Origin of the sequence: Enterobacter vonholyi (assembly GCF_008364555.1) — a bacterium.
Lineage (GTDB): Bacteria > Pseudomonadota > Gammaproteobacteria > Enterobacterales > Enterobacteriaceae > Enterobacter > Enterobacter vonholyi.
The window spans coordinates 225,399-283,069 of record NZ_VTUC01000006.1; the positions used below are offsets into that span (position 1 = coordinate 225,399).

General features: G+C 55.2%; 53 protein-coding genes (2 of these 53 cut by a window edge). 23 read left to right on the forward strand and 30 right to left on the reverse strand.

All coding sequences use genetic code 11. The features are described from left to right. The 3 genes from F0319_RS09815 to bioD all read left to right on the forward strand — a co-directional run. Positions 1-877: the 3' portion of a LysR family transcriptional regulator gene (locus F0319_RS09815; protein ID WP_126303215.1), read on the forward strand. The gene continues 56 nt to the left of window position 1, outside the view; only the last 877 of its 933 coding nucleotides appear in the window; the start codon falls outside the window, past its left edge; the stop codon is at positions 875-877. Positions 878-971: 94 nt separating this feature from the next. Continuing rightward, positions 972-2,192, forward strand: coding sequence for a sugar metabolism global transcriptional regulator Mlc (gene mlc, locus F0319_RS09820; RefSeq protein WP_111965729.1), 1,221 nt, complete (start codon positions 972-974; stop codon positions 2,190-2,192). Positions 2,193-2,322: 130 nt separating this feature from the next. Next, on the forward strand, positions 2,323-3,018 hold the full coding sequence (bioD, locus tag F0319_RS09825) for a dethiobiotin synthase (RefSeq protein ID WP_111965730.1): 696 nt from the start codon (positions 2,323-2,325) through the stop codon (positions 3,016-3,018). Here the strand turns inward: bioD and clcB are convergent. The 8 genes from clcB to F0319_RS09865 form a co-directional block, all read right to left on the reverse strand. Beyond that, positions 2,953-4,263, reverse strand: coding sequence for a voltage-gated ClC-type chloride channel ClcB (gene clcB, locus F0319_RS09830; RefSeq protein WP_149366790.1), 1,311 nt, complete (start codon positions 4,261-4,263; stop codon positions 2,953-2,955). The two genes, bioD and clcB, sit on opposite strands and share 66 nt — an antisense overlap. A gap of 102 nt (positions 4,264-4,365) precedes the next feature. After that, positions 4,366-5,514 (reverse strand): osmoprotectant ABC transporter ATP-binding protein OsmV, encoded by a 1,149-nt coding sequence (osmV, locus tag F0319_RS09835; protein ID WP_149366791.1) that lies wholly within the window; start codon positions 5,512-5,514, stop codon positions 4,366-4,368. Continuing rightward, positions 5,514-6,161: an osmoprotectant ABC transporter permease OsmW gene (gene osmW / locus F0319_RS09840; protein ID WP_021241193.1), complete on the reverse strand. Its 648-nt coding sequence runs from the start codon at positions 6,159-6,161 to the stop codon at positions 5,514-5,516. The genes osmV and osmW overlap by 1 nt, the downstream gene beginning before the upstream one ends. 8 nt (positions 6,162-6,169) lie before the next feature. Further along, entirely contained in the window at positions 6,170-7,069 is a 900-nt protein-coding gene (gene osmX / locus F0319_RS09845; protein ID WP_149366792.1) for an osmoprotectant ABC transporter substrate-binding protein OsmX, read from the reverse strand. Between the two features lie 18 nt (positions 7,070-7,087). After that, on the reverse strand, positions 7,088-7,798 hold the full coding sequence (gene osmY, locus F0319_RS09850) for an osmoprotectant ABC transporter permease OsmY (protein ID WP_111965734.1): 711 nt from the start codon (positions 7,796-7,798) through the stop codon (positions 7,088-7,090). Between the two features lie 276 nt (positions 7,799-8,074). Beyond that, positions 8,075-8,812: a YoaK family protein gene (locus tag F0319_RS09855; protein ID WP_111965735.1), complete on the reverse strand. Its 738-nt coding sequence runs from the start codon at positions 8,810-8,812 to the stop codon at positions 8,075-8,077. A gap of 159 nt (positions 8,813-8,971) precedes the next feature. Then, positions 8,972-9,595: a glutathione S-transferase family protein gene (locus tag F0319_RS09860; RefSeq protein ID WP_149366793.1), complete on the reverse strand. Its 624-nt coding sequence runs from the start codon at positions 9,593-9,595 to the stop codon at positions 8,972-8,974. 143 nt (positions 9,596-9,738) lie between these two features. Beyond that, a complete protein-coding gene (locus F0319_RS09865) occupies positions 9,739-10,293 on the reverse strand; it encodes a VOC family protein (RefSeq protein WP_240168087.1) in 555 nt (184 codons plus the stop codon). Positions 10,294-10,302: 9 nt separating this feature from the next. Between F0319_RS09865 and F0319_RS09870 the strand changes: the two genes are divergently transcribed. Beyond that, positions 10,303-10,863, forward strand: a complete 561-nt coding sequence (locus F0319_RS09870) for a TetR/AcrR family transcriptional regulator (RefSeq protein WP_149366794.1) — start codon at positions 10,303-10,305, stop codon at positions 10,861-10,863. Positions 10,864-10,917: 54 nt separating this feature from the next. Here the strand turns inward: F0319_RS09870 and asd are convergent, their stop codons facing one another. The 3 genes from asd to F0319_RS09885 form a co-directional block, all read right to left on the reverse strand. Beyond that, the gene (gene asd, locus F0319_RS09875; protein ID WP_111965739.1) at positions 10,918-12,036 is read right to left on the reverse strand and encodes an aspartate-semialdehyde dehydrogenase; all 1,119 of its coding nucleotides are present in this window, start codon (positions 12,034-12,036) and stop codon (positions 10,918-10,920) included. A gap of 305 nt (positions 12,037-12,341) precedes the next feature. Continuing rightward, entirely contained in the window at positions 12,342-12,659 is a 318-nt protein-coding gene (locus tag F0319_RS09880; RefSeq protein WP_059365166.1) for a YebG family protein, read from the reverse strand. 70 nt (positions 12,660-12,729) lie between these two features. Beyond that, entirely contained in the window at positions 12,730-13,083 is a 354-nt protein-coding gene (locus F0319_RS09885; protein ID WP_115874926.1) for a helix-turn-helix domain-containing protein, read from the reverse strand. 337 nt (positions 13,084-13,420) lie between these two features. Here F0319_RS09885 and oqxA point away from each other — a divergent pair, with 337 nt between their 5' ends. After that, entirely contained in the window at positions 13,421-14,596 is a 1,176-nt protein-coding gene (gene oqxA, locus F0319_RS09890; protein ID WP_149366795.1) for a multidrug efflux RND transporter periplasmic adaptor subunit OqxA, read from the forward strand. 24 nt (positions 14,597-14,620) lie between these two features. Beyond that, complete coding sequence (gene oqxB, locus F0319_RS09895; RefSeq protein WP_149366796.1) at positions 14,621-17,776, forward strand: multidrug efflux RND transporter permease subunit OqxB; 3,156 nt, start codon at positions 14,621-14,623, stop codon at positions 17,774-17,776. Positions 17,777-17,843: 67 nt separating this feature from the next. Here the strand turns inward: oqxB and oqxR are convergent, their stop codons facing one another. The 3 genes from oqxR to F0319_RS09910 all read right to left on the reverse strand — a co-directional run bounded on the left by oqxR (position 17,844) and on the right by F0319_RS09910 (position 20,526). Continuing rightward, positions 17,844-18,323, reverse strand: a complete 480-nt coding sequence (oqxR, locus tag F0319_RS09900) for an efflux pump transcriptional repressor OqxR (protein ID WP_029739386.1) — start codon at positions 18,321-18,323, stop codon at positions 17,844-17,846. 137 nt (positions 18,324-18,460) lie between these two features. Further along, positions 18,461-19,849, reverse strand: coding sequence for a sensor histidine kinase (locus tag F0319_RS09905; RefSeq protein ID WP_149366797.1), 1,389 nt, complete (start codon positions 19,847-19,849; stop codon positions 18,461-18,463). Next, positions 19,849-20,526, reverse strand: coding sequence for a response regulator (locus F0319_RS09910; RefSeq protein WP_111965744.1), 678 nt, complete (start codon positions 20,524-20,526; stop codon positions 19,849-19,851). The genes F0319_RS09905 and F0319_RS09910 overlap by 1 nt, the downstream gene beginning before the upstream one ends. Before the next feature lie 203 nt (positions 20,527-20,729). Here F0319_RS09910 and F0319_RS09915 point away from each other — a divergent pair, with 203 nt between their 5' ends. Beyond that, complete coding sequence (locus F0319_RS09915) at positions 20,730-21,566, forward strand: MipA/OmpV family protein (RefSeq protein WP_149366798.1); 837 nt, start codon at positions 20,730-20,732, stop codon at positions 21,564-21,566. Positions 21,567-21,673: 107 nt separating this feature from the next. On the opposite strand, the gene F0319_RS09920 is transcribed toward F0319_RS09915, so the two are convergent. Then, complete coding sequence (locus tag F0319_RS09920; protein ID WP_223582071.1) at positions 21,674-22,222, reverse strand: hypothetical protein; 549 nt, start codon at positions 22,220-22,222, stop codon at positions 21,674-21,676. 257 nt (positions 22,223-22,479) lie between these two features. Here F0319_RS09920 and F0319_RS09925 point away from each other — a divergent pair, with 257 nt between their 5' ends. After that, positions 22,480-22,905: a VOC family protein gene (locus F0319_RS09925; protein ID WP_149366799.1), complete on the forward strand. Its 426-nt coding sequence runs from the start codon at positions 22,480-22,482 to the stop codon at positions 22,903-22,905. A gap of 478 nt (positions 22,906-23,383) precedes the next feature. Then, the gene (locus F0319_RS09930) at positions 23,384-25,099 is read left to right on the forward strand and encodes a SulP family inorganic anion transporter (RefSeq protein WP_149366800.1); all 1,716 of its coding nucleotides are present in this window, start codon (positions 23,384-23,386) and stop codon (positions 25,097-25,099) included. A gap of 42 nt (positions 25,100-25,141) precedes the next feature. On the opposite strand, the gene dmsD is transcribed toward F0319_RS09930, so the two are convergent. The 4 genes from dmsD to F0319_RS09950 all read right to left on the reverse strand — a co-directional run bounded on the left by dmsD (position 25,142) and on the right by F0319_RS09950 (position 29,609). After that, positions 25,142-25,756, reverse strand: coding sequence for a Tat proofreading chaperone DmsD (gene dmsD, locus F0319_RS09935; protein ID WP_149366801.1), 615 nt, complete (start codon positions 25,754-25,756; stop codon positions 25,142-25,144). 93 nt (positions 25,757-25,849) lie between these two features. After that, positions 25,850-28,288: a selenate/tellurate reductase subunit YnfE gene (gene ynfE / locus F0319_RS09940; protein WP_149366802.1), complete on the reverse strand. Its 2,439-nt coding sequence runs from the start codon at positions 28,286-28,288 to the stop codon at positions 25,850-25,852. 131 nt (positions 28,289-28,419) lie between these two features. Continuing rightward, positions 28,420-28,689: a DUF1161 domain-containing protein gene (locus F0319_RS09945; protein WP_021241220.1), complete on the reverse strand. Its 270-nt coding sequence runs from the start codon at positions 28,687-28,689 to the stop codon at positions 28,420-28,422. A 131-nt stretch (positions 28,690-28,820) separates the two neighbouring features. Beyond that, the gene (locus tag F0319_RS09950) at positions 28,821-29,609 is read right to left on the reverse strand and encodes a hypothetical protein (RefSeq protein ID WP_149366803.1); all 789 of its coding nucleotides are present in this window, start codon (positions 29,607-29,609) and stop codon (positions 28,821-28,823) included. A 63-nt stretch (positions 29,610-29,672) separates the two neighbouring features. Between F0319_RS09950 and F0319_RS09955 the strand changes: the two genes are divergently transcribed. Continuing rightward, positions 29,673-30,383 (forward strand): YnfC family lipoprotein, encoded by a 711-nt coding sequence (locus F0319_RS09955; protein ID WP_111965770.1) that lies wholly within the window; start codon positions 29,673-29,675, stop codon positions 30,381-30,383. A gap of 17 nt (positions 30,384-30,400) precedes the next feature. Here the strand turns inward: F0319_RS09955 and speG are convergent, their stop codons facing one another. Further along, entirely contained in the window at positions 30,401-30,961 is a 561-nt protein-coding gene (gene speG, locus F0319_RS09960) for a spermidine N1-acetyltransferase (protein WP_048030664.1), read from the reverse strand. Further along, positions 30,961-31,299 (reverse strand): DUF1283 family protein, encoded by a 339-nt coding sequence (locus tag F0319_RS09965; RefSeq protein ID WP_008502414.1) that lies wholly within the window; start codon positions 31,297-31,299, stop codon positions 30,961-30,963. Before F0319_RS09965 ends, speG begins: the two co-directional genes overlap by 1 nt. A gap of 152 nt (positions 31,300-31,451) precedes the next feature. On the opposite strand from F0319_RS09965, the gene F0319_RS09970 reads away from it, so the two are divergent. The 5 genes from F0319_RS09970 to F0319_RS09990 all read left to right on the forward strand — a co-directional run bounded on the left by F0319_RS09970 (position 31,452) and on the right by F0319_RS09990 (position 37,262). After that, positions 31,452-31,778, forward strand: coding sequence for a YnfA family protein (locus F0319_RS09970; RefSeq protein WP_111965753.1), 327 nt, complete (start codon positions 31,452-31,454; stop codon positions 31,776-31,778). 111 nt (positions 31,779-31,889) lie between these two features. Further along, positions 31,890-33,104: a D-mannonate dehydratase ManD gene (gene manD, locus F0319_RS09975; RefSeq protein ID WP_149366804.1), complete on the forward strand. Its 1,215-nt coding sequence runs from the start codon at positions 31,890-31,892 to the stop codon at positions 33,102-33,104. 14 nt (positions 33,105-33,118) lie between these two features. Next, positions 33,119-34,138, forward strand: coding sequence for a Zn-dependent oxidoreductase (locus F0319_RS09980; RefSeq protein WP_111965755.1), 1,020 nt, complete (start codon positions 33,119-33,121; stop codon positions 34,136-34,138). A 72-nt stretch (positions 34,139-34,210) separates the two neighbouring features. Further along, entirely contained in the window at positions 34,211-35,578 is a 1,368-nt protein-coding gene (locus F0319_RS09985) for an MFS transporter (RefSeq protein WP_149366805.1), read from the forward strand. Between the two features lie 220 nt (positions 35,579-35,798). Next, positions 35,799-37,262, forward strand: a complete 1,464-nt coding sequence (locus F0319_RS09990) for a mannitol dehydrogenase family protein (RefSeq protein WP_149366806.1) — start codon at positions 35,799-35,801, stop codon at positions 37,260-37,262. 43 nt (positions 37,263-37,305) lie between these two features. Here F0319_RS09990 and ydfZ read toward each other — a convergent pair whose 3' ends face one another. Continuing rightward, on the reverse strand, positions 37,306-37,509 hold the full coding sequence (gene ydfZ / locus F0319_RS09995; protein WP_014883679.1) for a putative selenium delivery protein YdfZ: 204 nt from the start codon (positions 37,507-37,509) through the stop codon (positions 37,306-37,308). A gap of 287 nt (positions 37,510-37,796) precedes the next feature. Between ydfZ and F0319_RS10000 the strand changes: the two genes are divergently transcribed. Next, positions 37,797-38,228 carry a universal stress protein gene (locus F0319_RS10000; RefSeq protein ID WP_111965759.1) on the forward strand — a complete coding sequence of 144 codons (432 nt, stop codon included), beginning with the start codon at positions 37,797-37,799 and terminating at the stop codon, positions 38,226-38,228. A gap of 33 nt (positions 38,229-38,261) precedes the next feature. Here F0319_RS10000 and F0319_RS10005 read toward each other — a convergent pair whose 3' ends face one another. Further along, complete coding sequence (locus tag F0319_RS10005; RefSeq protein ID WP_014883681.1) at positions 38,262-38,948, reverse strand: GntR family transcriptional regulator; 687 nt, start codon at positions 38,946-38,948, stop codon at positions 38,262-38,264. A gap of 91 nt (positions 38,949-39,039) precedes the next feature. Further along, positions 39,040-39,786: a bifunctional NADP-dependent 3-hydroxy acid dehydrogenase/3-hydroxypropionate dehydrogenase YdfG gene (ydfG, locus tag F0319_RS10010; RefSeq protein ID WP_023292548.1), complete on the reverse strand. Its 747-nt coding sequence runs from the start codon at positions 39,784-39,786 to the stop codon at positions 39,040-39,042. A gap of 142 nt (positions 39,787-39,928) precedes the next feature. Here ydfG and dcp point away from each other — a divergent pair, with 142 nt between their 5' ends. After that, positions 39,929-41,962: a peptidyl-dipeptidase Dcp gene (gene dcp, locus F0319_RS10015; protein WP_149366807.1), complete on the forward strand. Its 2,034-nt coding sequence runs from the start codon at positions 39,929-39,931 to the stop codon at positions 41,960-41,962. A gap of 316 nt (positions 41,963-42,278) precedes the next feature. Next, positions 42,279-44,861 carry a bifunctional diguanylate cyclase/phosphodiesterase gene (locus F0319_RS10020; protein ID WP_149366808.1) on the forward strand — a complete coding sequence of 861 codons (2,583 nt, stop codon included), beginning with the start codon at positions 42,279-42,281 and terminating at the stop codon, positions 44,859-44,861. 101 nt (positions 44,862-44,962) lie between these two features. Here the strand turns inward: F0319_RS10020 and uspF are convergent, their stop codons facing one another. Next, positions 44,963-45,397 (reverse strand): universal stress protein UspF, encoded by a 435-nt coding sequence (gene uspF, locus F0319_RS10025; RefSeq protein ID WP_023292544.1) that lies wholly within the window; start codon positions 45,395-45,397, stop codon positions 44,963-44,965. A 245-nt stretch (positions 45,398-45,642) separates the two neighbouring features. Beyond that, the gene (locus tag F0319_RS10030) at positions 45,643-46,314 is read right to left on the reverse strand and encodes an MgtC family protein (RefSeq protein ID WP_111964732.1); all 672 of its coding nucleotides are present in this window, start codon (positions 46,312-46,314) and stop codon (positions 45,643-45,645) included. A 456-nt stretch (positions 46,315-46,770) separates the two neighbouring features. Between F0319_RS10030 and F0319_RS10035 the strand changes: the two genes are divergently transcribed. Beyond that, a complete protein-coding gene (locus F0319_RS10035; RefSeq protein WP_149366809.1) occupies positions 46,771-47,979 on the forward strand; it encodes an MFS transporter in 1,209 nt (402 codons plus the stop codon). A 19-nt stretch (positions 47,980-47,998) separates the two neighbouring features. Here the strand turns inward: F0319_RS10035 and F0319_RS10040 are convergent, their stop codons facing one another. Next, a complete protein-coding gene (locus F0319_RS10040) occupies positions 47,999-48,988 on the reverse strand; it encodes a 2-hydroxyacid dehydrogenase (RefSeq protein WP_149366810.1) in 990 nt (329 codons plus the stop codon). A gap of 866 nt (positions 48,989-49,854) precedes the next feature. On the opposite strand from F0319_RS10040, the gene F0319_RS10050 reads away from it, so the two are divergent. Genes F0319_RS10050 through F0319_RS10060 form a run of 3 tightly spaced genes read left to right on the forward strand, consistent with a single transcriptional unit; the run spans position 49,855 to position 53,007 of the window. Next, positions 49,855-52,494, forward strand: a complete 2,640-nt coding sequence (locus F0319_RS10050) for a YdbH family protein (protein ID WP_149366812.1) — start codon at positions 49,855-49,857, stop codon at positions 52,492-52,494. Continuing rightward, positions 52,491-52,682 carry a YnbE family lipoprotein gene (locus F0319_RS10055; protein WP_014169918.1) on the forward strand — a complete coding sequence of 64 codons (192 nt, stop codon included), beginning with the start codon at positions 52,491-52,493 and terminating at the stop codon, positions 52,680-52,682. The genes F0319_RS10050 and F0319_RS10055 overlap by 4 nt, the downstream gene beginning before the upstream one ends. A 7-nt stretch (positions 52,683-52,689) precedes the next feature. Continuing rightward, on the forward strand, positions 52,690-53,007 hold the full coding sequence (locus F0319_RS10060) for a YdbL family probable chaperone protein (RefSeq protein WP_115874948.1): 318 nt from the start codon (positions 52,690-52,692) through the stop codon (positions 53,005-53,007). Here F0319_RS10060 and feaR read toward each other — a convergent pair whose 3' ends face one another. Continuing rightward, on the reverse strand, positions 53,008-53,916 hold the full coding sequence (gene feaR / locus F0319_RS10065) for a transcriptional regulator FeaR (RefSeq protein WP_111964726.1): 909 nt from the start codon (positions 53,914-53,916) through the stop codon (positions 53,008-53,010). It abuts the gene before it with no gap. Between the two features lie 241 nt (positions 53,917-54,157). Between feaR and F0319_RS10070 the strand changes: the two genes are divergently transcribed. Beyond that, entirely contained in the window at positions 54,158-55,657 is a 1,500-nt protein-coding gene (locus F0319_RS10070) for an aldehyde dehydrogenase family protein (RefSeq protein ID WP_149366813.1), read from the forward strand. A gap of 42 nt (positions 55,658-55,699) precedes the next feature. Here the strand turns inward: F0319_RS10070 and F0319_RS10075 are convergent, their stop codons facing one another. Beyond that, a complete protein-coding gene (locus F0319_RS10075; RefSeq protein ID WP_149366814.1) occupies positions 55,700-56,806 on the reverse strand; it encodes a GGDEF domain-containing protein in 1,107 nt (368 codons plus the stop codon). A 118-nt stretch (positions 56,807-56,924) separates the two neighbouring features. Beyond that, positions 56,925-57,671, reverse strand: the final stretch of a protein-coding gene (gene tynA, locus F0319_RS10080) for a primary-amine oxidase (RefSeq protein WP_149366815.1). It continues 1,527 nt past the right edge of the window; only the last 747 of its 2,274 coding nucleotides appear in the window; its start codon lies beyond the right edge, outside the window — the gene reads right to left on this strand; the stop codon is at positions 56,925-56,927.

Consider the following 57,671-nt stretch of genomic DNA (forward strand, 5'->3'; position numbering starts at 1 on the left):
TTTTGGCCGCGCGGCGGCACGGCTAAATATCTCTCAGCCACCGTTAAGCCAGCAGATACAGATCCTGGAGCAGCAGGTCGGGGCGCGCCTTCTGGCCCGCACCAACCGCAGCGTGAGCCTGACGGCGGCGGGTAAGCAGTTTCTGAACGACAGCCGACAAATTCTGAGCATGGTCGATGACGCCGCCGCTCGGGCAGAACGGCTCTATCTCGGGGAAGCCGGAGAGTTGCGCATCGGGTTTACCTCGTCCGCGCCGTTTATCAGCGCCGTCTCGGAAACCCTGTCGTCATTCCGCCGCCATTTCCCGGATGTTCACATTCAAACGCGCGAGATCAACACCCGCGAGCAGATCGCGCCGCTGAATGAAGGCTCGCTGGATCTGGGGCTGATGCGTAATACCCAGCTGCCGGACTCGCTGGAGTGGGAGGTGATCCTGCGTGAGCCGCTGATGGCCATGATCCCGCACGATCACCCGCTGGCGTCGCGTCCGGCGGTTTCGCTGGCAGAGCTGGCAAAAGAGCCGTTTGTCTTTTTTGACCCGCAGGTTGGAACGGGTCTGTATGACGATATTCTGGGGCTGATGCGCCGCTACGATCTTGCCCCGGTCATCACCCAGGAAGTCGGGGAAGCGATGACGATTATCGGCCTGGTCGCCGCCGGGCTGGGCGTCTCTATTCTTCCAGCCTCCTTTAAACGGGTACAACTGCGCGAAATGCGCTGGGTAACCATTGCCGAAGAGGATGCCGTTTCAGAGATGTGGCTGGTCTGGTCAAAACATCGAGAACAGAGCCACGCCGCGCAGCGCTTCAAACAGCAGTTGATGAACGCCTCTGCCGGGCAGCATTTTCAGGCAAAAGTGGGCAAAAATGTGCGGTAAATCACATGGCTAAGTAAATATTTGACGGCAGCCATACAAGTGCTTCACCATAGCCAACAGTTTATTTCGAAGCTCGAAAATAAGGGAGTACGAGGTGGTCGCGGATAGTCAGCCAGGGCATATTGATCAGATTAAGCAGACCAACGCTGGCGCGGTGTATCGCCTGATTGATCAGCTTGGTCCGGTTTCGCGTATCGATCTTTCGCGCCTGGCACAGCTGGCACCTGCCAGTATCACCAAGATAGTCCGCGAGATGCTGGAAGCACACCTGGTTCAGGAGACGGAAATTCAGGAACCGGGCAGCCGTGGCCGTCCGGCCGTTGGGCTGGTGGTGGAGACGGAGGCCTGGCACTATCTGTCGCTGCGCATCAGCCGGGGGGAAATCTTCCTTGCGCTGCGCGACCTGAGCAGCAAGCTGGTGGTGGAAGACCGTCTTGAACTGCCGCTCAACGCCGAGGAGTCGCTCCTTGAGGCGATAGTCTCGCACATCGATCGCTTCTTTATCCGCCATCAGCAGCGCCTTGAACGCTTAACGGCGATCGCCATCACCATGCCGGGTATTATTGATACCGAAAATGGTATTGTTCACCGCATGCCGTTCTACGACGATGTGAAAGAGATGCCGCTGGGAGAGGTGCTGAAAAACCATACCGGCGTGCCGGTCTATATTCAGCATGACATCAGCGCCTGGACGATGGCGGAAGCGCTGTTCGGCGCGTCCCGGGGCGCGCGGGATGTGATTCAGGTGGTTATCGACCATAACGTCGGCGCGGGGGTGATTACCGACGGACGGCTTCTCCACGCCGGAAGCAGCAGCCTGGTGGAAATCGGCCACACCCAGGTCGACCCGTACGGCAAGCGCTGCTACTGCGGGAACCACGGCTGTCTCGAGACCATTGCCAGCGTGGAAAGCGTGCTGGAACTGGCGCAGGTCCGGCTCAGCCAGTCCATGAGCTCCTCGCTGCACGGACAACCCTTAACGGTGGATTCTCTATGCGCCGCCGCGCGCCAGGGCGATCTGCTGGCGAAGGACATTATTACTGGAGTAGGGAATAACGTTGGCCGCATTCTGGCCATTATGGTGAACCTCTTCAACCCGCAAAAAATCCTCATTGGCTCACCGCTGAGCCAGGCGGCGGAAATCCTCTTCCCGGCGATCTCGGCCTGTATCCATCAGCAGTCGCTTCCCGCCTACAGCAAAAATATTGCGGTAGAAAGCACCCAGTTTTCCAACCAGGGCACGATGGCAGGCGCGGCGCTGGTCAAAGATGCCATGTATAACGGCTCGCTGTTGATCCGCCTGCTACAGGGTTAACTCTTTTCCGCTGATGTAAGAAAAATTGCGCTATCTCAAGCCGGGTAGCGCATGCATCCCGTAGACTTCCTCCACTGAATTATTTACCTGGTTTATATTTTCGAAGCATACCCAAGAGGTGGAGTGAGTCATGCTTAAGCGTTTCTTTGTTACTGGTACAGATACCTCTGTCGGCAAGACCGTCGTATCCCGCGCATTGCTGCAGGCGCTGGCAGCAAGCGGTAAACGCGTGGCAGGGTACAAACCGGTCGCAAAAGGCAGTAAAGAGACGCCAGAAGGATTGCGTAATAAAGACGCCCTGGTGCTGCAAAGCGTCTCGTCATTGGAACTGCCTTATCACGCGGTCAATCCCATTGCGTTAAGCGAAGAGGAGAGCAGCGTAGCGCACAGCGGCCTGATTAATTATCCCCTGTTGTCCGACGGACTGGCGAACCTGAGCGAGAAGGTTGACCACGTAGTGGTTGAAGGGACGGGCGGCTGGCGCAGCCTGATGAATGATTTGCGCCCGCTGTCTGAATGGGTTGTGCAGGAGCAGCTTCCGGTGGTAATGGTGGTAGGGATCCAGGAAGGGTGCATCAACCACGCGCTGCTGACGGCGCAGGCGATTGCCAATGACGGCCTGCCGCTGATTGGCTGGGTGGCAAACCGCATCAACCCGGGCCTGGCGCACTACGCCGAGATTATTGACGTGCTGAGCACCAAACTGCCTGGCCCATTAGTCGGCGAGCTGCCTTATTTGCCACGCGCCGAGCAGCGCGAGCTAGCACAGTACATCGATCTCTCTGCCCTCGGTGGCGTGCTGACCGTAGATCGAGTCGTGGCGTAACGTCCGCGACAATACGGACCCCACCACGCAGGCGACCAGCAAACCGGGCAGTAAAAAATACTGTCCGGTCATTTCACAGACCATCAGCGCCGACATAATGGGCGCATGCGTGGTCGCGGCGAGTAGCGTTGCCATCCCTGCCAGCCCCAGCAAAATAGCCGTTTCAGAACCCGGCAGCCACAGCGCGAAAAACTGCGCGAATAGCATGCCTGTTGCCATGCCGACAAACAGCGTGGGCGTGAACACCCCGCCCGGCGCACCCGATCCGCTGCTCGCCAGTACAGCCAGCAACTTACAGATGAACACTCCGGCAATCACCGACAGCAGCGGCGGCGCGAGCAGAAAAGCCTGAACCACGCTGTAGCCATTCCCCCACACCTTCGGCGTCAGAAGAGACAGCAGCCCAACGATCGCACCGCCCAGCGCTAATTGCCACGGAGGCGAGAGTTTTAAGTGCAGGAAAAGACCGTGGCTGAATGCCATCAACCACATCAGCAGCGGTCCGCAAAGCCCTGCCAGCAGCCCCATGGCGACCAGCAGGGCATAATCGGCTGCGGTGAGTGTGCCGCTCAAATGGACCGCGTAGAGCGTGCCGGTACCCGGCGCCAGGAGCTGCGTGGTGAGCAGCGCCACCACCGCCGCGATAATGACGGGGCCGAGCGAGGCCAGCATCAGGGTGCCAAACAGAATCTCCGCAATAAACAGGCTTCCGGCTAATGGAGCATGGTAGGCGCTGGCCATCCCGGCCGCTGCGCCGCAGGCGATCCATAACTTCCATTCGGATTTGGGCGTAAAGCGCCGGGCAAAAAAGGAGGCGGCGAGGGCAGCAAGCAGGATCATCGCCCCTTCACGCCCGATTGCGCTTCCGCTGGCAACGACAAGCAGAGAGGCAAGGGATTTAACCAGGCTGGCGCCGTAGTCAAACTGACCGTCGCCCGTCTCCAGCGCTTCCATGTAATCGGTAGGGGCATGTGGCCGCTGAGCGGTCAGGCGCTGCCATCCCCAGAGCAGCAGCCCGGCAGCCAGCCCTCCCAGCGCGGGCGTCAGCGCGCGCCGCCAGGGTGAGAGCGACGCGGCGGCATTCACCAGGCTGCCGCTGTCGTTGCTGAGAAGCAGCCACTCCAGCAGATACATGCTGTGGCGGAACACCGCAACAGCCAGCGCGGCCAGCACGCCGGTGACGGTAGCAATCAGCAGTCGACGAAACATCGCGCGGATGTCTGGGTACGTATGAAGACGTTGCATGGGTCGCGAGTAAACGGGAAAGATACAATATTGTGGCGGGAAATCGCGGGGGTGGCAAAAGGTATGCGTGCGGAAAAGCCGGGCGATGCCCGGCCAGAAAGGTTAGCTGTCGGTGTGAATATTCAGCGCCCGGCGCGTACGACCTGAACTCAGATACTCGGCAATATAGTCCTGAGAAATCTCGCCGTTGTAGCGCCCGTCCTCATCTACGATCGGCATCCAGCTGGTGTTGCTCTCATACAGGCGTGACAGCACCACGCGCAGGTTGTCTTCCGCCTTGCCGGTCATGCGGAACGGATGCAGGATGTCGGCGCAGGTCCCGCTGGCGTTACGCGCTTCGCGACGCTTCACAAAGCCCAGCGGCTTGCCGTGCTCGTCGACTACGGTAATCGCGCGAATATCATTATCATCCATGGTCGCAAAGGCTTCGGGAAGCGGAGTAGAGCCCCGCACCGTAATGGTCGGCTGCTGGTCGGTGACGTCGCCCGCCGAGACCAGCAGCAGACGCTTCAGGGTACGGTCCTGACCGACAAACGAGCCGACAAACTCGTTTGCTGGTTTCGCCAGCAGTTCGTCCGGGCTGGCGCACTGCACGATTTTCCCCTGACGGAATACCGCGATACGATCGCCGAGCTTCAGGGCTTCGTCGATATCGTGGCTCACCAGCATGACGGTTTTTTTCAGCTTGCGCTGCATCTCCAGGAACTGGTTCTGGATCACCTCGCGGTTGATCGGGTCCACCGCGCCGAAAGGTTCATCCATCAGCAGTACCGGAGGATCCGCCGCCAGGGCGCGAATCACGCCGATGCGCTGCTGCTGGCCGCCGGACATCTCGCGCGGATAGCGATTCAGGAACTTATGCGGATCCAGCGCCACCATATCCATTAGCTCTTCGGCGCGGGTTTTACAGCGCGCTTTATCCCAGCCCAGCATGCGCGGCACGACGGTAATGTTCTCTTCGATGGTCATGTTCGGGAACAGGCCAATCTGCTGGATCACGTAGCCTATGTTGCGGCGCAGGGTGACGGTGTCCATCCCGCTGGTGTCTTCGCCGTTGATCAGGATCGTCCCGCTGCTTGGGGTAATGAGGCGGTTAATCATCTTCAGTGTGGTGGTCTTCCCGCAGCCGGACGGGCCCAGCAGCACACACATTTCCCCTTCAGGCACGTTCAGGTTGACGTTGTCGACGGCCTTAAAGGTCTGGCCGTGCTTCTGTGAAAATTGTTTGGTGAGGTTTTCCAGTTTTATCATTATCGAATCCCCTTCGGAGTCAGAACCACCTGCAGACGGTGCAGCAGCCAGTCGAGCACAATAGCTAAAAGACAAATCATCAGCGCGCCCGCAATCAACATGCGGATATCACTTCCGCCGATGCCGTTGAGCAGCAGCAGGCCCAAACCGCCCGCGCCGATCACCGCGGCAATCGCCATCACGCCGATGTTCATCACCACGGCGGTGCGGATCCCGCCGAAAATCACCGGCAGCGCCATCGGGATTTCGACCCAGCGCAGGCGCTGCCAGAAGGTCATGCCGATACCGCGTCCGGCTTCACGCAGGCCGGGCGGCAGGCTGTCGAGCGCCGTATGGGTGTTACGCACAATCGGCAGCAGCGAGTAGAGAAATACCGCCGTGATCGCGGGCAGGGCGCCAATTCCCTGACCGATCAGCGAAAACAGCGGGATCATCAGGCCAAACAGCGCAATGGACGGAATGGTCAGCACGATGGTGGCAATCCCCAGCACCGGCGTTGCCAGCCACCTGTGGCGGACAATCAGAATGCCCAGCGGTACGCCGATGAGAATGGCTAAGCCCACGGCCAGCGCCACCAGCCACAGGTGCTGCAGCGTCAGGGTTAAGAGGTAATCCCAGTTGTCCAGAATGTAGTGAATCGTCTCCATAGTGCCTCCTACAGCAGCTGTTTGCTACGCAGGAAATCGCGGGCGACCTGCTGCGGTGACTGATGGTCGATATCCACCTTTTTGTTTAGCTCGGTGATAACGTCGTTGTTGAGCTGGGCCGAGAGGGTGTTGAGCGCCTCTTCCAGGCCGGGGTTGGCCTCCAGCGTGTCTTTACGTACCACCGGCGTCACCGCATAGCTCGGGAAGAAGCCTTTATCGTCTTCTAGCACCTTGAGGTCGAAGCCTTTCACGCGCCCGTCGGTGGTGTAAATCAGCCCGGCGTCGACGAAGCCGTCGCGCACCGCGTTATAGACCAGGCCGGGGTCCATCTGACGGATCTGCGGGCGGTCCAGGTCCATCTTATAGGCGGCCTGAAGCGGCTTCATGCCGTCGCTACGCCCGGCAAACTCCAGGTCTAAGCCCAGCAGCCAGTTTTTGTCCGGGTTGGTTTTACGGATCTGCTCAATCTTCGCCACCATCTCCGACATGGTATTGATATGTTCCGCCTCGGCGCGCTTGCGCTGCATGGCGAAAGCGTAGGTGTTATTCATGTCGGCGGGCTTGAGCCAGACCAGACCGTGCTTCGCGTCCAGGCGTTTCACCGTCTCCCAGGACTCCTGCGGCGACATGCGCTTGTTGATGTGATTAAAGATGATGAGCGACGTGCCGGTGTACTCCCAGGTCATATCAATCTGCTTGTTGATCATCGCGTTGCGGGAGATCACCGTGGCGATATTGGTTTGCGGCTGCACCTGGAATCCTTTCTTCTGCAGGTACTGCACGGTCATCGCCGAGAGAATGTGCTGCTCGGTAAAGCTCTTGGTCGCCAGAATCAGCGGGGCCGCGATGGTCTGGCCGGTGAACAGCGCCGCGGCACACAGCGCCGCCAGGCCGGATATCAGTCTCATAAAAGCTCCTTGTTATTGTTATCGGGGGAGATGGGGACTCATCACGCGACCCAGCGCCGCCAGCAGGGTATCGAGGATCAGGGCGAACAGGGCGGTGGCAGCCGCGCCGAGGATCAGGGTCGGGAAATCGTTCAGGTAAATGCCGGGGAAAATTAGCTCGCCGTAGCTGCTGGCGCCAATCAGGAACGCCAGCGGCGCGGTACCAACGTTAATGGCGGTCGCAATGCGAATGCCGGAGAGCATCACCGGCCAGGCGGCAGGCAGCTCAACCTGGCGCAGACGCTGCCATTTGGTCATCCCGATGCCGTTTGCCGCTTCCAGCAGCGACGGCGGGACCGAGCACAGCCCGGCATAGGTATTGCGGACGATCGGCAGCAGCGAGGCGAGGAACAGGGCGATAATGGCGGGCGTATCGCCAATGCCGATCACCACCATCGCCAGTGCGAGCACGGCCAGCGGCGGCAGCGTGTTGCCTACGTTGAAGATTTGCATCACATATTCGGCGATACCCCGTGCGGCCGGGCGGCTCAGCAGAATACCGGCCGGAATACCCACCATCAGGGCAAAGAACATTGATGAGAAAACCAGAATCATGTGCTGTTGCCCGAGGTAGACCAGGTCAACCTGACGCGCCTTGATCGTTTCCAGTCCGATACCCCAGACGAGGAGGGCGAGGACCACGATAATGGCGCCGACAAACAGCAGCGAACGTTTGAGTAAAGGGTGCATTGCGGTGTGTCTCCCTGTGCGCATGCGTTATAGCAACCACCGGTTGCCTGTTGTTATGCCATGTTTCGGCAGGGGTATTTCACCTATAGCAAGCGTTTGGGAAGGGTTCCAGCGAAGGGGTAAAATCAGTAACCCTATGAAAACAGTGGCAACCTTAAGCCAGGCCTTACGGCGAAAGGCCTGATTGTGTGGCGGGCAGAATAGTCCTAAAGCGAATCTTTAGATGTGACAACGTCACATCTAAAGAGATCTTACACCGAAAAAAGGTCATTATCTTCATAGAGTGGCACGCACCCGTCGAACCCGCGACGAGACGGTGATAATTGATACCACGGCGACAACCGCAAGCATCAACCCCAGCGCCAGCATGGCGTTGAAGCCAATCCATCTGAACAGCAGCAGCCCCGCGATACCGCCCGTAATGAACGAAAACAGGGTGGTTAAGTGGGTTTTTAGCTGACTTTTTTGCGCCGCCGTATCTTTGGAGTAATCCCTGCGCAGCATCGCGACCATGACGGAGGCCAGGGAAATCCCCGCGTCCGTTAGCGTGCCGGTAATGTGCGTCGATCTCACTCGTCCGCCGGAAAGCTGCGTGGAGGTGGAATTATGAATGCCCATCAGAAAGCAGAGAAAAAGAATAATTTCGCGGTTGTTGTTGAGAGCATGGAAATACATTTCGTAGAAGGAAACGCCGGTCAGTAATATCCCCTCGACAAAAAGGATCTGGCAAAAAACCAGCCTGACGTTATGGATAATACCCCATATGACAATTGTGCGCGCAATAATGGCGCCAGCCACAAATGAGAGAATAATCGAGCCGAAGAAAATAATATCGCTCAGATCGGTAGAAGAAACTTCGCTGGATAACTGTGAGGTGTTGCCGGTCATGTGTGAGGGAAAAAAACCAAATGCCCCAAGGGCGATGGCGTTAAGCAAACCTGCCGAGGTCGCCAGCCAGAGAGCAAGCCGGCGATCCTCCTTATGCGTTCGTTCTTTCTTGAGTCTTATCAGCAAGAATACCTCCGGGTTGAGCTTTGCCTGCCTATTCAGGCTAGCAAAGCGATTCAACGGGCTGTCCAGGATATGGCTTAATTATTATTCCCTCTGACGACTTTCAGGGTTTCGTAATTAAATAAAACAGCCTCGTTGCGGTATTCATTCAGGCATTAAGTTTTACACCATGCCGTTATTGCCGTGACGCAAAAATGCCGGACGCTGGTTAAGGCGCTCGAACCACGCCTCAATGGCGGGCACGCCTGGCTTATCAAACGGCGTCATTTTCCAGCGATTCACCGACAGCCCAAGCACGACGTCCGCAAGGGTAAACGTCTCGCCCGCCGCAAAAGCCCCGGTGCGCTGCAGCTGGTTTTCCAGAATGGTGATGCAGTGGTTCCACTCCTTGATTCCCGCCGCAATGCGCTCAGGGTCGTTAAAGTCCGGGTTTTTACGCCCCAGGGCCGGGAAGACATAGCGCCAGGCGTTGTTAAATTCAGTGGCCTGCCAGTCCATCCAGCGCTCAACGTTGGCGCAGGCCTGCGGTTCTGTGGGCAGCAGATCGTGACGTTCGGCCTTGCGCGCCAGATAACGGCAGATGGAATTGGACTCCCACAGCACGAAATCGCCATCAATCAGCACCGGCACCATGGCGTTGGGGTTCAGTGCGCGGAAGGCATCCGTTTCCGTCGAGGCAAAACCGCTGCCGTAATCTTCCTGCTGATAGGCTATGCCCGCTTCTTCGCAGGTCCAGAGCACTTTACGAACGTTGATGGAAGTGGTTTTGCCGAGGATGCTGATCATTGCGCAGGTGTCCTTTAATGGATGTTATTGTTTAAAAACAATACACCAGATGTGCCAGAGAGGTTGGGGCAAAATTTGGTGGGGGCAACTGAAGGTAGTAGTGCGAAGCACTTTCGGAGAGCACTTCGCAGTCTAAAACTGATTTAAACAGGCTGTTGGCTACAGTGGCTGGTATAGAAACTTATACCGTTTCCATCCGGATCCTGCAGGGAAAAATAATGATGTCCAAATAGAGTTTCCTGCGCAATTTCCTGAGCTGAATATCCCTTTGCGATGAGGCCAGTTCGATACGTTTCAAGTTCCGATCTGGAATGGCCCGCGATCATGAGATCAATTTTTTCTGCAGCAAAATCTGGCCGCTGACCAACGCGGCTGATATGCAGACTCTGCGTTTCAGGCACATCCTTTTCGGTCAACAATAATTGGGTGCCGCCGCGTAACTCAATAATCGCCATGCCCGGAAATTTGTCGAGCGCACGCAGGCCTAGCCCCTGGTAAAATGCATAGCTGGCATCAACATCGTTCACTTTCATCACAAAATGTGCGAGTGCTGCAGAGGGTAATAATTCATTCATTTTCTTGCCTTTCATAGGCTTATCAGGAAATGAACGCATTGCAATCTTGTCGGGCAAGGCTTGCAGTGCTAATGTGACTGGCCAGTCGAAAACATTATCCGACTGATCAGTCGAATTAAGCAAGGGGAAATCGTGACGCGCAAAAAAGAAATCGATCGGGAGCTGGTTTTAGATGCTGCTGAAAGCATCATCCTTGAGTCTGGAGGGCGCGTATTTACGCTGGATGCCGTCGCGGAACGTGCTGGCATCAGTAAAGGCGGCCTTGTGTATACCTTTTCATCAAAGGATGGCCTGATTTACGCCGTGCTTGAGCGCGAAGTGACGCGTTTCCAGCAGGCAGTCAGTCAGCGTCTTACAGCTACCGCCGCAGGGCCACGAGAATTAATTCTTGCGCACATCGAGGAAGCGCTGGAGGAAGAGGATGCCGTAACACAGATGGCGGCGTTTCTTATTACGGCTCTCGTGCATGCGCCAGGTATGCTGGCGCCCGCTCGCAACCTGTATCGCACACTCCTCGAACCGCTATGCGAGGCTGGAGAGGAGATGGCCGATGTCAGGCACGCGTTTCTCGCTGTAGAAGGCATATTCCTGCTACGCGGACTGGGGCTCGCTGATATCCCGGCAGGCGAAATAAAATCGGTATTGCGTCACGCGCGTGAAATGATTTTGGCGGCGTTGGCACGAACCTGCTGAGACAATACAATAAAAGCACCTGTTCAATAGATGCTTTTATTCAGAAAATATGTCTTAGATTTTGCCCAGCAGAATATTCAACATGCGGCGCAAGGGCTCCGCCGCTCCCCACAATAGCTGATCGCCAACCGTCAGAACCGAATATATTGGATCGTTGTTGAGAGACATTTTCTTGTAACGGCCAATACCAACCTGAAGCGAACCGCTGATATAAGCCGGGGTCAATTTACTGACGCTTTCAACCTTGTTATTGGGCACATAGTTAACCCAGGGATGAGAATGCGTCACTAACGCTGCAAATTCTTCTTCGCTGACGTCACGCCTGAGCTTCATGGTGATTGCGGCGCTGTGGCAGCGTATCACGCCAACACGAATACACAATCCATTTACCGGGATCGCACCAGGAGACAAACCAAGAATTTTGTTTGTTTCGGCTTCACCTTTCCACTCTTCACGGCTATTACCATCCCCTAAATCGCTGTCAATCCACGGTATAATGCTGCCCATTAAAGGCGCGCCGAAATTCTGTATCGGCATGTCAGCGCTATTAATTAACGCACTGACTTTATTGACTAAAGGCAGCACTGAACCTGATGATGCCAGTTCATCAGAGGACAAATGCTCACTGATCCAGGCACTTTGAACAATTAATTCCCTGACATATTGCGCTCCCGCACCTGATGCAGACTGATAGGTCATAACGCTCATCCATTCGATCAGGTCAGCCTTAATCAACCCTGCCAGCCCCATAAGACTCAGCGTGATGGAACAGTTGCCACCGACAAAAAGTTTAATTCCCTCTTTAACGGCACGATCAATCGTGGGGCGATTGACGGGGTCGAGAATAATGCAGGCTTTCTCATCCATCCGTAGCGCTGAGGCCGCGTCAATCCAGTAGCCTTGCCAGCCACAATTAATCAAAGCAGGATAGATTGCTTTTGTGTAATCACCGCCCTGACAGGTAATGATGATATCCATTTCGGCCAGGTCACTGATAGAATTAGCATCTTTGAGTGTGTAGCTGACGCCGCCAATGACTGGACCGGCGGCCCCGGCGCTTGAAGTACTGTAAAAATGCGCTGAGATATCGTCGAAGTCGTTCTCTTCGACCATTCTCTGTAATAAAACAGAACCAACCATTCCTCGCCAACCAACAATACCAACCTGCTTCATTTGTTTAGCCTTATCAACGTTACAAGAATGTTAATTTCCGCAGCAGGTTATATCTCATCCAAACATGAAGATCACTACGAACTGCAGCTAATTCCTTCATTATTAAAATGTTTCATAAGACATCAGCAATATTTATACCTGATGCAGCCATCAGTTAAAAAACGATCGCAGGCATGACGTGCAATGACTGTCAATTAAGAATGAAAGAGCAATTATTAAGAAACGAATCTCTGGCAAAGGGGGAGCCCGGAATTGGCTGCCGGGCCTGGTGAATAGTTCAAAATTGGTGATGATTGTTCAGACAATCAGGCCGCCTTCACTGCCCTGATTTTTTTCGTGTCAGCCGCATCGGATTCTGTTTTATCCGCTACCGCTGGAGCAGTGAGATCGGGAAGCTTGCTGGTACGAAGAATATGCTGCACGGTCTCTTTCTGCTCGGCGAGATACAGGCCAAGATTTTCAGCCTGCGTTTCATCCATCTGCATTCCGCTTTGCAACAGCCAGTCGGTGAACGCGTCGGCCATATCAAGCAGCTTGTCATGAGCGTCAGCCTCTTTCTTACTGGCAAATGTCATTTTCTCTTCACCTTTTCTTACGACAACAAATTTTGTTTCAACAGCCATCGTTCACCTCGCTATACTGTATTTATATACAGTATATCAGCAACAGATCGATGTTGCAGCAAAATATGCATTACTGGCGAAGCTGCTGCGTTTCGGGGCCACCTATACTGCGCCGCCATGCCCCAGGCGCCTGACCATACTGACGCTTAAAGCTGCGGTTGAAGGACTGCTGGGAATCAAAGCCCAGCGCGATCGCCACGTTCAGAATCGGTTCGTCGCTGTGGGATAACCGCTCAACCGATTTTTGCAGCTTTTGCGCGCGAATATACCCGGCGAGGGGATAGCCCGTATGCTCTTTGAACAGGCGCTGGAGGTGCCATTTCGAGTAGCCGGAACGCCTGGCGACGGTCTCAATGTCCAGGCGACTGTCCAGGTTGTTGTCGATCCAGTCGAGTAAATCATGCATAAATGCGCCAGTGTTCATCTGGTTACCCCCACGCAGCGGATGAAAAAGTATCTTTGTCTGTTGCATTTAAAGGTGGCGCGTTTTTTCAGTAATTGCAAGTTTTATTGTTGCATTTAAAACCCTGACCGAAACGGGTCTTTTCACATCCGCTCAAATAGCACATAAAGTGCAACAATTATTCTTGCACTTAGTTAAGCGCCTTCCTACAATCGCCGCGAATAGTGTATTCGCAACTGTTACAGTTTTGTGGCGATGAACGACACAAATGGCCTGAAGACAGCCCCCGGACAAAGGAAGTGGCGCGGTGCCTCCTGCTGCGTCTTGCCCGGTGGCGACAATTACTGGAATAAAAATAATGAGCCTGCAAAAAACCTGGGGTAACTCTCCTCTGAGCGCGCTGGGGGCCATGTTGCTCTCCGTGCTGCTCGTCGGATGCGATAACAGCGTCGCGCAAAATGCCGCGCCACCTGCGCCTGCCGTGAGTGCCGCTGACGTGGTGGTGAAATCGATTAGCCAGTGGGATAGCTTTAACGGCCGGATTGAAGCGGTGGAGAGCGTTCAGCTGCGCCCGCGCGTTTCCGGCTACATTGATAAGGTGAATTACACCGACGGCCAGGAAGTGAAGAAGGGCGAGGTGCTGTTCACCATTGATGACCGTACCTATCGCGCCGCGCTGGAACAGGCGCAGGCGAACCTGGCAAGAGCCAAAACGCAGGCCAGCCTCGCGCAAAGTGAGGCTAACCGTACCGATAAGCTGATCAATACCCATCTGGTCTCACGGGAAGAGTGGGAGCAGCGACGTTCGGCTGCCGTTCAGGCGCAGGCCGACATTCGCGCCGCGCAGGCGGCGGTTGACGCAGCCCAGCTCAACCTGGACTTCACCAAAGTGACCGCGCCTATTGACGGTCGCGCCAGCCGGGCGCTGATCACCAGCGGGAACCTGGTGACTGCGGGCGATACCGCCAGCGTCCTCACCACGCTGGTCTCGCAGAAGACGGTGTACGTCTACTTTGACGTGGACGAGTCAACCTATCTTCACTATCAAAATCTGGCCCGCAGCGGGCAGTGGGCGTCCAGCAATCACACGGCGCTGCCGGTTGAGATTGGCCTGACGGGCGAGGAGGGTTATCCCCATCAGGGCAAAGTGGATTTCCTGGATAACCAGCTCACGCCGAGCACCGGGACCATCCGCATGCGCGCGCTGCTGGATAACTCACAGCGTCAGTTCACGCCAGGGCTGTTTGCCCGCGTACGCCTGCCGGGCAGCGCGGAATTCAAAGCCACGCTGATTGACGACAAGGCGGTGCTGACCGATCAGGATCGTAAATACGTTTATATCGTCGATAAAGAGGGGAAAGCACAGCGTCGCGACATTACGCCGGGTCGTCTGGCAGACGGTTTACGCATCGTGCGGCAGGGGCTGAATCCTGGCGACAAAGTCATCGTCGAGGGTTTACAGAAAGTGTTTATGCCGGGTATGCCGGTTAACGCCAAAACCGTTGCCATGACCGCCACCAGCGCCCTCAACTGATCCCTTGACCTGAGAATCCAACCCATGGACTTTTCCCGCTTTTTCATCGACAGGCCGATCTTTGCTGCCGTCCTGTCGATTCTGATTTTTATCACAGGGCTAATCGCCATCCCGCTGCTGCCGGTGAGCGAATACCCTGACGTCGTGCCGCCAAGCGTGCAGGTGCGTGCGGAGTACCCGGGCGCTAACCCGAAAGTGATTGCCGAGACCGTGGCGACGCCGCTGGAAGAGGCGATTAACGGCGTCGAGAACATGATGTACATGAAATCCGTCGCGGGCTCGGACGGCGTGCTGGTTACCACCGTCACCTTCCGTCCGGGTACTGACCCGGATCAGGCGCAGGTTCAGGTGCAGAACCGCGTCGCGCAGGCCGAGGCGCGTCTGCCGGAGGACGTGCGGCGTCTGGGCATTACCACCCAGAAGCAGTCGCCCACGCTGACGCTGGTGGTGCATCTGTTTTCGCCAAACGGTAAGTACGATTCGCTGTATATGCGCAACTACGCCACGCTGAAGGTGAAGGATGAGCTGGCGCGCCTGCCCGGCGTCGGCCAGATCCAGATTTTCGGCTCCGGCGAGTACGCGATGCGCGTCTGGCTGGACCCTAATAAAGTGGCGGCGCGCGGGCTGACTGCCTCGGACGTGGTCACGGCGATGCAGGAGCAAAACGTACAGGTTTCCGCCGGTCAGCTTGGCGCCGAGCCGCTGCCGAAAGAGAGCGACTTCCTGATCTCCATTAACGCCCAGGGGCGTCTGCACACCGAAGAAGAGTTTGGCAATATTGTCCTGAAAACGACGGAGGACGGTACGGTCGTCCGCCTGCGCGACGTGGCGCGGATTGAAATGGGGTCCGGAAGCTATGCCCTGCGTTCCCAGCTGAACAATAAAGACGCGGTCGGGATTGGTATCTTCCAGTCGCCGGGGGCGAACGCTATCGATCTGTCTAACGCGGTGCGCGCGAAAATGGACGAACTGTCGACGCGCTTCCCGGCGGACATGAAGTGGGCGGCACCTTACGATCCGACGGTCTTTGTGCGCGATTCGATCCGTGCGGTGGTGCAAACGCTGCTGGAAGCCGTGGTGCTGGTCGTGCTGGTGGTCATTCTGTTCCTGCAAACCTGGCGCGCGTCGATCATTCCGCTGATCGCGGTGCCGGTGTCGGTGGTGGGTACCTTCAGCATTCTTTACCTGCTCGGCTTCTCGCTGAATACCCTCAGCCTGTTCGGGCTGGTGCTCGCCATCGGTATCGTGGTGGACGACGCCATCGTGGTGGTGGAAAACGTAGAGCGAAACATAGAAGAGGGGCTTGCGCCGCTTGCGGCAGCGCACCAGGCGATGCGTGAAGTGTCCGGGCCGATTATCGCGATTGCGCTGGTGCTGTGCGCGGTATTTGTGCCGATGGCGTTTCTGTCGGGCGTTACCGGTCAGTTCTACAAGCAGTTTGCGGTGACGATCGCGATTTCGACGGTGATCTCCGCTATTAACTCGCTGACGCTCTCTCCGGCGCTGGCGGCACTGCTTTTAAAGCCGCACGGCGCGCCGAAGGATTTCCCGACCCGGCTTATCGATCGTCTGTTCGGCTGGATTTTCCGTCCGTTTAACCGCTTTTTCCTCCGCAGCTCAAACGGCTATCAGGGGCTGGTGGGTAAAACGCTGGGACGGCGCGGTGCGGTATTCGTGGTTTATCTGCTGCTGCTCTGTGCCGCAGGCGTCATGTTTAAAGCGGTGCCCGGCGGGTTTATTCCGACGCAGGACAAGCTTTACCTGATTGGCGGTGTGAAGATGCCGGAAGGCTCTTCGCTGGCGCGTACCGACGCGGTGATCCGCAAAATGAGCGAAATCGGGATGAATACCGAAGGCGTGGACTATGCGGTCGCGTTTCCGGGGCTGAACGCGCTGCAGTTCACCAATACGCCGAATACCGGTACGGTGTTCTTTGGCCTGAAGCCGTTCGATCAGCGTAAACATTCCGCTGCGGAAATTAATGCGGAGATTAATGCGAAAATCGCGCAAATCCAGGAAGGCTTTGGCTTCTCCATTCTGCCGCCGCCGATTTTAGGGCTGGGTCAGGGGTCGGGCTATTCTCTGTATATTCAGGATCGCGGCGGTCTGGGCTATGGCGCGCTGCAAAACGCGGTGAACACCATGTCCGGTGCGATTATGCAGACCCCGGGAATGCATTTCCCGATCTCAACCTATCAGGCTAACGTTCCGCAGCTGGACGTCCAGGTTGACCGCGATAAGGCGAAAGCGCAGGGCGTGTCGCTGACCGATCTATTCGGGACGCTGCAAACCTATCTGGGCTCGTCGTACGTCAATGACTTTAACCAGTTCGGACGTACCTGGCGCGTGATGGCGCAGGCCGACGGGCAGTTCCGCGACAGCGTGGAAGATATTGCGAATCTGCGCACCCGCAACAGCCAGGGCGAAATGGTACCGATTGGCAGTATGGTGAAAATCACGACCACCTACGGGCCGGATCCGGTGATCCGTTACAACGGCTACCCGGCGGCGGACCTGATTGGCGATGCCGACCCGCGCGTGCTCTCATCTGCGCAGGCGATGACGCAGCTGGACGCGATGTCTAAGCAGATCCTGCCAAACGGGATGAACATTGAATGGACGGATCTGAGCTTCCAGCAGGCCACTCAGGGCAATACGGCGCTGATCGTCTTCCCGGTGGCGGTGCTGCTGGCGTTCCTGGTGCTGGCGGCGCTGTATGAAAGCTGGACGCTGCCGCTGGCGGTGATCCTCATCGTGCCGATGACCATGCTCTCCGCACTGTTTGGCGTCTGGCTGACCGGGGGCGATAACAACGTCTTCGTGCAGGTGGGGCTGGTGGTGCTGATGGGGCTGGCCTGTAAAAACGCCATTCTTATCGTGGAGTTTGCCCGCGAGCTTGAAATTCAGGGCAAAGGCATCATGGAGGCCGCGCTGGAGGCTTGCCGCCTGCGTTTACGCCCGATTGTGATGACCTCCATCGCCTTTATCGCCGGGACCATTCCGCTGATCCTCGGTCACGGCGCTGGCGCAGAAGTGCGCGGCGTCACGGGGATCACGGTATTCTCCGGCATGCTTGGGGTGACGCTGTTTGGTCTGTTCCTGACGCCGGTGTTCTACGTGACGCTGCGTAAGTTCGTGACGCGTGGGAAAAAAGAGGAAAGGGACGTTCTGCCCGCGTAAGGACGTTGCCGATAATAAAAAACCGCCTTCATAGTGAAGGCGGTTTTTTTTCGCATCAGGTAAAACGTTATGACGTTTTTTGATACTGGGCAATAAGGTCGGGGAGTGGATCCCATCCGCTGCTGTCGGCGTTTTTCACCGCTTCCAGGGCGCTTGCCACGGTATGGCGGGCCAGTACTGCTAACGAAGCCTCTTCGGCTTCTTCAGAAATTGATTTGAAGTACCAGCAGGCGTTGGCGCTGACCACGCAGCGGGCCGGCACGTCAGGGCGGGAGGCCCACAGCTTTTTATCTTCGATGACCGAAAGGTAGATGTCGCGCAGGGTGATCTCTTCCGGCGGGCGACCAAGATGAATGGAGCCGTTACGGCCAAGCGTTGAGACGATAATGCCGTCTCGCGTCAGCGGAACCATCAATTTGCGGATGAAGCTCGGGTTCGCTTCCAGACCGTAGGCCAGAATCGCACTCGTCGAACGTTCACCCAATTGCTCCGCCATCGCTACGCTGAGAACCATCTGCAAAGCTGTCGGGAAGCGGTAATCTAACATTTCTCTGTCCTGGGTTGCGGTGAATCTTGTTCTTTTTGGCACCGCAGAGGTGAATAAGCAATAAACAACAATATAACAAACACGGTAATTTTTTTGAAGCAATCTGCGGCATTTGCGATCAAACCCCCTGTTCTGCTTTAGCTAAACGTGCGGTTCGGGAAGTCCACCGTCACCAGAAGGCCACCTTCTGCAGAAGTTGTCAGGTTTACGCTGCTGTTGTGTTGCTGCGCCACCGCTTTAACGATGGCAAGCCCCAGCCCGCTGCCGCTCTGCACCTGATTGGGATCGCGGAAAAAGCGGTCGAACACGCGCTCCTGCAGCTCGACCGGAATACCCGGGCCCGCATCGGAGACGCGCAGCTGGACGACGCGATCGCCCGCCCGCAAGTCGACCTGAATCCGCCCGCCCTCGGGGCTGTACTTCACCGCATTCTCAATGAGATTATCAATCAGCGACACCAGGCGTTCCCTGGCGCCGGGGATCCAGACTTCATCCTCGGCAAAGAATTCCAGCTCGATCCTGCGCGCAGACGCTAAGGGTTCCAGCTCGGCCATGCGCTCCTGGACGAGCGTCGTCAGCGGCACGGGCTCCATGACCGTATCAATACTCGCTTCACTGTGCATCATCAGCAGAAGCTGATTGACGAGACGCGCGGCGCGGCTGTTGCTGCGGATCACGCCGGCAAGCAGCTCCTGCTGGCTTTCGCTGATGACCCAGGACTGCAGCGCCTCCACGTTGATGCGCATCGCCGCGAGGGGCGTACGCAGCTCGTGCGCGGCATCCGCGATGAAAACCCGCTCCCTTTCCGCGCTTTCACGCACCCGGGCAAGGAAGTCATTGATCGCGTCCACCATCTGGCGAAGCTCTCTGTGCTTCGGTACGGCTTTTAAAGGAGAGAGATCGTCCGGCGTGCGTAACGTAATTTCATTGACCACCTTATTCCACGGACGCATCGCAATGCGGATGGAGAGCCATGCGGGAAACAGCAGAAAAGGGAAACAAACCAGAAGCGGCAGAATGTAGTATCCGCGCGAGTTCAGGTAGATAAAGAAGTTCCAGCCGCTGGCAGGGGTGAAAAGGGTTACCTCCACGTCGGAGTGGGGCGATTTCAGGGTTCGGCTGGTCCAGATGCGACCTTCACTTTGAACGTGCTCCATTTCGCCTTGTCGGGTATTTGTTATCCCCGCGGGTGCTCCGTCGGATGAAAAAATAACGTTATTATTTTTGCGAACGATGAGGTTAATCGACAGCAGGGGATCTTCCCCTCCGCCGTAACCTTCACGCAGCGCCTTGCTGAAGGCCTCCAGCACGGCGGTACGGTCCTGCGGGCGCCCGTCCATACGCTCAGCCAGGGTAAAAACGGTTTCGTACGTTTTGCTGCCCGTGATGATAGGAGGGCTACGCAGGTCCTCCCACAGAATGAAGGTTAAAAAAAGACACCACAGCAGGGTAAGCAGCAGCATCTGGGCGATGATAATTCGCCGTACCAGCGTCGGCCGCCTCAGGTGATACCAGACGTTTTGCATCACCCGGTCACCTTCTGTATTGAGACGGTATCAATAACGTACCCGACGCCCCGGACCGTTCGCACATAGCCGTCGCCGATTTTTCGCCGCAAATTGCCCATATGCACGTCGAGCGCATTGCTGAGATTCTCTTTGTTGCCGAATATCCTTTCTTCCAGAAACCGCCGGGTCAGCACGCGGTCCGCGCGCAGCATCAACGTCTCCAGCAGCGCGTATTCACTGGCCGTTAAATCGATATGGCGCGCGCTCACCGTCACGCGACGCGTCGGTATATGAAGAGAGAGCCCGCGAATTTCTATCGCCTCATTCTCAAAACCGTAGCTGCGCCGTGCAAGAGCCCTCACTCGCGCCAGCAGCTCGGCGAGAATAAAAGGTTTGACGAGATAGTCGTCCGCGCCGGCATCCAACCCCCGCAGGCGATCCTGCAATGTCCCTCGCGCCGTCAGGATGATGACCGGGATCCCCTTGAGCTGCTGACGCAAACGCGTCATCAGGCTCATGCCATCTCCGTCGGGCAGCCCGAGGTCGAGCAAAATAAGTTCCGGCACGCAGACGTCAAGCTGATGCAGCGCATCCTCTTTACGGCGAACCCATATGACGTCAAACCCTTGATCTGAGAGAGCGATACGTACGCCATTGCCGAGATCCAGGTCGTCTTCGATTAGTAGAATTTTCACACTGGTAACGGTATCAACCGTGAATGAAGAACATCTTAAGAAAAAAACGGTATCAGGAAATCAGCCTGGTTTACAGCACCTGCTTGCGCTTCAGCGTTTCTTCATTTTCGGCTCATAAGAACCTTAGGGTGAGTATTCAAAATGGGCGTTCTGGCGGTTAACCGCATGCATCGTCATCATTTGAATCCATAAGGACTTCCTTAATGAGAAACATCGAACTGCGTCATACGTTCCCTCATTTACTTTCGGGCCGCTGCCTGAAAACCATCGTGCCGGGCGTTGTTCTGGCGTTACTGGCTACGCCTGTACTGGCGGAAGAACAGCGGCAGGGTAACGTCTTAACCCTGGGGGGCGGCGTGGACGTAGGACCACGCTATTCGGGTTCAGATAAAACCCGCGTCTCAGCGGCTCAGGTAGTGGATTATTCCATGGAAAATGGCTTCTTTATCGGCACCACGCGAGGGATCGGTTACGGTAACAACATCGGCAACCTGGATTACAGCGCAGCGCTGAGCTATAGAACGGGCCGTAAAGATAAAGACGTGAGCAGCGATTCGATCGGCTCCGGCAGCGACGAGCTGCGAGGAATGGGGGAGATTAAAGGCTCGGCTATCGTAGTGCCCGGGCTTGAGTACAAGGTGACCGACTGGCTTCACCTGCAGCTGCAGGCTGAGGTACCGGTTTCTGAAAGAGACAACGGTGAAGCGGTACATTTTGGTATTTCCAGCCCGTTCTACACCTCACCAAAAAATGAGGTGGCGCTGGCGCTGACCGGCAGTTGGGGATCGGACAAGTATATGCAGACGTACTACGGGGTAAACGCCGCCCAATCGGCCGCATCGGGTTTTGCCCGACATGACGCCGGGGCCGGGATTTATGCCTGGTCGATGAACCTTGACTGGACCCACAAACTCACCTCGCGCTGGAGCGTACTTGCCTCAGCGGGTGTGACGCAGCTGACGGGAGATGCAGCGGACAGCCCGATCGTGCAACGCAAAACGTCACCCACGGGGAGTTTGAAGGTGACGTATAGTTTTTAGCTTGTGGTTTTGAGCGTGCACCAGCGGTAATTTAAGCCCCTCCGGTTGAGACGGTGGGGCGGTTCCCCTTACGGGCAGTTACAGCACTGCACACATGGTTGACGGATTTATCTAAAGCTCCATTGGGCCGTGATGACAAAAACGGAGGGGATGATAATACCCACATCCATACCAAAATAAGACGTAAAATTATACTGAAATCCATGATATATGTAGGGAGAAAAACCTATCCCTGTTACTTTTTTAAAATCATGGTATGAACCATGGTCGCCACAATCATCGAAAGTATCAAAGAAAAATTCGCCTACATATCCATAGATTCCCTTAAAAACCCAACCGTTATTCCATCCAGCCCAGTCTCTTCTTACACCGGCGGCCAGACATCTGTCATTAAAGCTGTTTTTCATTGTGCCTAGCACAACACTATATTTCGACGTATCCGAGAATTTCCGCTCCACGGATATAAACTTGTTTTCAAAGTTCTCCGTGTATTGTCCGTGATTATTTGTCAGATGATAAACGTATGAGCCAGTGTTAATTGAATACAGATTTATTTCATCTGCAGAGCAATTCAATGTCGCCAGATAAAAACTTCCGCACCAAAGCCATGCGGGGTATCTTTTCAGGACTATCTGCTTATGTGGAATATTATCCATATTCGCTCGCTTTGGCTAACGTACTGAAATTTTAAAGGGTGATTTTCGATCTGCAGTTGCAAAAATTTTAGCATATATACGGAAACTTGAGATACTCACGTAATGGGGCGGGGGCTGAGATCGCCTTACAGAACATGTTCAGCAAACCATTTCGCCCACACGCTTACAATGCTCAAAATCCGCTTTTTTATGGCCCCTTAATTCATAGCCCCAGGTATAATGTCTGCTTAGATAAACGGCAAAGAGGAGGTGATAAGATGCTGACATATATCACCATAGGTACAAATGACCTTCAGCGCTCCGTGGCGTTTTATGACGCTGTTTTTAACGTGCTTGGCTATTCACGTTTGCCTGCCTGGACAGAGAACTGGGCAATGTGGGGAGATGAAAATCATCCGGATGAGGGATTCAGCTTCTGTATTTGCCCTCCTTTTGACGGGCATCCCGCAACGGCGGGAAACGGGACAATGTTCGCATTCCGTGCAGATAACGCGGACCTTGTCAGACGTTTCCATGCAGCAGGACTTCTTGCAGGAGGGAAAAATGAAGGCGCGCCAGGGACACGAACCGCGTACGGCCCCGATTTTTATGTTGCCTATCTTCGCGATCCTGACGGGAATAAGCTGGCATGTGTTTTTCAGCACTATTCGCAGGAAGCAGATGAAAATTCAAAGGAACAATAGTTACTCCATGGATGAAATTTTAGGATGTTTAGCGGTGACGAAATCAGCCGTGCAATAAAGCTATATCAATAAAGGTGTCTACCGCAAATTGTGAAAATAACGCTGTTGTTCCATAGTTGCTGAAGCAGTTTTGAGCGAGGAGTGGACGCTGGCCTTTTATACTCGCCGATCTGTCTGACGTATGTATCATAGATTCATAGGCTCATGACTATAGTTTTCTCGACTCTATGACATCGCTATTCCAGACGATATGAGAGAAGGTGAGATTGCCAGCGTGCAGCACTGCAGCGTCCGGCCAGGCCAACCCCGGCTAAGGGGTAGTTTATGAACTATGTTTAATATCCGTCAGAATAGTACGATGGCTGTAGTTTATCAGGAACTGAGAGTCGGCGGCCTCAGTCCGGAGCATTTGAAAGCCAGAACCTCACTGAGAAGTGTGCCAGCATGACGTGGCAAATATCCCTGTCCGGAGAAGAATGTGTTCGGAAAACTATTGTTAAACTACATGCCAGGTTTACAAAATTTGTTAGCCTACGATAAAAGCTGGCTAAAACATGATGTTAAAGCCGGGTTATCCGTTGCGGCTGTAGCGCTACCCGTTGCGATTGCTTACGCTGAGCTGGCGGGTGTTGGGGCAATTGTAGGGCTCTATTCCTGCGTTTTACCAATGATAGCTTACGCACTGTTTGGCTCTTCACGCCAGCTTATTGTGGGCCCAGATGCAACGACATGCGCGGTGATTGCGGCCGTCGTGTTTCCGCTTTCTGCGGGGAATCCCGAACTGCACTGGCAACTGACAATTATCATGACATTGATGATGGGCGGGTGGTGCCTGCTGGCCAGTAAATTCCGCCTGGGCGCACTTGCCGATCTGCTTTCTCATCCCATTCTTACCGGCCTGCTTAACGGCGTAGCGGTGACGATTATTGTCGGGCAACTAGGCAAGGTGTTGGGGATTAAGCTTGATGAGGCGCAGGTTATTGAAAAAATAATCGCCTTGCCAGGCCGACTTTCAGATAGCCATTTATTAACCGTAGGGATATCCCTTTTTACGTTAATTATTTTAATGGCGATTAAAACGTATCGCAGCCAGTGGCCAGCACCTTTAATTGCCATTGTAATAACAACGGCACTGGTATGGGTGACCTCTGCGCAACAGTATGGGATTGCCACGATTGGGGGAGATGGCTTCCAGCCTGGTTTACCCGTCGTTAACTGGGGGGCGTTCCAGCCAGGTCCGATGCGTGATTTAGTGATCCCGGCGCTTAACCTGGCTTTGGTCAGTTTTGTGAGTCTGATGCTTACCGCCCGAAGTTTTGCAGCGAAAAATGGCTATGAAATTAATGCTGATGCAGAGTTCAGAGCACTGGGTATTGCGAACATTATGTCTGGATTATCTCAGGGGTTTGCAATCAGTGGAGCCGATTCCCGGACCGCAGTTAATGATTCAGTTGGGGGGAAAAGCCAGCTGGTTTCGGTGGTCGCAGCCTTGATCATTGGTATCGTCGTGGTGTTTTTCACTCAGCCATTACAATACATTCCGGTATCTGCGTTAGGTATTGTTCTAATGTATGCCTCATGGTCATTAATTGATTTACGTGGACTATGGAGCCTGAGGCGCAGAAATAAGCAGGCATTTCGTCTGGCCTTTTTCACGTTTGGCTGCGTTTTAATTATCGGCGTTATTCAGGGGATCGGCCTTGCGGTGTTGCTTGGCCTGTTACAGTTCCTTCGTACAGTGTTTCGTCCCTCTGAGCACTTACTGGGCACTGACGAAGATGGAATGATTCACTCATTAGGAAATACTAACGATATTAAAATGGTCCCGGGCGTGCTGATGTATCGATTTAACTCACCGTTGACCTATTTTAATGTGGCTTATTTTAAACGCCGGGTATTGAACCTGGTTGATGGTGCCGCTTTACAGCCTAAATGGGTGGTCATTGATGCCGTTGCCTGCTTCACCTATTCAGACATAAGCGTTCTGGCAACCATTAATGAGTTAAAGCGCGATCTGAAAGGTCGACAGATTAAATTAATCCTCGCGGGCAGGAAAACGGAGTTAACCCGCTGGTTTAAAGAGAGTCGGCCAACAATGAATGATGATGACATGATTCTGGCGCCAGACCTCTACCTGGCACTTCGGTTCATTCAAAGTAAAGAGAGCGCGAGTGAATCAGGAGGAGAGGTTTAAACCATCCTGGCTTGCCCGCCATCCGCGAGCAAGCCACACCCCTTAGCGATACAGCGTCTTTTCCGCAACCGGAATAAGCAGCCCGGAGCGCCAGTCCGCGAGCGTCAGCTGCGCAAGCCTACCCAGCGCGGTATAAAACGGATGCCCGGCGTTGTCGACAAACACCGACAGGAAGCGGGTGCTCCACGGCAGCAGGTGCCACGCCAGAAGCCGATCGCACTCAGCATCGCGACCATTCTCGGCAAGCCACGCTGCCAGCAGCAGCAATGTCCCAAAGTGGTCTTCCGGTTCGTTCTGCTGCATCTCAAACGCGATATTGTTCTCCCGCATCCACTGACGCAGGGCGAGGGTCGAGTCGCCGAACAGCACGGATTCGCGGTCGAGCCAGACGGAGCCCCACGGTGGAGCGGGCAGGGCGTAAGGGCCAATAAACAGCCGTTGCCACGCGTCCGTCAGCGGCTCGTCGGCAGGCGAGGCAAAGGATTCGGCAATGGGCTGCAGCGTTTCCGGCAGCAGAGGCCAGTCCTGAACCCAGCCGCCCGCGGTCAGGGCCTGGACCAGCGGAGCAGCCTGCTCGCTGTCGGGTGCAAAATAAAACAGCGCGCCCAGCACCCGGGCGCTGAACGCGAACGATTCACGCTGTGAGACGTCTTTCATTACATCTTCCTTGCTCGCGCGGATTTCGCCCGCGCGACTGTGTTAAACCAATTTATAGACCATAGAATAAACCACGGTCATGCGCTTCACTTTCTAGACCTTCTCGATCTGCACCAGATTGGTGTGCTGCGGGTTGCCTTTTGCCAGCGGCGACGGGCGGTGCGTGGTCAGCGTGTTGATGCATGAGCCGTGGTCGATACGATCGCCGTTCATGTTGGCGTCGTGCCAGGCACCCTGGCCCATGGCGCTCACTCCGGGCATGATGCGCGGCGTGACTTTCGCTTCAATTCTCACCTCACCGCGATCGTTAAAGACGCGCACTGTATCCCCGTTCTTAATACCGCGTTTTTCGGCATCAACAGGATTAAGCCAGACCTCCTGGCGGCAGGCCGCTTTAAGCACGTCGACGTTACCGTAGCTTGAGTGGGTACGGGCTTTGAAGTGGAAGCCAAACAGCTGCAGCGGGAACCGCGCGCGCTCGGGCGCATCCCAGCCGTCAAAGGTCGAGGCATAGACGGGCAGAGGGCTGATGGTCTCATCTTTTTCAAGCTCCCAGGTGGCCGCAATCTCCGCCAGCTTGCTGGAGTAAATCTCAATCTTGCCCGAAGGCGTTTTCAGCGGATTGGCATCCGGGTTTTCGCGGAACTTTTTATAGGCCACAAAATGTCCGTTCGGATCTTTACGCTTGTAAATGCCCATTTTTTTCAGCTCGTCATAGGATGGCAGCTGAGGGTCTTTTTCGAGCATTTTGGCATACAGATACTGCAGCCACTGCTCCTGCGTGCGTCCTTCCGTAAATTTCTGATGGATATCCGGCCCGAGGCGTTTCGCCACTTCGCTCATGATCCAGTAGATGGGCTTGCGCTCAAACTTCGGCGCAGTCACGGGCTGGAGGAAAATCAGGTAGCCCATATTGCCCGCATAATCGTTAGGAATGATGTCTTCCTGCTCGACGGTCATCAGGTCCGGCAAGATGATATCGGCGTATTTCGCTGACGACGTCATGAAGTTATCGATGACCACAATCATTTCGCACTTGCTTTCATCCTGCAGGATATCGTGGGTTTTATTGATATCGGAGTGCTGGTTGATGATGGTATTGCCCGCGTAGTTCCAGATGAACTTAATCGGCACGTCCAGCTTATCCTTTCCGCGTACGCCGTCGCGCAGGGCGGTCATTTCCGGCCCGCGGGCGATGGCGTCCGTCCAGCTGAAGCAGGAGATTTGCGTTTTGACCGGGTTATCCGGCAGCGGCATACGTTCAATGGTGATGGTGTAGGTCGACTCTCGCGCGCCGCTGTTCCCGCCGTTGATCCCCACGTTTCCGGTGAGGATCGGCAGCATCGCGATGGCGCGCGAGGTCAGCTCGCCGTTCGCCTGACGCTGGGGTCCCCAGCCCTGACAGATATAGGCCGGCTTCGCGGAGCCAATTTCCCGGGCAAGCTTAACGATGCGTTCTGCGGGAATGCCGGTGATGCGTGAGGCCCACTCCGGCGTTTTCGCCGTGTGGTCATCGCCCTGACCGAGAATATACGCTTTGTAGTGACCGTTAGCGGGCGCGCTTTCCGGCAGCGTTTTTTCGTCGTAGCCAACGCAGTATTTGTCCAGGAACGGCTGGTCGACCAGATTTTCGTCGATTAATACCCAGGCAATACCCGCCACCAGCGCGGCATCGGTTCCAGGACGGATCGGGATCCATTCATCTTCGCGTCCGGCTGCCGTGTCGGTGTAGCGCGGGTCGATAACAATCATGCGCGCGTTGGACCGCTCGCGAGCCTGCTCAAGATAGTACGTAATCCCGCCGCCGCTCATGCGCGTTTCCGCCGGGTTATTGCCGAACATCACCACCAGTTTAGTGTTTTCGATATCCGAGGTGCTGTTGCCGTCGTTGCTGCCATAGGTGTAGGGCATCGCGCAGGCAATTTGCGCCGTGCTGTAGGTGCCGTAGTGGCTCAGGAAACCGCCGTAGCAGTTCATCAGGCGCGCCACCAGCGAAGCGTAAGGGGAAGAGCGGGTGATATTGCCGCCGACAATTCCGGAAGAGTAGTTGATATACACCGCTTCGTTGCCGTATTTGGCCACCACGTCTTTCAGGCTGGCGGTGATAGTGTCGAGCGCTTCATCCCACGTGATGCGTTCAAACCTGCCTTCGCCGCGTTTGCCCACCCGCTTCATCGGGTAGTTCAGACGGTCAGGATGATTGATGCGGCGGCGGATTGAACGTCCGCGCAGGCAGGCGCGCACCTGGTGATCGCCATATACATCCTCGCCGGTGTTGTCCGTTTCGACCCAGTACACTTCGTTGTCGCGCACGTGCAGACGCAGCGCACAGCGGCTGCCGCAGTTGACAGAGCAGGCGCCCCACACGACGGTATCTTCAGGGGGCTGGACGGCGCCCTTCACCGCGGCTGCAGCGCTTTTAAGACCAAATGGAAGCGAGATCCCACCAGCGGCAAGCGCCAGAGAACCTATCGCCGTAGATTTCACGAGAGTTCGACGGCTAATTCCGCCGTGATGTTCAGCATCGGACATGGCTCACCCCATCATTATAATTGCGTATTATTTTTCCCGAAATGATATCCGGGCTAATGATGGGGTGAGTGTCACTAATTTGGGGAGACTAAATATTAATCCTTATCAAATCAAAGTGGATTGAAGCTCAATTACTGAGGTTCAGCTGCCGCACCGCTGCCTGTGCGGGTGTACAAAATCTTAAACGTGTCGTTAGCGCAGTGGCCTACGACCTGCGTGCCCGGCTGGTCGGCCTGGTCGTTCGGCACGATATTCAGCGTAAAACCTGACTCAGGCACGCCGTTGTTGACGATCTTCTGCTGAATGTCGCTTTTCACGCGCTCGCAGGAATCCGGTGCCGCCAGCGCGGCCGTCGAGGCACTCATTAACAGCAGGGCGGTAATCCAGGGTAACCGTTTCATCTGTAGCTCCTTTTCTCTGTGTGTTAAGTTAGTGTAGCAGGGGAGGCGTAAGTCTATGTTTTTATCTGTAATTTTCTGATTAATCTTAATGCTGCCACGCGTAGCTGGCTCCCTCGCGCGGCGAGCCGCTATCATGTAATCGAACGAGAATGCTCTGGTGAGACATTCTCAAATATTTCATCAAAAAAACGATGAAACGCATTAAAGCACTCAGCAATCATCTGGCTGGCTTTATTTCTTTCCTCTTCCGTTAAATACAGGGTATCTACAATCTCATCCTCGCTCCCCATTGAATGTCCAGTCTCATGACTCAAATGTAAATGACCGCAGTATTCCAGCTGTTTATCCGTGCCCTTTGTTATGGATGCCAACGTATCAAATGTCGCATTGCCGGTTGCCTCCATGACTTCAATTACGATTAAACGCATTTTGGCGCTTTGATTGTGAAGGGTTTGAATTAAATGGTAAGTCAGCTTTCGGCTGTTAATCAGGTTATCAGACCACAGAAAGCTCAGGTGTTCTGTGAGGCTAGCGGCGGAATTTTGCCCGCTGGTCTGCAGATCGTTTAGAAACCAGGGCCAGTGTTCGGCATCCTCCCTCGCATGGGTATTCACTGCCCGTTCCAGCGCATTGGCGGGCGTCGCAAACGGCAAAATATATTTATTAATATCGGCAAAGCTCATGACAAAATGTGAAATATAGGGTAAAAACCTCAGGCGCTCATCAAGAGATAATGTATCGTCATTGAGATAATTAAATAACGGATGATTCAGGAAGTTCATTTTGTGATATTCAATCTCTTTTGAAATGCCCGTCATAATATATCCTTTAGCGTTGACCGTTCCCCATAAAATATAGCCTGGTTTCCCGTCTGCGTGGGCGAAGCCGGTTTTCTCCACGTTCAGATGATTCGTTTTCACTATCGCGTAAGCCGCTGTATTTGCTAATATGATTGGGAATAATCTCCCTGTACGGAAATGAATGTGAAGATATACGCAGCGATAACGCTACTGGCAGCAACACTGGTGGGGTGCGACAACAGCTCCGCGCCGCTGTCGTTTACGCCCGAGATGGCGAGTTTTTCAAACGAGTTTGATTTTGACCCGCTGCGCGGCCCGGTCAAAGACTTTACCCAGACGCTGTTCAACGAGAAGGGCGAAGTGTCCAAACGGGTCACCGGCACCGTCTCGTCGGAAGGGTGTTTCGATACGCTGGAGCTGCACGACCTGGAGGCCAACACCGGCGTGGCGCTGGTGCTGGATGCCAATTACTATCTTGACGCTGAAACCCAGCAGCGCAAAGTGAAGCTGCAGGGGAAATGCCAGCTGGCCGAACTGCCGTCAGCCGGGATAACGTGGGATACCGACGACAACGGTTTTGTGGTGGCGGCGCACGGCAAAGAGATGGAAGTGAAGTATCGCTACGACGCGGATGGCTACCCGCTGGGCAAAACCACCGTTTCCGGGGATCAGCACCTGTCCGTTCAGTCGACGCCGTCTAAAGATCTTCGCAAAAGAATGGATTACTCGGCCGTGAGCATGTTGAACGACAAGCCGCTGGGCAACGTGAAGCAGAGCTGCGATTACGACCGCCACAATAACCCGGTGAGCTGCGATTTGACCATCACGGACGACAGCGTCAAACCCGCCGTTGAGCGCAAGTACACCATCAAAAATACGATTGAATACTACTGAGAATAAAACCGCGCAGGTTACTGCGCGGTCGGTTTCAGCAGGCTGGCGCCAGACGGTTTATGTCCGGCCAGGTGCTGATGCTGGAAAATGCACATGCGAATGGTATTGCGGTATTCACCGTTAATAAAGAACTCGTGAATCAGCTCGCCTTCCACCATAAAGCCCAGCTTGCGATAGATATGGATCGCTTTCTCGTTCTCTTTATCCACAATCAGGTAAAGCTTGTAGAGATTCAGAACGTTGAATCCGTAATCCATTGCCAGCTTAGCCGCCCGTGACGCAAGGCCTTTTCCCTGATGCTCAGGGGAGATGATGATCTGGAACTCCGCCCGACGGTGAACGTGGTTGATCTCAACCAGCTCCACCAGCCCGGCTTTTTCACCTTCACACTCCACCACAAAACGACGTTCACTCTGATCGTGAATGTGTTTATCGTAGAGATCGGACAGCTCGACAAACGCCTCGTAAGGCTCTTCGAACCAGTAGCGCATCACGCTGGCATTGTTGTCGAGCTGGTGCACAAAGCGCAGGTCTTCACGCTCCAGCGGACGGAGTTTGACGTCGCAGGACACCGACATTACGGGGCTACCGTGCGGCCAGTGCGGCGATCCAGGCAGCGCAGGGTGTTTGGCTCCCAGTATGCATTGACGTTTGCACTTTGCTGACACTTATCGCGTGCGTCAAAAGCAACATCTTCTTTGTCCCACTCTTTTTCGGCACGTTTGTTGACCTTCTGGCGAAGGCTACGGGTGTCATTCCATTGTTCTTTGTCCATAGCGGCGTTCTGGCGGCTTTGCGCGCTGTCACCAGACTCAATAATGAGCTTGCTGGTTTCCGCTGTCGCAGAGGCGGCAAAGGCGAACGATGACAGCGCCAGCAGGGCTGTCAGACAAAGGCGTTTGCTTAATGTGGTCATAGCGTTTCCTTTTAAATGGGTGCAGGTAATCAGGTTACCCCGTACAGATTCTACACTAATGCGAAATGACGGCATACCCGCGGGGCAAGTATGGAAAAGTAAAGGGCATCATCAGGTATGATGGTTAAATAAATCCTCACCTGACGTGAAATATGCTTAAAACGACGCTGCTTTTTTTTGCCACCGCGCTATGCGAAATCATCGGCTGCTTCCTGCCCTGGCTCTGGCTGAAGAAGGGGGGAAGCGCACTGCTGCTGATCCCTGCGGGCGTCGCGCTTGCCCTGTTTGTCTGGCTGCTAACGCTGCATCCGGCGGCCAGTGGTCGCGTTTACGCGGCTTACGGTGGTGTTTATGTGTGTACAGCGCTGCTGTGGTTGCGCGTCGTGGACGGGGTCAAACTCAGCGCATACGACTGGGCCGGGGCGCTGATTGCCCTGTGCGGTATGCTGATTATTGTGGTGGGATGGGGGCGCGCCTGAGCCCCCGGTTTTTGTGATCGCTAGCTGATTTCGCGATCTTTATACTTGTATGGTAGTAGTGTAGTTGCGTAAATTTCCAGCATCACAACGAGCGATGTAAGGAAAAGAATTATGAAGATTGTCGCGGCTGACGTGTTTGTTACCTGCCCGGGGCGGAACTTTGTCACCCTTAAAATCACCACCGATGAGGGGCTTGTCGGTCTTGGTGACGCTACGCTAAACGGACGCGAGCTCTCCGTGGCCTCATACCTGAAGGATCACCTTTGCCCGCAGCTGACTGGCCGCGATGCGCACCGCATCGAAGACATCTGGCAGTTTTTCTATAAAGGCGCCTACTGGCGTCGCGGCCCGGTTACCATGTCGGCCATCTCCGCCGTAGATATGGCGCTGTGGGATATCAAAGCCAAAGCGGCCAACATGCCGCTCTACCAGCTGCTGGGCGGCGCCTCCCGGGAAGGAGTGATGGTCTATTGCCATACCACCGGCCATACCATTGACGACGTGCTGGAAGATTACGCCCGCCATAAAGAGATGGGCTTCAAGGCGATCCGCGTGCAGTGCGGCGTGCCGGGCATGAAAACCACCTACGGCATGGCCAAAGGGAAGGGGCTGGCCTACGAGCCTGCGACCAAAGGCGACTGGCCGGAAGAACAGCTCTGGTCCACCGAAAAATACCTCGATTTCACGCCGAAGCTGTTCGACGCGGTGCGCAGTAAATTCGGGTTCAATGAGCATCTCCTGCACGACATGCACCACCGCCTGACGCCCATTGAAGCGGCGCGCTTCGGCAAGAGCATCGAGGAATTCCGCATGTTTTGGATGGAAGACCCAACGCCTGCGGAAAACCAGGCTTGCTTCCGACTGATCCGCCAGCACACCGTCACGCCGATTGCCGTGGGGGAAGTGTTTAACAGCATCTGGGACTGCAAGCAGCTCATCGAAGAGCAGCTCATCGACTATATCCGCACCACCATTACCCACGCGGGCGGGATCACCGGGATGCGTCGCATCGCGGACTTCGCCTCGCTCTACCAGGTGCGTACCGGTTCGCACGGTCCGTCTGATCTCTCGCCCGTGTGCCACGCCGCCGCGCTGCATTTCGACCTGTGGGTGCCGAACTTTGGCGTGCAGGAATTTATGGGCTACTCCGAACAGATGCTGGAGGTCTTCCCGCACAGCTGGCGCTTTGATAACGGCTATATGCATCCTGGGGATAAGCCGGGGCTGGGCATCGAGTTTGATGAAAAGCTGGCGGCGAAATACCCGTACGATCCGGCCTATCTGCCGGTGGCCCGTCTCGAAGACGGCACGCTGTGGAACTGGTAAGCGAGGAGAGAACGATGAAAAGCGTAGTGATTCAGCAGCCGAACGAACTGGTGATTGAAGAGCGGCCACGCCCGGAACCAGGCGCAGGCGAAGTGCGCGTCAAGATTAAACTGGCCGGGATTTGCGGTTCAGACAGCCACATCTACCGCGGGCATAACCCGTTTGCTAAGTACCCACGCGTCATTGGCCACGAGTTTTTTGGCGCGATCGACGCCGTGGGTGAGGGCGTTGATGCTGCCCGCCTGGGCCAGCGCGTCTCGGTTGACCCGGTGATCAGCTGCGGGCACTGCTACCCGTGCTCGGTGGGAAAACCGAACGTCTGTACCTCGCTGGTGGTGCTGGGCGTTCACCGTGACGGCGGCTTCAGCGAATATGCGGCAGTACCTGCACAAAATGCCTGGCCCATTCCGGATGACATTCCTGATAAACACGCCGTTATGGTGGAGCCCTTCACCATCGCCGCCAACGTGACGGGGCAGGCCAGTCCCACCGGGCAGGACGTCGCGCTGATTTACGGCGCAGGCCCGATGGGGCTGGTCACCGTGCAGGCGCTGAAAGGCGTCTATCAGGTGAAGCAGGTTATCGTGGTTGACCGCATAGACGAGCGCCTGGCGATGGCCCGGCGCAGCGGCGCGGATTGGGTCTTTAATAACGGCGAGCAGTCGCTGCAGGCCGCGCTGGACGAAAAGGGCATCAAACCGACGTTAATCATTGATGCCGCCTGCCATCCAGCTATTTTGCAGGAAGCGATAACCCTGGCCTCTCCGGCGGCGCGCATCGTGCTGATGGGCTTTTCCAGCGAGCCGAGCCAGATTGTTCAGCAGGGCATCACCGGCAAAGAGCTGGCGATATTCTCCTCCCGCCTCAATGCCAATAAATTCCCGGTCGTCATCGACTGGCTGAAGAAAGGGCTGATCGACCCGGAAAAACTGATCACCCATACCTTTGACTATCACCATGTAACAGACGCCATCGAACTGTTTGAAAAAGACCAGCGGCAGTGCTGCAAAGTCTTACTGACGTTCGGTCAATAATTAAATACGCGGTTAAGAGCCTGCGCAGACAGGCTCTGGTGGTACGCATCTTACCTTTCAGAGATAGCCATTATGACGCAAGCACAACCTCAAAGAACCACCTCCGATCTGGTGAAAGCCGCCGTTTCCGGCTGGCTGGGCACCGCTCTGGAGTTTATGGACTTTCAGCTTTACTCGCTGGGGGCCGCCCTGGTCTTTCATGAGATCTTCTTCCCCGAACAGTCTGCCGCGATGGCGCTGATTCTGGCGATGGGGACCTACGGCGCAGGCTATATCGCACGCATTGTCGGCGCCTTTATCTTCGGCAGAATGGGCGACAGCATTGGTCGTAAGAAGGTGCTGTTCATCACCATCACCATGATGGGGATCTGCACCACGCTGATTGGCGTCCTGCCGACCTACGCGCAGATCGGGATTTTTGCCCCGGTTCTGCTGGTGACGCTGCGCATCATTCAGGGCCTGGGCGCTGGGGCTGAGATCTCCGGGGCGGGGACCATGCTGGCGGAGTACGCGCCGAAAGGGAAACGCGGCATCATCTCCTCGCTGGTGGCGATGGGCACGAACTGCGGAACGCTCAGCGCCACGGCGATCTGGGCAGTGATGTTCTTTGCTCTCGATCGTGAAGAGCTGATTGCCTGGGGCTGGCGCGTGCCGTTCCTCGCCAGCGTCGTGGTGATGATCTTCGCCATCTGGCTGCGTATGAATCTCAAGGAGAGCCCGGTCTTTGAGAAAGTAAACGATGCACAAAGCGTGCAGCCGGATACCTCGCTGGGTTCCATGGTGAAGAACAAATCCTTCTGGCTGGCGACCGGCCTGCGGTTTGGTCAGGCGGGTAATTCGGGTCTGATCCAGACGTTCCTTGCCGGGTATCTGGTCCAGACGCTGCTGTTCGATAAGGCCATCCCGACCGATGCGCTGATGATCAGCTCCATTCTCGGGTTTATCTCCATCCCGCTGCTGGGCTGGCTTTCCGATAAAGTGGGGCGCCGTCTGCCGTATATTATCCTCAACATCTCCGCCATTCTGCTCGCCTACCCGATGCTGTCGATCATCGTCGATAAGAGCTATGCGCCGGGGACGATCATGCTCTCTATCATCGTTATCCATAACTTCGCCGTGCTGGGGCTCTTCGCGCTGGAAAATATCACTATGGCGGAGATGTTTGGCTCGCGAAATCGCTTTACGCGTATGGCCATCTCCAAAGAGGCGGGCGGTCTGGTGGCGGTGGGCTTTGGTCCGGTGCTGGCAGGGATCTTCTGCAATATGACCGGCTCCTGGTGGCCCATTGTTGCCATGTTGGTGGCCTATTCCGCGATTGGACTGGTCTCGGCGATCCTGATGCCGGAAGTGCGCGACCGTGATTTGAGCGCGGCGCATGACGCAGCCGAGTCTGCGCCAGAAGAGAGTGTGGGTTACGGCGCTGTCTCTTCGCGACGCTAGTGGTTTACAGCCTGCGTGACCTGTCACACAACTTTATTTTTATGTCACACCAGATGAGCAAAAGTTAATATATATCAAAAAATCAAACGGCAGTATCGGTATGGTTGATGGCAGTTCTCTTTTTACTCCAGCTGCCATTCTAGTTGGTGTAGTCAGCAGGCGCTGCCGCTTCAGAAAGAGCGGCAGCGATCCACAGCTTTCTAATTAACGAGTCTTAATCATGGAAAACACGTTATTACAGGCCAACGCGACGCTGCCTCAGTACGATCGCGACAGCCTCAAAGCACGCATTGTACATTTAGGCTTCGGCGCATTTCACCGGGCGCACCAGGCGGTGTACGCCGACATCCTTGCCGCTGAACACGGCAGCGACTGGGGCTACTGTGAAGTTAACCTGATTGGCGGCGAGCAGCAGATTGCCGATCTGAAGGCCCAGGATAATCTCTATACCGTGGCGGAGATGTCTGCCGATGCGTGGACTTCCCGCGTAGTTGGCGTAGTCAAAAAGGCGCTGCATGCGCAGGTTGACGGGCTGGAAACGGTGCTGGCGGCGATGTGCGAACCGCAGGTGGCGATTGTCTCGCTGACCATCACCGAGAAAGGGTACTGTCACTCACCGGCGACCGGGCAACTGATGCTCGATCATCCGTTTATCGTCGCAGACCTGCAAAACCCGCACCAGCCAAAATCCGCGCCGGGTGTCGTCGTGGAAGCGCTCGCGCGCCGTAAGGCGGCGGGTCTGCCGGCGTTTAGCGTGATGTCCTGCGACAACATGCCAGAGAACGGTCACGTGATGCGCAATGTCACCTGCGCGTACGCCCGAGCGGTAAACGGTGAACTGGCGGACTGGATTGAATCCCACGTCACCTTCCCGTCAACTATGGTGGATCGCATCGTGCCCGCGGTCACTCCCGATACGCTGGATAAAATCGAACGGCTGACCGGCGCGCGCGATCCGGCGGCGGTGGCCTGTGAACCGTTCCGTCAGTGGGTGATCGAAGATAACTTTGTGGCGGGTCGTCCTGCGTGGGAAAAAGCCGGAGCCGAGCTGGTGTCGGACGTGATCCCTTTTGAAGAGATGAAGCTGCGCATGCTCAACGGCAGCCACTCATTTCTGGCGTACCTGGGCTATCTGGCGGGCTATCAGCATATCAACGACTGCATGGAAGATAAGAATTACCGTCTTGCCGCGCACGCGCTGATGCTCAACGAGCAGGCGCCCACGCTGAAGGTCAAAGGCGTCGATTTAGGGCGCTATGCCGATCTCCTGATTGCCCGCTACAGTAACCCGGCCCTGCGCCATCGGACCTGGCAAATTGCGATGGACGGCAGCCAGAAGCTTCCGCAGCGCATGCTGGATTCCGTGCGCTGGCACCTGGTGCATCAGAAGCCTTTCCCGCTGCTTGCGCTGGGCGTGGCAGGCTGGATGCGCTATGTCGGCGGCGTGGACGAGCAGGGTAACGCGATTGACGTAAGCGACCCGCAGCTGGCGGTGATTCAGGCGGCGGTGAAGGGCAGTGCGGAAGGGGAAAGCCGGGTCAGGGCGCTTCTCGGCATTGAAGCCATCTTTGGCAAGGAGTTACCGCGTGAAGCCGTCTTTGTTGATGCGGTGATGAAGGCCTACCTGACGCTGCTGCAAAAGGGAGCGAAAGCGACCGTGGAGCAGTATGTGTCTCAGCGGTAATTCAGCACATGCCGCCGTTTGCGGCGGCATGTCCGCGCACCGCTTAGTGCATACCCAGGCGAATCAGCTCAATCGGTTCGAACTTACCTTCGCATCCTTCCACTTCAACCGTTTTGCTGCGGCGCACCTGCGCGGCATCCAGCCCGTCGCTGTGGATCGCTTTAATCACGCCAGTTTTGCCCGTGCCGCTAATCATGACGCGGCTGCCGGTGGTGATTGCATTGCGGTTACGGTCGTATGTCATCATGGTATTTCCTCCTCTCTAACCTGTTCGTTACGGCGTTATTTCAGGGTTGCCGTTCACGGAGCATATAAATACGCCTGTCTGCATCACATGTTTTTGTTTTTGATCAAACTCACACTTTTTTCTTTATTGTGCCGGGCGCTGACGGTTCACTACAGCAATTTACAAAGCAGACCGTTATTTTCATTAAATGATAGTTTCAGCAGGGAAGCGTTGAGGGTTGGTTTATATTACTAATGCCATTCTGGGTACAGGAAATAACCCTTTCATCGGAATAAGGAGTCAGGCTTATGTATAAGAAGATTTTGATGCCTGTTGATGTGTTTGAAATGGATTTGAGCGACAAAGCGGTTCGCCACGCGGCAAACCTTGCGAAGGCTGAGGGCGCCTCGATTACCCTGGTCAATATTCTGCCGGCCAGCAGCCGATCCCTGCTGCGTGGATTTAACGCCGATATTAAAAAGTTCGAAGAGTATATGACGGAGGAATCCGGTAAGAAAATGAACGCGTTAAAAAGACTTTTCGATATTTCGCCGGAGAAAATTGACAGCCTTGTTCGCTTTGGCAACGTCCGCGATGAAATTATCAGACTGAGCAAAGAAGGGGAATATGACGCGATCGTCATCGGGTCGAAAAATCCGGGCATCAGCACCCATCTGCTGGGGTCAAATGCGGAATCTATCCTGCGCTACGCCACTATTCCAGTGTTAGTCGTTCGCTAAACCCATCGCCGCGTCCGAAAGGGGCGGCGAATATTACTCTTCGCTAAACCACTCGCTATTTTCCTGACGAATCAGCTGCACGGATTCGCTAATTTCCTGCAGATGCAGCGTCATCGCTTTTTCCACGCCGTCCGGGTCGCGTTTTTCCAGCGCGCTGAAAATATCATGATGCTGTCGGAGCAGCATTTCCGGCGGGGAGACGTGATCGAGGCTCATATAACGCACGCGGTCGATGGTGGCCTTGATGTTTTCGATGGTGTCCCAGGCAAGCTGGCAATCCGCAATCTGCGCCAGTTTCTGATGGAATTCATCATCAAGCTGGAAGAAATCATTCAGCTGCTTACGGTCAATCGCAATTCGCTGCTGATGCAGGTTTTGCTCCAGCAGATAACACTGGTTGTCGTTGATGAGCGTTGCGGCACGGCGCGCCACCGCGCATTCAATGGCCTGGCGAACAAAACAGCCGTTGCGCACCTGAGAGAGAGAAATTTTGTTCACGTAGCTGCCGCGCTGCGGGCGGATCTGAATCAGACCGTTTTCTGCAAGCTTAATAAACGCTTCACGCACCGGCTGACGGGAAACGTCAAAACGCACGGACACCTCTTTTTCAGAAAGCGGCGTTCCAGGTGGGATCAGGCAATGGACAATATCACGTCGCAAAATGCGATAGATTTGCTGGTTTACGGGCTGGGTGGGGTTGAGTTGCGATTCAGCGGCCATGAGTTGTCATTTCTCAGAGAGTTAGCCTGAACATACTACCATTCTTTTATAGACCGAAACAGACCCGGCCCGCAGGCCGGGAAGGGCAGATTTAGCCACGATGGACGCTAAGTCCGGCAAAACTTTGGCTGACCGGCATCATTTCTACGGTATTGATGTTGACGTGTTTTGGCAGCGTCGCCACCCACCAGACCGTTTCGGTGACATCTTCCGGCGTCAGGGCGTTAGCGTTTTCGTAGGTTTTGTCTGCTTTCGCGTCATCGCCCTTGAAGCGCACGTTGGAAAACTCGGTGCCGCCCACGAGGCCCGGCTCGATGTCGGTGACGCGAATGGCGGTGCCGTGCAGATCGGTCCGCAGGTTAAGGCTGAACTGGCGCACAAACGCTTTCGTCGCGCCGTAGACGTTGCCGCCCGCATAAGGCCAGCTTCCGGCGGTGGAGCCGATATTGATAATGTGGCCGCGATTACGTTCAACCATGCCCGGCAGCACCGCGCGGGTCATATAGACCAGCCCTTTATTGTTGGTGTCGATCATGTTTTCCCAGTCTTCCACGCTGGCTTTATGGGCGGGCTCCATGCCCAGCGCCAGACCGGCATTGTTGACCAGCACGTCGATGGCGCGCCACTCGGCGGGCAGGTTAGCAATCATCTCTTCAATCGCCGCGCGGTTACGCACGTCCAGCTGCGCGGTCAGGATGCTGTCGCCTAATTCGTCCTTCAGCTCCTGCAGACGTTCCTGACGACGGCCGGTCGCAATAACCTTGTGCCCGTTGGCGACGAAGCGACGCGTGATGCTTTCACCAAAACCTGCCGTTGCCCCGGTAACTAAAATAATCATCTCACTGTTCCTCAACGCTTTTTGTGTTTTACTAACATAGCACGGCGGCAGAGGGTGCGTTAAGGCAACATTTGTATGACGGCGTTGCAGGGGATGGCGGCCTGGCCTACTCTGGGAGGATACCCGTACTCAGGAGTGAAAGATGACGGCCACGAATCCCTTTTTTGACATCAGCCTGCTACCTTACCAGGCCCCCCATTTTGATCAGATCAACGACAGCCACTATCGTCCGGCCTTCGATGAAGCCCTTCGCCAGAAGCGGGCGGACATTAACGCGATTATCTCTCAGGCCGCTGCGCCTGACTTCACGAACACCGTGCTGGCGCTGGAGAAAAGCGGCGCTTTGCTCGCGCGCGTCAGCAGCGTTTTCTTCGCCATGACTTCCGCGCACACCAATCCGTATTTACAGGAGCTGGAAGAACAGTTCTCCACCGAGCTTGCCGTGCTGGCAAACGATATCTGGCTGAATGACGTGCTGTTCGCCCGCGTGGAAAGCGTCTGGCAGGATCGTGCCGCGCTGGATGCCGAATCCCGTCGTCTGGTCGAGGAGACGTATCAGCGGTTTATTCTGGCCGGTGCGCGTCTGAATGAGACAGAAAAGGCCGAGCTAAAGGCGTTGAATACCGAGGCGGCCTCCCTGACCAGCCAGTTTAACCAGCGCCTGCTGGCTGCCGATAAGACGGGTGGGCTGGTGGTGGATTACGCGCACCAGCTTGACGGGCTCAGCGCCGGTGAAATCGCTGACGCCGCGCAGGCTGCCGCGGAGCGAGGGCTAAACGATCGCTGGCTGATCCCGCTTCTGAACACCACCCAGCAGCCCGCGCTTTCCGCGCTGCGCAATCGTCAGACCCGCGAAAACCTTTTCAACGCAGGCTGGACGCGCACCCAGAAAGGGGATGAAAACGACACTCGCGAGCTGATCCTTCGTCTGACGGCGCTGCGCGCCCGGCAGGCCAGCCTGCTGGGCTTTGAGGATTACGCCAGCTGGAGTATCGCCGATCAGATGGCGAAAACCCCGGCCGCCGCGCTGGAATTTATGCGCGGCATTGTGCCTGCCGCCCGTGCCCGCGCGGAACGCGAGCAGGCCGATATTCAGAAAGTCATTGACGACGAACAGGGCGGTTTCACCGTCCAGGCCTGGGACTGGGCGTTTTATGCCGAGCGCGTGCGCCAGGCAAAATATGCCCTTGATGAGTCGCAGATCAGGCCGTACTTTGCGCTCAATACCGTGCTGCAGGATGGCGTTTTCTGGGCCGCCAGCCAGCTGTTTGGCATTCGCTTCGTCGAGCGCTTTGATATCCCGGTGTATCATCCGGACGTCCGCGTATGGGAAATTTTCGACCACACCGGTGAGGGCATGGCGCTGTTTTACGGCGACTTCTTTGCCCGTGATTCCAAGCAGGGCGGGGCATGGATGGGGAATTTCGTCGAACAATCCTTCGAGTTTGCTTCTCGTCCGGTTATCTACAACGTCTGTAACTACCAAAAACCGACGAATGGCGGGATCGCGCTTCTCTCGTGGGATGACGTGATCACCCTGTTCCACGAGTTTGGCCATACGCTGCACGGTCTTTTTGCCAGCCAGCGTTTCGCCACGCTTTCCGGCACCAATACGCCGCGTGATTTTGTTGAGTTCCCGTCGCAAATCAACGAGCACTGGGCCAGCCATCCACAGGTGTTTACCCATTATGCGCGCCATTACGAAACCGGGGAGCCGATGCCGGACGCTCTGCGGGAAAGCATGCTCAACGCGACCCATTTCAACAAGGGGTATGACATGACGGAGCTGCTGGCTGCCGCGCTGCTGGACATGAACTGGCACGGCATCGGCGAGGCCGTTTCGGACGTTGAAGGCTTTGAAGCGGCAGCGTTGAAAAAAGAAGGGCTGGATCAGCCCGCCGTACCGCCGCGCTACCGCAGCAGCTATTTTGCCCATATTTTCGGCGGCGGGTACGCGGCGGGGTATTACGCCTACCTGTGGACGCAGATGCTGGCGGATGATGGCTATCAATGGTTTGTCGAGCAGGGCGGCTTAACTCGTGAAAACGGGCAAAAATTCCGCGAGGCGATTTTGTCTCGTGGTAACAGCACGGATCTGGCTGAACTTTATCGCAGCTGGCGCGGGCGCGATCCGAAGATTGAACCGATGCTGGAGAATCGCGGGTTGAGCGAATAGCGACAGTTTTGTCAGAAAAAAGAGCCGGGCTTTACGCCCGGTTTTTTAATTTCATCTTGTTGGTAAATGCTTCAGCAAAAAAAAATTTACAGGCGTTCTTTATAAATAAAAAATGTGAGATTAAAACGCGCTTCTACCGGTATATATAATTTACCGAGAGTAGTCTGTAAATGAGTGAGTAATTAATACTTTGATCTGGATTGTAAAAATAAAAAATCTTTTAACTGCCAATTTTTAGCTATAAATTTTTATTATTTTGTGCCGATAAATGGAAATGGCATAAGAATCGACGCAGTAGCAGTCAAGAAGGCGAAAGATGACCCTACCTTTGAACAATCCGGGCTTCACGGATACCGAGCCTTCTAAAGGCCTGATAAATAAAACTTTTACCTATATAGTAACGTTGTTGATAAGTATTTTTATTGCAGCAATAATTTCCCTGCTCATAATAAAAGATAATGTTAATAAAATCAGCGACAAGCACGATGAATTTTTGTTAAGGAAGGCCCTGGATACCCGCCAGGAAAACATGCGAAGTCATTTGAAAGACAATGCCGAGTGGGGAGATGCCTACAAACATCTTCATCTGACCACTGACATTCACTGGGCATGGGATAAGCAGAATCTGGGCAAGTCCCTGTATGACAACTTTGGCTACGAAGGGGTGTTTGTTCTCTCTCCTGAAGGGAGCACGCGATACAGCGTGGTTGACGGGAAACTGAAGCTTCAGGATCTGGAGCGCTGGTTAGACAAATCAACCAAAGACCGTTTACTGCGTGAGATAAGCATTAAAAATGGATTGCCGGTTTCTGTGCTAACGCTTATCAATTCGGTCCCGGCCATTGTTTCTGCTGAATGGATAACGACCGGCGATGATACGAGCGTGCAACCCTTACCGGGGAAATCTTCGACAATGGTGTTTATAGATAAGTTAACGGCTAAAAAACTCCTCACGATTGGGCAGGATGCCGGCATTCTGAATGTTCGTACCTCACCGGCTACAGTGACTTCCCAAATAAATAATCAGACGGAATTTACCTTAAGCACCCAGAATGGTGATGTGCAAATTATCTGGGACGGTGAAAATCCCGGCCAGGTGTTGATAATTTATTTTTTGCCATTACTCATTCTTTCAGTCGTTCTGACGGTCTCAATGACACTAATATTAATGCGTCATATTATGCACAAGGCGAGAATGCTTGACGAAAATAGCTTTCTCCTTGAGCAGGCGCGATTAAATCTAATTACGAGTGAAAAACGATTCCGGGACGTCAGTGAAACAACCAGCGACTGGTTCTGGGAAACAGATTTATCGTTAAAGATAACATGGCTGTCAGGTCGTTTTACTACAATAACGGGATATGAAAATAGCAAATGGATAGGCCGCAGCCTGGATGAACTCTTTCCGTCGACAAATGGGTTATCACTTGCCTGTGCCAGTCAGCGGGACTTAACTGAGCGCTTTGAATTTAAAAACTGTCCTTATACTCACGCGCAACAAACCACGTCATATTGCACGCTCCTGGCAAAATTTTCTGCTCAGCCTGATGGAACGGTGGTTTTGCGAGGCGCGGCAACCGATGTCTCTCAGGAAGTTGAAGCAACAAAACGTGTGGAGTTCCTGTCACGTCATGATGAATTAACCGGTCTGCCGAACCGCTATCATATTAAGGAATTTCTGGCAGGTCAGCTGGCTAAAGAAGACCTTAACCATTATCCCTTTGCCATGATTTGTCTCGATTTAGACAAGTTTAAACCCGTCAATGATATTTTTGGGCACTCTACTGGGGATGCTCTGCTCGGTGAGGTCGCTTCACGTCTTAAATATTGCGTTCGACGAGGTGATTTTGTCGCACGGCAGGGAGGGGATGAATTTATGATTCTCCTCGGCAACACCAGCCAGCAAGACCAGATTGAAGAGGTGTGTCGCCGCATCGTGCAAGAACTGAACCGACCTTTTTCCATTGAAGGAAATGAGGTAGCGATAGGCGTAAGCATGGGCATTGCACAGGCTCCCCGGGATAGCATCAGCGCAAACGATCTTCTACGCTATGCAGATATTGCGCTGTATCAGGCAAAGCAATCCGGCAGAAACCGATGGGTCTATTATCGCCCGGATATGTCGGAAAAGCTGACCGAACGCAGGAAACTGGAATTAGAGCTGAAGACTGCGATTCGCGAAGAACAACTCTACCTGGTTTACCAACCCCGTTATAACCTCCGGTATTCTAAAATAGAGGCCGTCGAAGCGCTGGTACGCTGGCAGCACCCGACTCGGGGGACCATAATGCCCGACCAGTTTATTCCGCTGGCAGAAGAAACCGGGCTTATTATTAGCCTGAGCAACTGGGTCATACGCAAAGCGTGTGCGGAAACGAAAGATAAATTGCCGGGATTATCGGTATCCGTAAATATTTCTGCTATCGAATTCCAGGCAAGCGATCTTGCTGAAAGGATAAAAGAGTTACTTCACGAAACAGGGCTTGAATCCAACCGGCTGGAAATAGAAGTGACGGAAAACGTAACGCTTTCCGATCCTGAAAAAACGCTGCAGACCATGAAGTCTCTCAAAAAAATGGGCGTCCGCATTCTGATTGACGATTTCGGAACCGGCTACGCCTCTCTGAGCTATCTGCGGAAGTTTCAGTTTGATGGGCTTAAGCTCGACAAGAGCTTTATTTTTACCCTGGGTGACTCGCCGCAGAACCAGTCAGTCGTGGAGAAAATTATCGACCTGGGGAAAGCCTATTCCATGGCGGTAACCGCAGAAGGGGTGGAGACCGTCGAACAGCTCGCTTTTCTTAAAGAAAATAAATGTGATGAGGTTCAGGGCTACCTGCTTGGAAAACCGGTCGCCATTACGGACTTAAATTTAAACGCAAGCAGAGTAAATCTCTAAAGCGTGCTTTCATTCAGGGAAGCGTAAATGAAAAACCGGGCGTTACGCCCGGTTGTTGTTATTCGCTCTCCGTTCGTATCCACGATCGTAAACACCGCTTTCTATCTTACGACCAGGACAGGGCATTTCGCATGCCGAACCACTGCCGCAGCGTTCGAACCCAACAGATACGTAGATATGTCAGGTTTGTGGGAAGCGATGATAATCAGGTCGGCATCGATCGTGTCAGCGAGCTTAAGGATTTGATCCTTTGGAGAGCCCGTCACGGCGTGAGTCTGTATCTTGTCTGGAGGAATTTTGAATTGCTTAACGATTTCATCCAGCTTTGCTAAGGCCGCGTGCTGGAACTCTTTCAGCTTCGGCATTTCGACCGAGTAGGCCAGGCCTAATGATGAATAATACGGAAGCGATGGAATGACAGTAAGAAAGTGAACTTTAGCTGTGTTAAGTGCTGTATGTGCCTGAACGAAGGGGATAACCATGTGCGTCAGGCTATCCTCCGAAATGTCAATTGGAACTAAAATTGAGTTGTACATTTGTCCCTCCTGAGTGTTTTTCACACAATTCAGGGTAGACCGTTAATTTCAGGAAAACAGAGAGCAGGGTGTCATAACGGGGACAAATTTCGGTTATGTGATAGGCGTACAGTCGAACCTGTCCGTGACCTTGCCAACGTGGCGTGACAACGAACAGGGACATCCGGGGATGAATCTCTCCGCGTCACGGTCCGTTTTCTGCAAAACGCCAAAGCCTCAACCGGGCGCAATGCCCGGTACCTTGTTCATATTGCGTGACAGCTGACGGACGCGATAATTTTATTCCCGCCCATATTGCCCATAATCAGTTCGAGTAATTTTCGGTATTCTTCACGGGTCATCACCTCAGCCCGAATTTCGGTTTTTCCCTCAGCCTGAGCCGTGGCGGAATAAATCGCTTTCAGACTTAACGTCAACTCTTTCGCCATATTAACGATGCTCTGCCGCACCGCATCTTCATGCTCGTCAGCACAGGTGATTTTCAGAACATAGCTTTTTTCGCCTTCATGGAGCACGGGCAGCTGATTAATCCGCTGCGCGGCTTCGCGAAGCAATATGTTGGCGCAGAGAATAATTAAGCTGGCCATGGCGGCATTCCAGAACTGGCCTAAACCACATAGCACGCCAATTCCGGCCGAGCACCACAGCGTGGCGGCGGTGTTCAGACCACGAATATTCATTCCTTCACGCATAATGACGCCTGCGCCAAGAAAGCCGATACCGGAGACGATCTGCGCTGCGATACGCCCCGGGCTATCAGGAGAAGTCGATACCGAACTTAAAATGAACACTGCGGCACCCGTGGCAACCAGTGCATTGGTACGAAGTCCGGCCATACGCTGGCGCCACTGTCTTTCCGCGCCAATAATTGCGCCCAGCAGCATCGCTGCGAGCAGATGAGAGATATAAGGGAACATCAGCCTGTCGCCTGTTAACGTTATTAAATAATAAGCGTCAGTGCTTTGCTAAGCACATCATAACGCCGTTTAAATGCTAAACGTGTCAGGACAACGGTGGCGGAAAGAGTGAATGTGTAAACATGAACATGCGATGCCCCACAAAATGAGTGGTTTTACTATTTCGGGATACAATCGCTTAAAGAGGATTGCTGCCCACCCTTTCAGGTAAGCAGCGAGAAAATTGCGCTAGCTTACCTTCGTATCGACGATAAAATGACTTTCCAACGAAGGTCTCCTGTGAAAATTTATTGCCAGTATAGTCAGGCGAAATAATGAGTAAAGCGAAAAAACAGCCTCCGTTATGAATTGTTTAAGTTCGCAAGGCATATTTTTTAAGACGTCATCTGATTTTAAAAAATACCCGCTATACTACATTTCCTTTTTTACAGGCGATAACAGACAAAGGCAGGAAGTATGTCTCTTCGTTCGCTGCGGGCATTGTGCCTGACAAGTTTTTTCATCGCGGATGTCCGCGATGGCCTGGGGCCTTTTCTCGGTATTTTCCTGACCGAACGCCACTGGACCCCTGATGATATCGGCATCCTGATGACGGCCGGTGGGCTGGCGGGATTACTGGCCACGCTGCCGGCGGGATTCATCACCGACACCTCACGCAGCAAGCGTACCGTGCTGGCGCTGGTGTGCCTGCTCATCACCCTTAGCACGCTCCTGCTCTGGTTTAGCCAGCAGAGCGCTGTTGTCGCCGTGTCGCAAATCGTCACCGGTATCTGTGCGGCGTTTGTCGGCCCGCTGATCGCCGGGATTACGCTGGGTCTGACCGGCCAGAGCGGGTTCAGCGCGCAGATGGGTAGAAACGAAGCGTTCAATCACGGCGGCAACTTTGTTACCGCACTGATTGCAGGCGGCATTGCCTGGTACTGGGGCGTCGGCGGGATTTTCCTGCTGATGACCTGTACCACGCTGTTAACGCTCTGCGCGCTGCTTGCCATTCGCAACCGGGATATTGATAACGACGCGGCGAGAGGACTGTCCTCTTCGGAGAGCCTGCCGGTTCCCGGTTTTGCCGTGCTGATTAAAAACCGGGCGCTGTTTGTGACAGGCCTGACGCTGCTGCTGTTTCATCTGGCGAACGCCGCGCTGCTGCCGATGCTGAGCATGAGGGTGGCTGCGGCACCCGCATCGATCAACCCCGGTTTGTACGCGGCGGGCACCGTTATCATCTCTCAGGCCGTGATGATCCCCGTCGCCATCTGGGTCGCCCACCGAATAGACCGCTACGGCTACTGGCGCTTGATTATGCTGGCGCTGCTGGTGATGCCGGTGCGCGCCGCGCTGGCGGCGTCTACGGACGCGCCGCTCATGATGATCCCGGTACAAATTCTCGACGGGCTGGCCGCAGGGATCCTGGGCGTCGTGGTACCGTCGTTTATCGTGGTGCTGCTGCGCGGTAGCGGGCACGTCAATGCCGGGCAGAGTGTGGTGATGCTGATGCAGGGGATTGGGGCATCCATGAGCCCGGCGTTAACCGGCACGATTGCCGGTCATTACTCATTTGCCACGGCATTCAGTGTCCTGAGCGCGATTGCGCTGGTGGCCGTCCTGCTCTGGTGGTGCTTTGCGCACCGGACCTGGGAAACAGACAGTACGCCGGGTGGGGCATAGCCGCCACCCGGCGTCACGCTTACGCCAGTTCGTTAGGGCACGCTTCGCCCTTTTCCAGCTGCTGCAGGTTACCCAGCGTGGTTTCCGAAATGCTGATCAGCGCTTCGGCAGTCAGAAACGCCTGGTGTCCGGTAAACAGCACGTTATGGCAGGCTGACAGGCGGCGGAACACGTCGTCCTGGATCACATCATTCGACTTGTCTTCAAAGAACAGATCGCGTTCGTTCTCGTACACGTCCATTCCCAGCGCGCCAATTTTCTGGGTTTTCAGCGCTTCGATAGCGGCCTGAGAGTCAACCAGCCCGCCGCGGCTGGTGTTGATGATCATCACGCCATCCTTCATCTGGTCAAACGCCGCCTGGTTTAGCAGGTGGTAGTTCTCCGGCGTCAGCGGGCAGTGCAGGGAGATCACGTCAGACTGGGAGAACAGGGTCGGCAGGTCGACGTATTCCACGCCCAGCTCCAGCGCAGCGGCGCTCGGGTACGGATCGAACGCCAGCAGACGCATGCCGAAGCCTTTCAGAATCCGCAGGGCGGCGACGCCGATTTTACCGGTGCCGATCACGCCCGCGGTTTTGCCGTACATAGTAAAGCCGGTCAGCCCTTCCAGCGAGAAGTTGGCGTCACGGGTGCGCTGATAAGCGCGGTGAATACGACGGTTGAGCGACATCATCATGCCAATCGCATGTTCCGCGACCGCTTCCGGGGAGTACGCCGGAACGCGCACCACCTTCAGACCCAGCTCTTTCGCCGCATCGAGATCCACATTGTTAAAGCCCGCACAGCGCAGGGCGATGTACTTCACCCCTTGTCTTTTCAACTCTTCCAGCACCGGGCGACTGCCGTCATCGTTTACGAAAATGCAGACGGCTTCACAGCCGTGCGCCGTTTTGGCGGTTTTTTCGGACAGCAGAAAGTCGAAAAATTCAAGCTCAAACCCGTAAGCCTCGTTAACATGTTGCAGATACTTTTTGTCGTACTGCTTTGTGCTATATACCGCGAGTTTCATAAGACTTTCTCCAGTGATTTTGCATTCACGTTAGCATGATTAAAATTATCTTACAATTTATAAAATATTATTGAATTCAATAAGTTCTATGAATTATTCTAGAGCATATCTACATCCTAACTCCATGATATTGTTGCTACGAGGAATCTTTGGCTTGAATCTGCTCAGGGCATGTAGAGAAAAATGCAGTGGGTTGAGGATGCGAAAAAAGCCTGTCTGAATTACGTTAAAGAATGGCAAGAGGGTGTGAAAACTGCAATCCTTCTGGATGTGATGGGACGATATCAGGAACCGGGTGAGTTTCTGATAAAGAGGGAGAATGATGCATGTCGCAACAGCTGGGGTTGTCCTTATCTCCGCCAATGCTGCCCGCTTTGTACTATTTCATTGTATCTATAGTAGTTTTTTTCTTGTTATATATCGGGAAACAGAAGGTTAACCGGCTACGAAAATACCCACTGTTCATAGCCTATACGCTGTTTGTGATAGCCATTGCAGCCATCCAGATTAACGTTTTTGCCAACGGCTATGAGTTTGTTCGCGGTTTTTTACATATCGATTTTGATCCCTGGCGGTACGATTCGGTGTACTGGGGGTCATTGATATTCGCAATGCTTTACCTGCTGGCAATGCCCAGGAACAGGTATTAGTTTCGCAGTGTTTTCCCTTTTTTACGCCTGAAATGATGCGTAACCCACTGAATATAAAATGTGTTCTTTAGGTTACACATAGCAAAAAAGTTACCTCATACTATTTCCAGCATCTATCCTTAATCTTGGCGTTAACTTCAACTCAACCGCTAAACATGCGACAATGCTCGGCACTGCCGGCTTAATTCTTTCGCTAAATCAGGATATTAACTGCCCATGAAGGGTAAATACAAAGCCGCTCTTGCGCTTTTACTGCTGTTCATACTGTTGCCGCTGACGCTGCTGATGACGCTTGCCCAGTGGGTTCCGACGCTCGCCGGGATCTGGTTGCCCGTGGGGACGCGCATCGCGTTCGAAGAGAGCCCGAAACTGACCCGCCACGCGCTGGTGATCCCCAATCTTCGCTATCTGGTTGAAGACTGCGAAATTGCCCGCATCGATAACGTGACGCTGTCACATCCGAGCCGCTGGAAGCTGGATATCGGCGCGCTGGATTTAAATTCCGTCTGTCTGAGCAAAATTCCTCAGTCAGCGCCTTCAACGGTCGCCCCGAAAACGCTCGCGCAATGGCAGGCAGTATTACCCAATACCTGGCTCACGATTCACCGTCTGACGCTCTCTCCCTGGCAGCAGTGGCAGGGCGAGCTGCGTGCGTCGCTGACCCCGTCCAGTCAGGAGATCGCCTATAAAGGCGAGCAGGTCAGCATTAAAGGCACGCTTCGCGGTCAGACGCTCTCGGTCAGCCAGTTCGATGTACAGCTCCCGGACCAGCCGCAGCCGATTAAGCTGGTGGGCGAATTTACCCTGCCGCTGGTACCGGATGGCGTACCGGTGAAAGGCCACGCGGTCGCGACCTTTAACGTGCCACAGTTGACGTCTCTGGTCGATGCCGATCTGGACTGGGAAGACAATCAGGGACAGCTGGTGGTGATGGCGCGGGACAATCCCGATCCGCTGCTCGACCTGCCGTGGCAGATCACGGCGGAACAGCTGAACATCAGCGACGGGCGCTGGAACTGGGATCTCTCGGGTATGCCGCTGAGCGGGCGGGTGTCCCTTCGCGCCGACAACTGGCAGCAGGGGCTGGATAAAACCACCCTGACCGGACGGCTGAATGTGCTTACCCACGGTGATGCGGGGAAAGGGAACGCGGTACTGAATATCGGGCCAGGCAGGCTCAGCATGGAAAACAGCGACATGCCTCTGCACCTGAGCGGCGAGGCAAAGCAAAACGATCTCATTCTTTACGCTAAATTGCCCGCAACGCTGACCGGCAGCCTGTATGAACCGCAGCTGGCCTTTGAGCCGGGCGCGCTGCTCCGCTCGCGCGGGCGCATCATTGACTCACTTGATATCGATGAAATCCGCTGGCCGCTGGCGGGCGTGAAGCTCACCCAGAAGGGCGTGGATGGCCGTCTGCAGGCTATCCTGCGCGCCCATGAAAACGAGATGGGCGATTTTGAACTCCACCTGGACGGTCAGGCCAGCGACTTCTTACCCGATAACGGCCTGTGGCAGTGGCGCTACTGGGGGAAAGGCGGTTTTACGCCGATGCATGCCCGCTGGGATGTCGCCGGGAAAGGCGAATGGCGCGACAACCTTATTGAGCTGACGGCGCTCTCCACCGGTTTTGACAAGCTCCAGTACGGCACGATGGAGGTCAGCAAGCCTCGCCTGGTGCTGGAACAACCGGTGCGATGGTTGCGTGACCCCGAAAAACCGACCTTCAGCGGCGCGCTGTCGCTTAACGCCGGGCAAACCCGTTTCTCCGGCGGCAGCGTGTTGCCGCCATCGGTCCTGACCTTTAGCGTCGACGGCAGCGACCCGACTATTTTTCAGTTTAAGGGCGACCTCCACGCGGACAAAATCGGTCCGGTACAGGTAAACGGGCGCTGGGATGGCGTGCGCCTTCGCGGGCAGGCCTGGTGGCCGAAACAGTCTCTCACCGTATTCCAGCCGCTGATCCCGCCGGACTGGAAAATGACGCTGCGCGACGGGGAACTGTATGCGCAGGTCGCTTTCTCGGCGGCGGCCGATCAGGGTTTTGAAGCGGGCGGGCACGGCGTGCTGAAATCCGGCAGCGCCTGGATGCCGGATAACCAGATTAACGGCGTCGATTTTGTGCTGCCGTTCCGCTTCAGCGACGGAACCTGGTCTCTGGGCACGCGCGGTCCGGTGACGCTGCGCATCGGTGAAGTGGTAAACCTGGTGACCGCACGAAACATTACTGCCGATCTACAGGGGGACTATCCCTGGACGGAGGACAATCCGCTGCTGCTCACCAACGTGAAGGTGGAAACCCTCGGCGGGAAGATCACCATGCAGCAGCTGCGGATGCCGCAGCACGATCCGGCCCTGCTGCGGGTGGACAATATCTCTTCGAGCGAGCTGATTAGCGCCGTTAATCCGAAACAGTTTGCCATGTCGGGGCCAGTCAGCGGGGCGCTGCCGTTCTGGCTGGACAATGAAAAATGGATCATTGAAGATGGCTGGCTCACCAACCCGGGCCCAATGACGCTGCGCATCGACAAAGATACGGCCGACGCCATCGTCAAAGATAATATGGTCGCGGGTGCCGCGATTAACTGGCTCCGCTATATGGAAATTTCGCGTTCGTGGACGAGAATCAATTTAGATAATCTGGGTGAATTAACCATGCAGGCGACCATCAAGGGGACCAGCCGGGTGGATGGCAAAAGCAGCTCCGTCAACCTGAACTATACCCATGACGAGAATGTCTTTACCCTCTGGCGTAGCCTGCGCTTTGGGGACAACCTGCAAACCTGGTTTGAGCAACATGCGGCGATACCTGCTCCCCGCAGTTTGACCGGCAAGGAAAGTGAGGAACAACAATGAAAAAGATGGCTGGTGTGCTCACCGTTGCCGTTGCCGCGCTACTGACCGGCTGTACGCCGCGTATTGAAGTCGCTGCGCCAAAGGAGCCGATTACCATCAATATGAATGTCAAAATCGAACATGAGATCCACATTAAGGTCGATAAAGACGTCGAAACCCTGCTGAAATCGCGCAGCGATCTGTTCTGAGGACGCCATGAAACGAGTAGCTCTGATTTTGCTGGCGCTGGGGATGAACGTACAGGCGGCTACGCTCACCCTCAACGATGCCCGGGCCCAGGGGCGCGTGGGGGAAACCCTCAGCGGTTATCTGGCCCCGATTCAACAGGACGCCGAAACGCTGGCGCTGGTCAATCGCATCAACGCGGCGCGCACGGAAAGCTACCAGAAGCTGGCTGACAGCAATAATTTGCCGGTCGATGAAGTGGCCAAAATGGCTGGGCAAAAACTGGTTGCCCGCGCGCAGCCGGGCGAGTACGTGAAGGGTATTAACGGAAAGTGGCTCAGAAAGTAGCTAGCGGTAGCGCCTGCGGTATTCACCCGGCGAGACGCCAAAACGCTGCTTAAACGCCGTTGAAAAATGGCTATGGTCGGTAAAGCCCCAACTGTAGCCAATGCCCGCCAGCTTTTCATCATCGCCAGCAGTGCGCAGTACCTGCGCGCAGAGATCCAGGCGACGGTTTTTAATGTACTGCGCGACCACCAGCCCCTTTTCGGCAAACATGCGGTAGAGGCTGCGCACAGACATACCGCTCTCGGCGGCAATCCATTCAGGACGCAGCGATTCAGACTGAATATGGTCGTCAATCAGCGCCACCACATGCTGGAACTGGCGCTCCTTGCGCGGCTGAATGATTTCACGTTGCTGGAAAGCGGGGCGCAGCAGGCAGATCATCGCTTCGAGCGCCGCTTCGCTTTCACGATCGCTCAGGTCGGCATTGCTCATACTCTCCATCAACAGGCGATGGCTCAGCTGCACCGTGGGTAAGGTGCGGGAAAGGGCGGTCGCGCAGCTTATCTCCTGGAAACGACACTGCTGCTCAATAATCTGACGCGGAACCAGGAGCGAAATCTGGCGGGATTTTTCCTGCCAGTTGATTGAACAGGGACGCGACGCGTCAATCAGCGTGATATCACCGGTTTTGAGCAGCGCGCGACGGTCATCCTGCTCAATTTCCGCACTCCCTTCGAGCTGGAATACGGTATAGAACCAGGCATCGTTACTCTGAGCGATCTCCTGGCGGGAGCGGAACAGGTTAACGCCGCCTGCGGTCACTGTGCTGAGCTTCAGGCTGCGCGCATAGCTGGTCTCCAGCTCGCCGTAGAATTTACCCTCGGTGGGCTGCGCGTTAAAACGCCCGCAAACCTGGTTAATTTGCGCCAGCCAATGCTGATACTGTTCCTGCTCGCTTGCACACGCCATCGTTTCTCTCACTGCACCGTCAACGTTTTCGCATTGTTGCATTTGTGTTGCATTTTGTCAGAGCTATGAGGCTGACTATAGGAAAGAACACTCACCGGTAACAGCGATATAAGCGGCAATTATCGCGATTTGCGGAGCCTGTCACAGGTGGCAAAGCGAATGTCACAGAGACAAAAGCGAGAATACAAAACCCCTCTTAGACTGGATGAACACCCTGCGAAGAATAACGAAGGAGTATCCTATGTCTGAATCACAGGTGGCTATTCAGCCTGCCGTGCAGCAGTTTTTAGACCGACAGCATGGCCTGTGGATTGAAGGGCGTCAGGCCGCGTCGGACAGTGAAAAGCGGCTGAACGTCTTCAACCCGGCCACGGGCGAGGTCATTGCCTCAACTGCCGATGCCAGCGTCGACGACGTTGATCGTGCCGTCATGTCCGGCTGGCGCGCCTTTTTGGCCCGCACCTGGGCCGGAAAACTCCCGGCGGAGCGCGAGCGGATCCTGCTCCATTTCGCCGATCTGGTGGAACAGCACAGCGAGGAGCTGGCCCAGCTTGAAACGCTGGAGCAGGGCAAATCCATCAACATTTCCCGTATGTTTGAAGTCGGCTGCACCCTGAACTGGATGCGCTATACCGCCGGGCTGACCACCAAAATTTCGGGTAAGACTCTCGATCTTTCTATCCCGTTGCCGCAGGGCGCCCGCTATCAGGCGTGGACGCGTAAAGAGCCGGTTGGCGTGGTGGCCGGGATTGTGCCCTGGAACTTCCCGCTGATGATCGGCATGTGGAAAGTGATGCCAGCGCTGGCAGCTGGCTGCTCTATCGTCATTAAGCCGTCTGAAACCACGCCGCTGACCATGCTGCGCGTGGCGGAACTGGCCAGTGAAGCGGGCATCCCGGATGGGGTGTTCAACGTGGTGACCGGGAGCGGCGCGGTGTGTGGCGCGGCGCTGACCTCGCATCCGCATATCGCGAAGGTGAGCTTCACCGGCTCAACGGCGACGGGTAAGCAAATTGCCCGCGCGGCGGCGGACACGCTAACCGGCGTGACCCTGGAGCTGGGCGGGAAAAACCCGGCAATTGTGCTCAAGGATGCGGACCCCGCGTGGGTGATCGAAGGCCTGATGACCGGCAGCTTCCTGAACCAGGGGCAGGTGTGCGCGGCGAGCTCGCGCATCTACATTGAGGCGCCGCTGTTTGACACGCTGGTCAGCGGGTTTGAACAGGCGGTGAAATCCCTGAGCGTCGGGCCAGGCATGTCGCCGGAAGCGTTTATTAACCCGCTGGTGTCGCGCGCACATTGCGACAAGGTGCAGACCTTCCTCGATGAGGCGAAGTCGCGCCACGCGGAGCTGATCGTCGGTAACCGGGGGCCGGAAGGCAAAGGCTATTACGTTTCACCTACGCTGGTGGTCAACCCGGATGCCTCGCTGCGCCTGACCCGCGAAGAGGTGTTTGGCCCGGTGGTCAACCTTGTGCGCGTCGCCGACGGGGAAGAGGCGCTCCAGCTGGCAAACGACACCGAATATGGCCTGACGGCCAGCGTCTGGACGCAGAATATCAGCAAGGCGCTGGAGTATACCGACCGGCTGCAGGCGGGCACCGTCTGGGTGAACAGCCATACGCTGATCGACGCCAACATGCCGTTCGGCGGCATGAAGCAGTCCGGTACCGGACGCGATTTTGGCCCGGACTGGCTGGACGGCTGGTGTGAAACCAAGTCGGTGTGCGTGCGGTATTAAAAAGCAAGCCGGGTAAGGCGTAGCCGCCACCCGGCTTTTTTTCTACAGCGACCACCGATCCCGACCCGCCTCTTTCGCCCGATACAGCGCCGCATCGGCGCGGGCGATGATCTCGGTGCCCGCTAACCCCTCGGCCATGCTCGCAATCCCCATGCTCACGGTGACATGGTCGCTGACCGTCGAGGCGCCGTGCGGTATGGCTTCCGTACGCAGGCCGTCCTGAATACGCAGGGCAACCTTTTCCGCAATGTTTGCCGGGCAATTGAAGAGGATGACCACGAACTCCTCACCACCGTAGCGTGACACCACATCGTCAGGCGTGCGCACGGACTGCTTCAGCACGCGCGCCACGCGCGTCAGACAGTCGTCGCCCGCCTGGTGCCCGTAGGTATCGTTGTAGCGCTTGAAGTAGTCGATATCCAGCATGATCACCGAGAAGGTTTTTTTCTGCTCAACCGCGTTCTCCAGCACCACCTCCATTTTCCGGCGATTGGCGGTTTTGGTTAACGGGTCCTGATGCGCCAGCGCGTCCAGCCGCGAAATCAGCAGCTGATTTTGCTGGTTACGTCGCCAGGCTTCGTCAAACCAGCTCAGCAGAATGAAACGCCCGCAGATCAGGATCAGCGTAAACACGCTCCAGATAACAACGAAGTGTAGGTTGAGGCCATCGTTTCTTATCCAGCTTGCTATCGGCAGGGTGATCCAGAGTGGGAGCACAAAGGCGAGCAGCCCTTCAGGGTAAAAATAGAGCGCCGTCAAACCGGCGAGTAACAGAATAACGCACAGCGGCCAGACGTGCGGGAGCAGCAGCTGGGTGATAAACCAGAAGCAGGATACCGACCAGATGGCGCTACAGATAAACAACACCACGCTGATACCGGCGATACGCCGCCAGGCCATGAGGATCAGCGCGGCCGAGAGGATGATAATACCGAGCATGGAGGCATCAACCATTCTCGTCAGCTGGGGCGAGTGGGGATAAAGAGGATCGCTGGGCTTAAGCAGAACGTGTCGCAGCAGAATCATCACCGCGAAGCTGATATTGACGAAGGCCAGCCACGGCAGGTTCATCGCCAGCCCGTGCATGACCATGGCATGGCGCGTTGGCCAGGTCGCCCGTTCCAGCGACGGTTTTTTTCTTTTTTCCATAAAGCCCTTTCCCGTCCGGGGGATAAATCATGTCGATGAGATATCTGTAACTATAAGCAAGCCAGGACGATCCTCAAACGCCAGGGCAAAAAAAACCGGGCTATTGCCCGGCGGGTGGTTATTTTTCGTCTTTTTTCTTCCCGAGCGTTGGCGTCTCGTCGAAGAAGTTCCACGGCTTAAGCAGGGTATGCACCCATTCCGTTGGCATGATCGGCCACTCTTCCGCGCGCGCCACGTGGGTGGTGCCGGTGGTCATCCAGACTACGTCGTCCCGATCGTTGAGCGACTCGTTATCTTTGCTGTACTGCCCGAGGCCCGTGTCGTGTACGGAGCGGTTAGGGAATTTACCTTCCGGGTAGAGCTCATCAGGGTGGTAGCGGGTCACCCACAGCTGTTTGTCCATAAAGCTCAGGCGATGGTAGATCCACTCGTCCGGGGCAAATTTCGCGCCGGTCGCCACCGGGTGCGTACCGCCCGCGTAAGGGATGATCTGGTACGAGACCGGGTTACCCATGCGGTTCTCTTTACTTGTGTTGCTCAGCAGGCGAATCGTGCCCGGGTCGAACTTCTGCGCCGCCTGCTGCTCGGTATCAATATCATACTGATTGATCTGCATGGTGCTGGTGCGCGGACCCCCGGCGGTATTCGGCTTCACTTCCGGATCCATAGCCACCAGCTTGTTGTTGATGCCATCCACGTCCATATCAAGACGGAAGTTGTAGATGTGCTGGTGCGTGGTGCCCACGATGTTGTGGTCGATCAGCGTGCCGTATTTTGTATCGTCTTTGGCGGTGGCATCGTGCATGGTTTTCGCCTGCACGCCTTTCACCGCTTCGATACCCGTCGCGCCGGCGTCAATGCCGAT

What these genes read in the sequence shown, in the direction of transcription:
- ydfZ (WP_014883679.1), bottom strand. Translation starts at nt 37,509, where the DNA reads ATGATGACATACGACCGTAACCGCAATGCAATCACCACCGGCAGCCGC.
- F0319_RS09970 (WP_111965753.1), top strand. Translation starts at nt 31,452, where the DNA reads ATGCTTAAAACGACGCTGCTTTTTTTTGCCACCGCGCTATGCGAAATC.
- osmV (WP_149366791.1), bottom strand. Translation starts at nt 5,514, where the DNA reads ATGATAAAACTGGAAAACCTCACCAAACAATTTTCACAGAAGCACGGC.
- bioD (WP_111965730.1), top strand. Translation starts at nt 2,323, where the DNA reads ATGCTTAAGCGTTTCTTTGTTACTGGTACAGATACCTCTGTCGGCAAG.
- F0319_RS09985 (WP_149366805.1), top strand. Translation starts at nt 34,211, where the DNA reads ATGACGCAAGCACAACCTCAAAGAACCACCTCCGATCTGGTGAAAGCC.
- manD (WP_149366804.1), top strand. Translation starts at nt 31,890, where the DNA reads ATGAAGATTGTCGCGGCTGACGTGTTTGTTACCTGCCCGGGGCGGAAC.
- dmsD (WP_149366801.1), bottom strand. Translation starts at nt 25,756, where the DNA reads ATGAAAGACGTCTCACAGCGTGAATCGTTCGCGTTCAGCGCCCGGGTG.
- F0319_RS09880 (WP_059365166.1), bottom strand. Translation starts at nt 12,659, where the DNA reads ATGGCTGTTGAAACAAAATTTGTTGTCGTAAGAAAAGGTGAAGAGAAA.
- ynfE (WP_149366802.1), bottom strand. Translation starts at nt 28,288, where the DNA reads ATGTCCGATGCTGAACATCACGGCGGAATTAGCCGTCGAACTCTCGTG.
- F0319_RS09990 (WP_149366806.1), top strand. Translation starts at nt 35,799, where the DNA reads ATGGAAAACACGTTATTACAGGCCAACGCGACGCTGCCTCAGTACGAT.
- F0319_RS09905 (WP_149366797.1), bottom strand. Translation starts at nt 19,849, where the DNA reads ATGCAAAACGTCTGGTATCACCTGAGGCGGCCGACGCTGGTACGGCGA.
- F0319_RS10000 (WP_111965759.1), top strand. Translation starts at nt 37,797, where the DNA reads ATGTATAAGAAGATTTTGATGCCTGTTGATGTGTTTGAAATGGATTTG.
- uspF (WP_023292544.1), bottom strand. Translation starts at nt 45,397, where the DNA reads ATGTACAACTCAATTTTAGTTCCAATTGACATTTCGGAGGATAGCCTG.
- osmY (WP_111965734.1), bottom strand. Translation starts at nt 7,798, where the DNA reads ATGCACCCTTTACTCAAACGTTCGCTGCTGTTTGTCGGCGCCATTATC.
- F0319_RS10035 (WP_149366809.1), top strand. Translation starts at nt 46,771, where the DNA reads ATGTCTCTTCGTTCGCTGCGGGCATTGTGCCTGACAAGTTTTTTCATC.
- clcB (WP_149366790.1), bottom strand. Translation starts at nt 4,263, where the DNA reads ATGCAACGTCTTCATACGTACCCAGACATCCGCGCGATGTTTCGTCGA.
- F0319_RS09925 (WP_149366799.1), top strand. Translation starts at nt 22,480, where the DNA reads ATGCTGACATATATCACCATAGGTACAAATGACCTTCAGCGCTCCGTG.
- F0319_RS10070 (WP_149366813.1), top strand. Translation starts at nt 54,158, where the DNA reads ATGTCTGAATCACAGGTGGCTATTCAGCCTGCCGTGCAGCAGTTTTTA.
- F0319_RS10075 (WP_149366814.1), bottom strand. Translation starts at nt 56,806, where the DNA reads ATGGAAAAAAGAAAAAAACCGTCGCTGGAACGGGCGACCTGGCCAACG.
- F0319_RS09860 (WP_149366793.1), bottom strand. Translation starts at nt 9,595, where the DNA reads ATGATCAGCATCCTCGGCAAAACCACTTCCATCAACGTTCGTAAAGTG.
- dcp (WP_149366807.1), top strand. Translation starts at nt 39,929, where the DNA reads ATGACGGCCACGAATCCCTTTTTTGACATCAGCCTGCTACCTTACCAG.
- oqxR (WP_029739386.1), bottom strand. Translation starts at nt 18,323, where the DNA reads ATGTTAGATTACCGCTTCCCGACAGCTTTGCAGATGGTTCTCAGCGTA.
- F0319_RS10030 (WP_111964732.1), bottom strand. Translation starts at nt 46,314, where the DNA reads ATGTTCCCTTATATCTCTCATCTGCTCGCAGCGATGCTGCTGGGCGCA.
- feaR (WP_111964726.1), bottom strand. Translation starts at nt 53,916, where the DNA reads ATGGCGTGTGCAAGCGAGCAGGAACAGTATCAGCATTGGCTGGCGCAA.
- oqxA (WP_149366795.1), top strand. Translation starts at nt 13,421, where the DNA reads ATGAGCCTGCAAAAAACCTGGGGTAACTCTCCTCTGAGCGCGCTGGGG.
- oqxB (WP_149366796.1), top strand. Translation starts at nt 14,621, where the DNA reads ATGGACTTTTCCCGCTTTTTCATCGACAGGCCGATCTTTGCTGCCGTC.
- F0319_RS09920 (WP_223582071.1), bottom strand. Translation starts at nt 22,222, where the DNA reads ATGGATAATATTCCACATAAGCAGATAGTCCTGAAAAGATACCCCGCA.
- F0319_RS10020 (WP_149366808.1), top strand. Translation starts at nt 42,279, where the DNA reads ATGACCCTACCTTTGAACAATCCGGGCTTCACGGATACCGAGCCTTCT.
- F0319_RS09915 (WP_149366798.1), top strand. Translation starts at nt 20,730, where the DNA reads ATGAGAAACATCGAACTGCGTCATACGTTCCCTCATTTACTTTCGGGC.
- F0319_RS10060 (WP_115874948.1), top strand. Translation starts at nt 52,690, where the DNA reads ATGAAACGAGTAGCTCTGATTTTGCTGGCGCTGGGGATGAACGTACAG.
- osmX (WP_149366792.1), bottom strand. Translation starts at nt 7,069, where the DNA reads ATGAGACTGATATCCGGCCTGGCGGCGCTGTGTGCCGCGGCGCTGTTC.
- F0319_RS09945 (WP_021241220.1), bottom strand. Translation starts at nt 28,689, where the DNA reads ATGAAACGGTTACCCTGGATTACCGCCCTGCTGTTAATGAGTGCCTCG.
- F0319_RS09885 (WP_115874926.1), bottom strand. Translation starts at nt 13,083, where the DNA reads ATGAACACTGGCGCATTTATGCATGATTTACTCGACTGGATCGACAAC.
- F0319_RS10040 (WP_149366810.1), bottom strand. Translation starts at nt 48,988, where the DNA reads ATGAAACTCGCGGTATATAGCACAAAGCAGTACGACAAAAAGTATCTG.
- osmW (WP_021241193.1), bottom strand. Translation starts at nt 6,161, where the DNA reads ATGGAGACGATTCACTACATTCTGGACAACTGGGATTACCTCTTAACC.
- F0319_RS09965 (WP_008502414.1), bottom strand. Translation starts at nt 31,299, where the DNA reads ATGACCACATTAAGCAAACGCCTTTGTCTGACAGCCCTGCTGGCGCTG.
- speG (WP_048030664.1), bottom strand. Translation starts at nt 30,961, where the DNA reads ATGTCGGTGTCCTGCGACGTCAAACTCCGTCCGCTGGAGCGTGAAGAC.
- ydfG (WP_023292548.1), bottom strand. Translation starts at nt 39,786, where the DNA reads ATGATTATTTTAGTTACCGGGGCAACGGCAGGTTTTGGTGAAAGCATC.
- F0319_RS10055 (WP_014169918.1), top strand. Translation starts at nt 52,491, where the DNA reads ATGAAAAAGATGGCTGGTGTGCTCACCGTTGCCGTTGCCGCGCTACTG.
- asd (WP_111965739.1), bottom strand. Translation starts at nt 12,036, where the DNA reads ATGAAGCAGGTTGGTATTGTTGGTTGGCGAGGAATGGTTGGTTCTGTT.
- F0319_RS10050 (WP_149366812.1), top strand. Translation starts at nt 49,855, where the DNA reads ATGAAGGGTAAATACAAAGCCGCTCTTGCGCTTTTACTGCTGTTCATA.
- F0319_RS09980 (WP_111965755.1), top strand. Translation starts at nt 33,119, where the DNA reads ATGAAAAGCGTAGTGATTCAGCAGCCGAACGAACTGGTGATTGAAGAG.
- F0319_RS10005 (WP_014883681.1), bottom strand. Translation starts at nt 38,948, where the DNA reads ATGGCCGCTGAATCGCAACTCAACCCCACCCAGCCCGTAAACCAGCAA.